Origin of the sequence: Streptomyces sp. GESEQ-35 (genome assembly GCF_017948485.1) — a bacterium.
Lineage (GTDB): Bacteria > Actinomycetota > Actinomycetes > Streptomycetales > Streptomycetaceae > Streptomyces.
Map to the genome: position 1 here is coordinate 113,786 of NZ_JAFFSX010000018.1, position 55,373 is coordinate 169,158.

A 55,373-nucleotide genomic window follows, 5' to 3' on the forward strand; every position below is an offset into this window, starting at 1 on the left:
TCGCCGCCCGTGCCGTCCCGGAGACCCGCTCGCAGCGCCCGGAGCCGGTGGACGCCCCCGGCACGGTCCTGCTCGCCGCCTCCCTGCTCGCGCTGCTGGCCCCGCTGACCGAGGGCCGGGCGGCGGGCTGGCCCCTGTGGACGTGGCTGTCGCTGGCCGCCTTCCCGCTGCTGGCGGGCGCCTTCTACGTGGTGGAGCGCAGGGCGGACCGCCGCGGCCGTACGCCACTGGTACCCCCGAGCCTGCTCGCGCTCACGTCGCTGCGGCGCGGGCTGGTGATGCTCGTGCCCTTCTCCATCGGGTTCAGCGGATTCATGTTCGTGATCGCGGTGGCGTTGCAGCGGGGCGCGGGCCGGAGCCCGGTCGAGGCGGGACTCGCGCTCGCCCCCATGGCGGTGGTGTTCTTCTTCGCCTCGCTCGCCGGGCCACGGCTGGTCACCCGCTACGGCACGCGCGTGGTGACGGCGGGCGCCGGCCTCCAGGCGCTCGGCGTGGCGTTGATGGCGCTGGCCGCGTGGCGTTCCTGGCCCGACCTCGGCATCGTCGAACTGCTCCCCGGCGCCGCGATCGCCGGAGCCGGCCAGGCACTCCAACTCCCGATCATCTTCCGCGTCGTCCTCTCCGAGGTACCGGCCGCCCGCGCGGGCGTCGGCAGCGGCGTGATGATCACCACCCAGCAGTCGGCACTGGCCCTGGGCGTAGCCACCCTCGGCACCCTCTTCCTCTCCCTCGTCCCGGGCCTCGGCATGCGAGACGCGCTGGTCACGACGCTGTTGGTGCAGCTGGCGGGAGTGGCGCTGACGGGTCTGCTCAGCCTGCGCCTTCCGCGCACGATCGGTTGATTCGGCCACAGCTTGGACAACTCGTTGTGAAGGACCACCTGTTGATGTTGGTCTTGCTGCACACTCCTCCTTGACTTTCCCGGGACAACTTTCCCAGGACGCTGGAGGCGTCATGCCGCAGATCGACTCGAGCAAGGTAAGCCGCTGGGACCAGCACGGACGTGAGCACGTCGTGCGGGTCCAGCGCACCGGAGTGCAGCGCACGATCAAATGCGACACGTGCGGCTGGCGCAAGCCGGCGCAGTTTCTGCCGTGGCTGAAGGCGGAGGAGCATCTGGCGGAGGCGCATCAGGCGACGGTGGATCCGTCGGCGGCGTAGGGGCGGTCGCGGCGGCGATGATTTTCCGTGCCGGCAGAGGTCGTACGTACGAAGGCATACGACGATCAGCGCGGAAGGCCGGCCGATGAGCGCTCTGTACGACACCCTGCGACGGCACGTGGACGACAGATCGGTCCCGGGAGCCGTCGGCCTGGTGGCCCGCGGCGACGACGTCGAGGTGGTGGCCGTCGGCTCGCTGGGCGGCGAGGGCACCGCCCCGATGACCCGGGACGCGATCTTCCGGATCGCCTCGCTCAGCAAGCCGATCACCGCGGCGGCGGTGCTGATGCTGGTGGAGGACGGACGGATCGGTCTGGACTCGCCCGTCGAGGAATGGCTGCCGGAGCTGTCGAAGCCGGTGGTGGTGCGTACGCCGTCGAGCCCCGTGGACGACGTGGTGCCGGTGGCCCGACCGATCACGGTGGAGGACCTGCTGAGTTCCCGGACGGGCTGGGGCTACGCGTCCGACTTCTCGCTCCCCGCCGTACAGGCCCTCTCCGAGGTGCAGAAGGACAGCCGGGAGCCGCACACCTACCCCGAACCGGACGTGTGGCTGAGGCAGTTGGCGCAGGTGCCGTTGCTCCACCAGCCGGGCGAGAGCTGGCTGTACCACACGTCGTCCGACCTCCAGGGCGTCCTGATCGCCCGGGCGTCGGGCGGTACGCTCCCGGACTTCCTGGCGGAGCGGATCTTCGAACCGCTGGGCATGAGGGACACGGCCTTCGAGGTCCCGGAGCCGAAGCGGGACCGCTTCACGACGTACTTCCGCACGGGCCCGACCGGCGCCCTAGAGCCGAGGGACATCCCGGACGGCGACTGGAGCCGCCTGCCCTTCTTCCCGTCGGGCGGCGGCGGACTGGTCTCCACGGCCGACGACCTGCTGGCCTTCGTCCGTCTCCTCCGTTCCTCCGGGGAGGCGAACGGCCACCGCCTCCTGAGCGCCACCTCGGTCAGCCGTATGACCAGCAATCACCTCACCGCCCGCCAGCGCGAACTCGGCATGCTGTTTCTCCAGGACCAGGGCTGGGGGTACGGCGGCCAGGTCGACGTCACTCCCAGCGACCCGTGGAACGTCCCCGGCCGCTACGGCTGGGTCGGCGGCACCGGCACGACGGCCTACCTCGTCCCGCCCACCGGAACCATCACCGTCCTGCTGACCCAGGTGGGCGTGGAAAGCCCGGCACCGGTGCGGCTGTTGCAAGAATTCTGGCGGTGCACGGCGCACCACTGAGCTCGCAACCACCATCAACAGGAGCCGCACCGTGAGCGCATGGCAGGTGACCCGGACCTTCCGCAGCACGTCCGGCGACATCCGCTGGGACAGCCTCGGACAGCCCGGCCAGGACCCGGTCGTCCTCCTCCACGGCACACCGTTCTCCTCGTACGTCTGGCGCGCCGTCGCCCGGGCACTCGCCCACCGCCACCAGGTGTTCGTGTGGGACATGCCGGGTTACGGAACATCGGAGAAGTACGCCGGCCAGGATGTCTCCCTGGCTGCCCAGGGCAGGGTCTTCACCGAGCTCCTGGCGCACTGGGGCCTGGCGGAACCCCTGGTGGTCGCCCACGACTTCGGCGGTGCCGTCTCCTTGCGGGCGCATCTGCTGCACGGTGCCCGCTACCGTGCGCTCGCGCTGGTCGACCCGGTCGCGCTGGCGCCGTGGGGGTCCCCGTTCTTCCGGCTGGTCGGCGAGCACTCCAAGGTGTTCGAGCAACTGCCGCCCGCGCTGCACCACGCCCTGGTACGCGAGTACGTGAGTTCGGCGAGCAGCCCCGGTCTGCACCCGGCAGTCCTGGACCAGCTCGTCCAGCCCTGGCTCGGCGACCTCGGCCAGCCGGCCTTCTACCGCCAGATCGCCCAGGCCGACCAGCTCCACACCGACGAAGTGCAGGACCGGTACGGCGAGATCAGCATCCCCACGCTGGTCTGCTGGGGCCAGGACGACACCTGGATCCCCGCGGCAAAGGGCAAGGAACTCGCCGCCCTCATCCCAAACGCCCGCCTCGAACCCATCACCGGCGCAGGCCACCTCGTCCAGGAAGACGCCCCCGCCGAACTCACGGCCGCCCTGATCGCGTTCCTCCAACCGCGCTAGACGGCTGCCCGCAACCCCCGCACCAGCAGATCCACCAACGCCTCGAACTCCCCCTCGATCCCCGCCCGTTCCCACTCCCGGTAGTACCCCGGGTCATGGAAGCGGGCGGTGGCCTGGAAGAGGGCGGTGGCGGTGGTGGCGGGGTCCGGGGTCGTGAAGGCGCCGGATTCGGTGCCGGTCCGGACGATGTCGGTGAGCTGGGTGGTCAGGTCGGTGAGGTGTTCGTCGACGGCGTCGCTGTTCTCCGTGGTGAGGACGGTGTATGTGGCGAAGAGTTCCGGGTCGTCCCCCGCCTTGTGACGCTTGGCGTCGAACAGCGCCCGCAGCCAGTCGCGCACCCGGGACTCCGGGTCGCGGTCCGTCGCCGCCGCGATGCCGGACAGGACCTCCGACGTCCGGTCCAGCCACCGCTTCGTCACCGCCTCCCGCAACGCGGCCTTCGTGCGGAAGTGCCGGTAGACGCTCCCATGGCTGACGCCGAGCGCGCGGGCCACGTCCACCACGGTGGCCTTGGCCGGGCCGTGGCGGCGCAGCACCTCCTCGGTCGCGGCGAGGATGCGCTCGGCGGTCAGGGTCTCGGCGGTCGGTGACATGGGGAGACCGTACCCGCCGCTACTTGGCGCCGAGGTGGCTCATCTGCGCGGCCGGGTAGCGGTCGCCGGCCGCCGCGTCCGCCGGTACGGCCCGCTCGATCGCGGCGAGGTCGGCGGCGTCCAGCGTGACGGCCGCCGCACCGAGCGACTCCGTCAGCCGCTCCCGGGTCCGGGCGCCGACCAGCGGCACGATGTCCTCGCCACGGGACAGCACCCAGGCGATCGCGATCTGCGCGACGCTCACGCCCTTCTGCTCGGCGATCTTCCGCAGCGCCTCGACCAGGCTCAGGTTGTGCTGGAGGTTCTCGCCCTGGAAGCGGGGTGACATGGCCCGGAAGTCGTTCGCGGCGAGCTGCCGGTCGGCGGTGAAGTGGCCGGAGATCAGCCCGCGGGAGAGCACACCGTACGCCGTGATGCCGATCCCCAGCTCGCGCGTGACCGGCAGGACCTCGGCCTCGATGCCGCGCGAGATCAGCGAGTACTCGATCTGGAGGTCGGAGACCGGGGCCGTGGCCGCCGCACGGCGGATGGTGTCCGCGCCGACCTCGCTCAAGCCGACATGCCGCACATACCCCTTCTCGATCAGCTCCGCGATCGCACCGACCGTCTCCTCGACCGGTACGGCCGGGTCGAGCCGGGCGATCCGGTACACGTCGATGTGGTCCACGCCGAGGCGCTGGAGCGAGTACGCGGCGAAGTTCTTCACGGCCGCCGGACGGCCGTCGTATCCGCTCCAGCCGCCGTCCGGGTCCCGCAGCGCACCGAACTTCACGCTGACGAGCGCCTGTTCACGCCGGGCCGTGGGCGCGGAGCGCAGGGCCTCGCCGATCAGCAGCTCGTTGTGACCCATGCCGTAGAAGTCGCCGGTGTCGAGCAGGGTCACCCCTGCCTCCAGCGCGGCGTGAATGGTCGCGATGGACTCGGCCCGGTCCGCCCCGCCGTACAGCGCGGACATGCCCATGCAGCCGAGGCCGAGGGCGGAGACCTGGGGGCCGGTGGTGCCGAGAGTTCTGGTCTGCATCGTCATACGCCCACCCTGACATAACAGCTGACAGATTTCAATATCTGTCAGCTGTCACCTGCCACCTTCCAGCGCTCCCCACCCCCTTCCCCTTCGAGCTCAAGTGGTCCAGACCTATTGACTAAAGGTCTGGACCGCGCGACTGTCATGCCTACGACACCTCACCGCACCCCCCACCGGGAGGCCTCGCATGATCCGCAGGAGACTGCGCCTGCTCGCCGGCGCCCTCGCGGCCGTCTGTCTCACCCCGCTCTCGATCGCCCTCGCCCCCACCGCGTCCGCCGCCGACACCTGCGCCGTGAAGTCGAAGCCCGCCGGCAAGGTCCTCCAGGGCTACTGGGAGAACTGGGACGGCTCCGCCAACGGGGTCCACCCGCCGTTCGGCTGGACCCCGATCACCGACTCCCGTATCGCCGCACACGGCTACAACGTGATCAACGCGGCCTTCCCCGTCATCCGCTCCGACGGCACCGCACTGTGGGAGGACGGCATGGACACGGGCGTGAAGGTGGCGACGCCCGCGGAGATGTGCGCGGCCAAGGCGGCCGGCCAGACGATCCTGATGTCGATCGGCGGCGCGACCGCAGGCATCGACCTCAACTCGACGGCCGTCGCGGACCGCTTCGTCGCGACCATCGTCCCGATCCTCAAGCAGTACAACTTCGACGGCATCGACATAGACATCGAGACGGGCCTCACGGGCAGCGGCACCATCGGCCAACCGTCCACGTCCCAGGCCAACTTGATCCGCATCATCGACGGCATCCTGGCCCAGATGCCGTCGAACTTCGGCCTCACCATGGCGCCGGAGACCGCATACGTCACCGGCGGCAGCGTCACGTACGGCTCGATCTGGGGCGCGTATCTCCCCGTCATCAAGAAGTACGCCGACAACGGCCGCCTGTGGTGGCTGAACATGCAGTACTACAACGGCAGCATGTACGGCTGCTCCGGCGACTCCTACTCCGCCGGCACCGTCGAGGGCTTCGTCGCCCAGACCGACTGCCTCGACAAGGGGCTGGTCATTCAAGGTACGACGATCAAGGTGCCGTACGACAAGCAGGTCCCGGGCCTGCCCGCCCAGTCGGGTGCCGGCGGAGGCTACATGGCACCGTCCCTGGTCTCCCAGGCCTGGCAGCACTACGGCACGAGCCTCAAGGGCCTGATGACCTGGTCCGTCAACTGGGACGGCTCGAAGAACTGGACCTTCGGCGACAACGTCAAGTCCCTACAGGGCCGTTAGCGGGCGGTGACCGCCAACTTCGCCCCCAACGCCAAGAACGACCCCGCAAAGCTCCGCCGCAGCCACGTCATCACCCTCGGCCGTGAGGTGACGTGGCTGCGGACGGAGGCGGCGAGGATGCCGTAGGCGGCGAAGACCACGAAGGTCAGCAGCATGAAGACGCCGCTGAGCGCGAGCATCCGGAGCACCGAGTTCGGCTCACCCGGGCTCACGAACTGCGGCAGGAACGCGAAGAAGAAGATCGTCAGTTTCGGGTTGAGGATGTTGATCAGAACGCCCCGGACGATCACCCGGCGCGCGGACTGCGGGGCCGTCTGCTCGTCCACCGCGAGCGCCTCCCGGTCCTTCAAGGTCGCCCACGCCATGTACAGGAGGTAGGCCACACCGGCGTACTTGAGGACCTGGAAGGCCGTCGCGCTCGCGTGCAGCAGGGCGGCGACGCCGGTGATCGTGGCCAGCATGTGCGGGACGATGCCGAGGGTGCAGCCGGCCGCCGCGACGACGCTCGCGCGACGGCCGCGGGACAGCCCGGCCGCGAGGGTGTAGACGACGCCGGTGCCGGGGGTGACGACCACGACCAGGGTGGTCAGCAGGAACGCGATGCTCATGCCGTCACCCTGCCGGGGCCGCCACCATCCGGTACAGGGCCAATCGACCCGCCCGTAACGGGACCACTCAGCCCTGCTTCAGCGGCAGCGCCAGGTCCACCACCGCCCGGCCGCCGTCGAAGGTCCCGGCCCGCGTCACCGAACCGTTCAGCAGGTCCACGCGGTACAGCCGCTGGGCGCCGCCGACACTGAAGACGCCGTACGCCGTGTTCGTACCGCTCCTCGTGGACGCGTAGATGTCGAAGCCGGCGCTCGGACCCGCGTCGACGCCCAGCTTGCCGGTGGGGGCGAGGTTGCCCGCGTTCGCCGGGGACTGGATGGAGACCTGGTCGTTGACGGTGTCCACGTCGAAGAGGGTCGTCGCGGTGGTCTGAGAGAGGTCGTTGTTCGTGTACGCCGCTCCGGTCACGCCCTGTGCCGTGGCGCCCACCGTCGCGGGCGGGACCGGCGGGTTGGTCAGGGTGCCGTCGGTGGCCGTGGTGCCGGCCGCGGGGGCGCCCGCCGGGTCGTCGATGTTGTGGCGGAGGTTCTGGCCGGTGTCGCTGATGACCCGCAGCCGGTTGGCCGCCGGGTTGAAGTCCACGCCGAACGACCCGCCCTGCAAGGCCACGCTCAGCTGGCTGACCTTGGTGGCCTTCGCGCCGATCTCACGGATCGTGTAGATGCCGCCGCGGTCGCCGACGCCGTACAGCTTGCCGTTCTGCACGCGGTAGTCGATGCCGACGAGCTTGGTGTCGCCCTGGAGGCCGTTCACCTTGCCGAGCGGAAGGGTGCGGTCGGGACGGTCGGTGCGGAAGCTGACGAGCCGCTGGTCGGCGGTGAGGCCGATGGCGGTGAGCCGGTCGCTCTGCGCCGCCGCGCCTGCCGCCGTGCCGCCCTTGTTCTCGATGGCGGCGGAAGAAGACTCAGAAGACGAAGTCTCAGAAGACGCGGCCTTCGCCGCCCCACCGCCCATCGCTCCGCAGCCGACGGTTCCTATGGCCAGCGCCATGACGGACGCGGCGATGACTGCTTGCTTGCGCATGGTGCCCCCGTGGAGGTTCTCACCGCGACCCGCCCACTGCGGGCCGCGCATGTCCCCTCCTTCGGAGCCGTATGGGCACCGGATGGGAAAAACCCCAGTTCCGTTACGTCTGTTACGTCCGTAACGAAACCGGGGTTTTCCGACAAACCCTGCCGGTGCTACGCGCCGATCAGGCGACCCGCGAGGTAGCCCTCGATCTGGTCCAGCGACACCCGCTCCTGCTTCATGGTGTCGCGCTCGCGCACCGTCACCGCGTTGTCATCCAGGGTGTCGAAGTCGACCGTCACGCAGTACGGCGTACCGATCTCGTCCTGGCGGCGGTAGCGGCGGCCGATCGCGCCGGCGTCGTCGAAGTCGATGTTCCAGTTCTGGCGGAGCGCCTGGGCGAGGCCCTTGGCCTTCGGGGACAGCTCGGGGTTCCTCGAAAGAGGCAGCACCGCGACCTTCACGGGAGCCAGCCGGTGGTCGAGGCGCAGCACCGTGCGCTTCTCCATCTTGCCCTTGGCGTTGGGCGCCTCGTCCTCGATGTAGGCGTCGAGGAGGAAGGCGAGCATCGCGCGGCCGACACCGGCGGCGGGCTCGATGACGTACGGCGTCCAGCGCTCCCCGGCCTCCTGGTCGAAGTAGGAGAGGTCCTGGCCGGAGGCCTTGGAGTGGGCGCCGAGGTCGTAGTCGGTGCGGTTGGCGACACCTTCGAGCTCGCCCCACTCGCTGCCGCCGAACTGGAAGCGGTACTCGATGTCAGCGGTGCGCTTGGAGTAGTGGGAGAGCTTCTCCTTGGGGTGGTCGTACCACCGCATGTTCTCCTCGCGCAGGCCCAGGCCGGTGTACCAGTTCCAGCGCTGCTCCATCCAGTACTCCTGCCACTTCTCGTCCTCGCCCGGCTTGACGAAGAACTCCATCTCCATCTGCTCGAACTCGCGGGTGCGGAAGATGAAGTTGCCGGGCGTGATCTCGTTGCGGAAGGACTTGCCCATCTGGGCGATGCCGAACGGCGGCTTACGGCGCGAAGTGGTCTGCACCTGGGCGAAGTTGGTGAAGATGCCCTGGGCGGTCTCGGGGCGCAGGTAGGCGATGGAGCCGCTGTCCTGGGTCGGGCCGAGGTGGGTGGAGAGCAGACCCGAGAACTGCTTGGGCTCGGTGAACTGGCCCTTGTTGCCACAGTGCGGGCAGTTGACGTCCGCGAGGCCGTTCTCCGGCATCCGGCCGTGCTTGGCCTCGTACGCCTCCTCCAGGTGGTCCGCGCGGAACCGCTTGTGACAGGAGGTGCACTCGGTGAGCGGGTCGGTGAAGGTGGCGACGTGACCGGAGGCGACCCAGACCTCGGGGGCCAGGATGACGGACGAGTCGATACCGACGACGTCCTCGCGCGACGTCACCATGTAGCGCCACCACTGACGCTTGAGGTTCTCCTTGAGCTCGACACCCAGCGGCCCGTAGTCCCAGGCGGCGCGCTGTCCGCCGTAGATCTCACTGCAGGGAAATACGAAGCCACGGCGCTTGCTCAGGCTGACGATGGTGTCGATCTTGTCGGCGGCCACGGTGCTCTCTTCATTACGACGACGGGCGACGAAGCGAGGTGCTTCCAGCGAATGCTTCAGGTTACCGGCGGAGGCTCCCCCTCGACCAAATCGGGCTGCCCTTCAGGCCGGACCGGACCTTTGTTGACAATCGTTTCCAGATTTGTTGAAAATGACTGTCATGAACGCACGTCGTCGTCTGATACCCACCGCCGTGGTGACCACCCTCGGTCTCGCGGCCCTCTCCGCCTGCTCCAGCGCCGACGCAGGCACCGGCAACACGGACAAGTTCGACGTCGTCGCGTCGTTCTACCCGATGCAGTTCCTCGCCGAGCAGATCGGCGGGGACCATGTGAACGTCACCACACTGACCGAGCCCGGTCAGGAGCCGCACGACCTGGAGATCAGCGCCAAGCAGACCGCGCAGCTCCAGGAGTCCGACGCGGTGCTGTATCTGAAGAGCCTCCAGCCCGCCGTCGACGAGGCGGTGGGGCAGTCCGAGGTCAAGACGAAGATCGACGCGGCGACCCTCACCAAGCTGGAGGACCACGGCGACGCCGGTCACAGCCACGAGGGCGAGGAGGAGCACGCCGAGGAGTCGGAGTCGGCGCTCGACCCGCACGTCTGGCTGGACCCGGTGAAGTACGCCGAGGTCGCCAAGGGTGTCGGCGCCGCCTTCGAGAAGGCCGACCCGGACAACGCGGCCGACTACAAGAAGAACACCGAGTCCCTGGTCGCGAAGCTGGACACGCTGAACACCGACTTCGAGGACGGCCTCAAGAACACCGACTCCAAGGTGTTCTTCACCAACCACGCGGCCTTCGGCTATCTCGCCGAGCGCTACGGCCTGACCCAGGAGGCCATCTCCGGCCTGGAGCCCGACAGCGAGCCGAGCGCGGCGCGGATCAAGGAACTCCAGACGGAGGCCAAGGCGGACGGCGTGACCACCGTCTTCTACGAGACCTTGGTCTCCGACAAGACGGCCAGGACCCTGGCCGATGACGCCGGGCTGAAAACTGATGTACTCGACCCGCTCGAAGGCATCACGGACAAGTCCAAGGGCGACGACTACCTCCAGGTCATGCAGGCGAACCTGACGGCCCTGGACAAGGCGCTCGGCGCGAAGTGACCAGCAGTATCCGGCAGTTCGGAGGCGCAGCCATGACGGCACATCAAGCCGGCGACCCCGTCATATCCCTGCGGAGCGTGACGGCGGAGCTGGGCTCGCGCCCTGTCCTGCGCGGCATCGACCTCGCCGTGGGCCACGGTGAGGTCGTCGCCCTGCTCGGCGCGAACGGCTCCGGCAAGTCGACGGCCATCCGCGCGATCATCGGCCAGGTCCCCGTCTCCCAGGGTGAGATAGAGATCTTCGGCACCCCGCGACGCCGGTTCCGCGACTGGGCACGCGTGGGGTACGTCCCGCAGCGCACGACCGCGGCGGGCGGCGTCCCGGCCACGGTGACCGAGGTCGTCTCCTCGGGCCGCCTGTCCCGCGCCCGCTTCGGAGTCCTGCGCAAGAGCGACCGGGACGCGATACGGCACTCCCTGGAGCTGGTCGGCATGGCGGACCGGGCCAGGGACTCGGTCAACGCGCTCTCCGGCGGCCAGCACCAGCGTGTGCTGATCGCCCGCGCGCTCGCCTCCGAACCCGAGCTGCTGATCATGGACGAGCCGATGGCGGGCGTGGACCTGGCGAGCCAGGAGGTGCTGGCGAGGACGCTCAGGGAGCAGGTCGCGGCAGGTACGACGGTCCTGCTGGTCCTGCATGAACTGGGCCCCCTGGAGCCGCTGATCGACCGCGCGGTCGTCCTCCGTGACGGCTGCGTCCTGCACGACGGCCCGCCCCCCAAGGCCGTCGGCCAGCATGCGCTGCCCGGCCACGACCACGTCCACCCGCATGCGGCGCCGGACGCCGAACCGATCCGGACGGGACTCCTGGGCTGATGGAAATCCTCGACTACGCGTTCATGCAGCGGGCCCTGCTCGCCGCCGTCCTGGTCGGCATCACCGCCCCCGCGATCGGCATCTACCTCGTCCAGCGCCGCCAGGCCCTGATGGGCGACGGCATCGGCCATGTCGCGATGACGGGTGTCGGCCTCGGCTTCCTCCTGTCCACCTCGCCGGTGTGGATGGCGACGGCGGTCGCGGTGATCGGTGCCGTGCTGATGGAGCTGATCCGCTGGTACGGCAGGACGCGCGGCGACATCGCCCTCGCGATGCTCTTCTACGGCGGTATGGCCGGCGGCGTCATGTTCATCAACCTCGCGCCGGGCGGCTCCAACGCCAACCTGAACTCGTATCTGTTCGGCTCGCTCTCCACGGTCTCCGAGGACGACGTGTCGGCGATCTGTCTGCTCGCGGCCTTCGTGGTGCTGGTCACCGTGGGTCTGCGCCGGCAACTGTTCGCGGTCAGCCAGGACGAGGAGTTCGCGCGGGTCACGGGTCTGCCGGTGCGGGCGCTGAACCTGCTGACGGCGATCACGGCGGCGGTCACGGTGACGGTCGCGATGCGGGTGGTCGGCCTGCTGCTCGTCTCCGCGCTGATGGTGGTCCCCGTCGCGGCGGCACAGCAACTCAGCCGCAGTTTCGCGCTCACGTTCGCCATCTCGGTGGCCATCGGCGTGGCCGTGACGATCGGCGGGACCGTGACGTCGTACTACCAGGACGTGCCGCCGGGCGCGACAATTGTGTTGCTGACCATTGCCGCGTTCATCGTGCTGACCGCACTGGCGGCCCCGCTGGCCCGGCGCCGCGCACGGGCCCTGGCCGCCGCACACCCCGTGGGCGACCCGGCGGAGTGTGCCATTCCGGCCACCCGCGCGCAGGACGGGACGGTCGGCGTCTGACCGCGCACATGCGGGGCTGGCACAATGGCCCGGCACGGCAAGCGCAGATGTGAGGAGGCAACCCCGGTGACGACCGCTGGACAGCCGGTGAAGGGCCGAGCCACCCGGCAGCGTGCCGCCGTGGCGGCGGCGCTCGACGAGGTCGACGAGTTCCGCAGTGCGCAGGACCTGCACGACATGCTCAAGCACAAGGGCGATTCCGTCGGGCTCACCACGGTCTACCGCACCCTCCAGTCCCTCGCCGACGCCGGCGAGGTCGATGTCCTGCGCACCTCCGAGGGCGAGTCCGTCTACCGCCGCTGCTCCACCGGCGAACACCACCACCACCTGGTCTGCCGCGTCTGCGGCAAGGCCGTCGAGGTCGAGGGTCCGGCGGTGGAGACGTGGGCGGACGCGATCGCGGACGAGCACGGGTACGTGAACGTGGCGCACACGGTGGAGATCTTCGGCACATGCGCGGAGTGCGCGGCGGCCAACAAGTAACACCACACCTGGGGCCCCCTCACGGGACGCCCCAGAGCCGTCTACTCCTGCCTGCCCTCCATCGCCAGCAGTTCCTCGTTGGGAATCGCGCCCCCGAAGCGCCGGTCGCGCGAGGCGAACTCCACGCATGCGCGCCACAGGTCACGCCGGTCGAAGTCCGGCCACAGGACGTCCTGGAAGACCATCTCGGCGTAAGCGCTCTGCCAGAGCAGGTAGTTGGAGGTGCGCTGCTCGCCGCTGGGCCGCAGGAACATGTCCACGTCGGGCATGTCGGGGTAGTAGAGGTACTTCGCGAAGGTCTTCTCGTCGACCTTGGACGGGTCGAGCCGCCCGGCCCGTACGTCCTCGGCGAGGGCCTTCGCCGCGTCGGCGACCTCGGCGCGGCCGCCGTAGTTCATGCAGAAGTACAGGGTCAGCTTGTCGTTGTCCTTGGTCTGCTCCTGGGCGATCTGGAGCTCCTTGGCGACCGACTTCCACAGCTTGGGCATCCGCCCCACCCAGCGCACCCGGATCCCCAGCTCGTCGAGCTGGTCACGGGTCTTGCGGATGAAGTCGCGGTTGAAGTTCATCAGGAAGCGCACCTCGTCGGGCGAGCGCTTCCAGTTCTCGGTGGAGAAGGCGTACAGGGAGATCGCGCCGACGCCCATCTCGACCGCGCCCTGGAGCACGTCGAGTACCCGCTCCGCGCCGACCTTGTGCCCTTCAGTCCGCGGCAGCCCACGCTCCTTGGCCCAGCGTCCGTTCCCGTCCATGACGATCGCCACATGGCGGGGGATCAGCTCGCCGGGGAGCTTCGGCGCGCGGGCACCGGACGGGTGCGGCTCCGGCGTCTTGTACTCGCGGCGCTGACGCCCCAGGAACCCGCGTACGGCCATGTGCTTCTCGTCTCCTTGGTCTGTGCCTATTTCTCTACGTACCTGAGCGAGCGCAGTCCGCGCTCAAGATGCCAGTGCAGATAGGCGGACACCAGCCCGCTTCCCTCCCGCACATACCGCGGCTCGCACGCGTCCGCGGTCTCCCAGTCTCCCGTAAGCAGCGCGCCGAGGAGTTCCAGGGTCTGCGGCGAGGGTACGACGCTCCCGCCCACCCGGCAGTCGACGCAGACGGATCCTCCGGAGGCCACCGAGAAGAATCGGTTCGGCCCCGGCAGTCCGCACTTCGCGCAGTCGCTGAAGCTGGGCGCGTACCCGTTGACGGCCAGGGAGCGCAGCAGAAAGGCGTCGAGGACGAGATGGGGGGCGTGCTCGCCCCGGGCGAGCACGCGCAGGGCGCCGACGAGCAGCAGGTACTGCTGGACCGCCGGCTCGCCCTCGTGATCCGTGAAACGCTCGGCGGTCTCCAGCATGGCGGTCCCCGCGGTGTACCGGGCGTAGTCGCTCACGATCCCGCCACCGTACGGAGCGATGGTCTCGCTCTGCGTGCACAACGGCAGCCCGCGCCCGACCAGCTCACTCCCCCGCGCGAAGAACTGCACGTCGACATGGGAGAAGGGTTCGAGCCGGGCCCCGAACTTCGACTTCGTCCGCCGCACCCCACGAGCCACGGCCCGCACCCGCCCGTGCCCGCGCGTGAGCATGGTGATGATCCGGTCCGCCTCGCCCAGCTTCTGGGTGCGCAGCACGATGCCGTCGTCGCGGAAGAGACTCATCGCACACCCCCGCGGGCTTCCGGCCCGCCGCGCAGCGGATGGGTGCGCGGCACGATGCCGTCGTCGCGGAACAGACTCATGGCTTCATTCTCGCGTACGCCCGGAGTCAGCGGGTGCGGTCGGGGTTACTGATGATGTCCCAGGGGGCGAGGTTCCAGGGGCTGGACTTGTTCGCCGGGTCGAGCAGGGACCGCAGATGGGCGTCGGCATCGGCCTGCGGGGCGGGGAAGCCCGCGTCCGGCGTGCCCTGGAGGCCCTCCCGCCACACCGTCCGCCCGATCAGACAGTGATCGGCGTACTCCTTCCAGGAGGCGTACGACCGCACGACCGCCGGCACGAGGCTCTTCAGCGCGGTCCAGGCCTCGTGCTCCGTGATCATCCCGCAGCCGAAGCCGCGGCGAGCGATGTCGACGTACAGGGCGGCGTCCCAGGCCAGCGGTGAGACGCCGAGCAGCCGGTAGGCCTGCAACCGGTATCCGGTACGCGCCAGCCCGCCGAGCCGGCCGACCAGCTGCTCGCGCGAGGTGATCTCCCACTGGTCGGCCAGCCACCGCCGGGCGCTGTCGTCGTCGATGCGGGTGAACGGGTAGAGGGTGCCCTGCGAGGCGTTTCGGTCCCGGTTCACGGGCGCGCTCAGCGACACCATCCACAGCTGGTGCATGGTGAGCGGAACGGGGTACTTGCGCTCCGCCTTCGGCTTGCGCCGGTTCCATATCGCCATGGCCGTGCACCCTAATTCAAGCCGTCAAGGCACCTCACCGCGGCTGCGGGCATTGGCGTACGCGGTCGCCGCGCTGAGCCGCTCGGCAGGGGTCGCCCGCCGTACGACGCCGGGCTCGGCGTCCCATTCCTTGCCGCCGCCGTACGGCCTCAGCTGGACGTAGGGCCCCTCATGCCCCATGACGATGCCGAGCCTCCCGCTGCCGCCGTCCACGACATACGACCCGACCGGCGGCTTCACCGCAGCACCGCGACGAGTCGCTGCGCGGCTTCGACGGAACAGCGGCCCAATTCGACGAGCGGACAGGGGGCCTCCCGCGCAAGACTCGCCGGGTCGATCCGCAAGGACGGCAGAATGATTCCTGCGTTTTCCAATGCTGCCCGCAATTCCTTCACTGCTTCCTCCGCCTCTTCGACGCAGAGCGCCGAGTGCTGTGCCTTCACGTGGTTCCCCTCCCTTTTCGGGTTTTACGCTTCACATCTCAAGGGTGACGCACCACATCTACACTCGGCAGGAGTCTCTGCTCTACAAGTTCGGGGCAGCACAAGGGGGTTGAACTGTGGCCAACGCTTCACGTCAGGCGGCATGGGAGTTCTTCGGTGCGGAACTGAAGCGGCACCGGGAGGATAGGGGGCTCACTCAGGTGGAGTTGGGGGCGCGCGTCTTCGTCTCGGGCGCCTATATCGGCCAGTTCGAGCAGGCGATTCGAAAGCCGCAGTTGGATATCGCGCAGCGGATTGATGTGGCGCTGCAAACCGACGGTATTTTCGAGCGGGCCTGGCGGAAGCTCATCGACGACAACCGGTATGCCGATTACTTTGCGTCCGTTGTAGAACTGGAACGGACGGCAACGAAGATTGCCGAGTTCGCGCCGACGCTCGTGCCCGGCCTGTTGCAAACCGCCGCGTACACGCGTGCGGTGACGCTGGCGAGCAATCCGTTCGCCACCGACGCCCACATCGAGGAGAAGGTGGCGGCTCGCGTCGAGCGGGCACAGATCCTGGACGACGCTACACGGCCCGTGTATTGGGTGATCTTGCACGAGCACGTACTGCGGATTCCGGTCGGCGGCCCGGCGGTCATGGCGGAGCAGCTGGAGCACGTGCTGGGACTCGTGCGGCAGCGCAAGGTACTGGTACAGGTGCTGCCGACGTCGGTAGGGGCGTACCCCCTCATGGGACGCATGGTCCGGCTCTTCGAGTTCGAAGATGCTCCGCCAACCGCCTATACAGAGGCGGTGTATTCGGGGAATCTGCTGGACAATCCGGCCCTGGTTAAGCGCGTGCACGGGGCATACGATCTGCTCAGGGCCGCCGCGCTGCCACCGGAGGCGTCCCTGACCCTGATCGAGTCGGTGGCGGAGGACCACAGACGATGCGCGAGTACGACCTGAGCAACACACGCTGGCGCAAAAGCACCTACAGCGACGACAACGGCGGCGACTGCCTCGAAGTCGCCGACGGAGTCCCCGGCGTCGTCCCCGTCCGCGACAGCAAGCAGCCCGACGGCCCCGTCATCCTCCTCGGCGCCACCGCCTGGGCAGCCTTCATCGACGCCTGCTAGTCTCCCCGAGCCTCCCGCGGGGGAAGTCCGGTGAGAGTCCGGCGCTGACCCGCAACGGTGTGTGCGTGGGCCCCTGGGGCCGACGTGCGAGTCCGATTACCCGCAGGTGGTTGCCAGCCCATTGACCGCTCGCCGAGGACTGCGAGCCGAGGCGAAGGACCGCCGAGCTTGCGCCCCTCCTCAGGCCGAATACCCGTGCCGCCACTGGTGGCTGCCCTCACGGTCCTGCTCCTCGTCTCCCTCGTTTCCGGTGTCGGGCTCGGCGCCGCAGGGGTCGGCTGGGGGGACGTCTTCCGTTTCCTCGGGGCCGGTTTCACGGGTGGGGCCATCCACGCCGAGGACGTGGCGGCGTACACGATCGTCTGGGAGATCCGGCTGCCGCGCGTCGTGCTCGCAGCCGTCGTGGGCGCAGGGCTCGCGACGGTCGGGGTGGCCGTGCAGGCGATGGTGCGCAATGCGCTGGCCGATCCGTTCGTGCTGGGGATCTCGTCCGGGGCTGCCGTGGGGGCCAACGCGGTCATCCTGCTCGGGGCCTTCGCGGGGCTTGGCGTGTGGGCTCTGTCGGTGTCCGCGTTCTGCTCGGCGCTGGCCGCGATGGCGATCGTGTACGCCGCGGCCCGTTCGGCGACGCACGGGCTGACGCCGCTGCGGCTGATCCTGACGGGGACGGCGCTGGCGTACGGCTTCGAGGCGCTGACCACCGTGATGGTGTTCGGCGCGGCCCGGGGCGAGGCGGCGCGCTCGGCGGTGATGTGGCTGCTGGGGAGTCTGGGCGGGGCGACCTGGCCACGGGTGCCGATCGCCGCCGTGACGGTCGTGGCCGGGTGGGTGTGGCTGCGGTGGCGGGCGGAGGCCCTCAACGCGCTGGCGATGGGGGACGAGACGTCGACGGCGCTGGGCGTGCAACCCGGGAGGCTGCGGCGGGAGTTGTTCCTTGTCACGGCGGCGGTGACCGGGACGGTCGTCGCGGTGAGCGGGGCGATTGGGTTCGTCGGGCTGATGGTGCCGCATGTCGTACGGATGCTGGTGGGCGCCGATCACCGGCGGGTCCTCGCGGTCGCCCCGCTCGCCGGGGCCGTGCTGCTGGTGTGGGCGGACGTGCTGTCCCGGCTGCTGCTGGCGCCGGCCGAGTTGCCGGTCGGGGTGATCACGGCGGTGGTCGGCGTCCCGGCCTTCCTGCTCCTGATGCGGCGCGGCGGCTACGCGTTCGGGGGGCGCTGATGCGGCTCGATGTGGAGGGCGTGACGTTCGAGGCGGCCGGACAGCGGCTCGTCGACGAGATCAAGCTCACCGTGGACAGCGGGGCGTTCGTGGGGCTCGTCGGGCCCAACGGGAGTGGCAAGTCGACGCTGCTCAGGTGTGTGTACCGGGCGCTGCGGCCGGCCGCGGGGGTCGTACGGCTGGACGGGGACGACGTACACGCGCTGGACCCTCGTGCCGCCGCCCGGCGGCTGGCCGCGCTGCCGCAGGAGTCGTCCTCGGAGTTCGACTTCACCGTGACCGAGGTGGTCGCGATGGGGCGGCTGCCGCACCGGAACCGTACGGCGGCCGAGGACCGGGCGATCTGTGCGGAGGCGATGCGGTCCACGGGTGTGGAGCATCTCGCGGAGCGCGGCTTTCTGGCCCTGTCGGGCGGCGAGCGGCAACGCGTGCTGATCGCCCGGGCGCTGGCCCAGCGCGCCCAGGTGCTGGTGCTGGACGAACCGACCAACCACCTCGACATCGCCCACCAGTTGGATGTGCTGTCCCTGGTCCGGGCGAGCGGTCTGACGGCGCTGGCCGCCCTGCACGACCTCAACCTGGCGGCCGCGTACTGCGATCTGCTGTACGTCGTCTCGGCGGGCCGGATCGTCGCGTCCGGTCCCCCGCACGACGTCCTGCGCCCGGACCTGCTCGCCGAGGTGTTCGGCGTACGCGCCCATCCCGTCCGGCATCCGGAGACGGGCGCCGTCCAACTCCTCTTCGACCTCCTGCCCCGCTAAGGAACCTGCCACATGCGTAAGCCAGTTGTCGCCGCCGTCTGCCTGGCCGTGCTCACCACGGGCTGCGGCGCCGAGGTCGAGCCCTCGCCGGACTCGAAGGCCGCGTCGTCCGTCACCCTGACCAACTGCGGGCGCAAGGTGACGTACGACAAGGTCCCGGAACGGGTCGTCACCAACGACGTCGGGATCACCGAGCTGATGTTCGCGCTCGGCCTGGAGGACCGGATGGCCGGGTTCGCGATGCCCGACGACAAGGGCGACCTGAGTGCCGTGCCGTGGAAGGACGGCTACGACAAGGTGAAGTGGCTGTCGAAGGACCAGCTCACCACGGAGAACGTCCTCGACGCCCGCGCCGACTGGGTCTTCGCCGGCTGGAACTACGGCTTCCGCGAGGACAGCGGCTTCACCCCGGACGCGCTGACCAAGCTCGGCATCCCCTCGTACATCCTCACCGAGTCCTGCCGCAACGGCCGTACGGACACCTCCCGGGGCATCATGCCGCCGCTTCAGGCGCTGTACGAGGACCTCACCAACCTGGGCAGGCTGTTCGGCGTGGAGAAGCGGGCGGCCGCGCTGATCGCCGACTTCAAGGGCGAGGTGGCCGAGGTGAAGGCGAAGGCCCCGGCCGACTCCCCCAAGGTCTTCCTCTACGACAGCGGCGAGGACCAGCCCTTCACCTCCGGCCGGTACGCCGCGCCCGACCAGATCATCAGCGAGGCCGGCGGGGTCAACGTCACGCACGACCTCAAGGACTCCTGGACGACGGTCGGCTGGGAGACCGTCGTGGAACGGAACCCCGACGTGATCGTGATCTGCGACTACGGGGATGTGACCGCGGAACAGAAGAAGAAGTTCCTGCTGTCCTACGCCCCGCTGCGGAACGTGTCGGCCGTCAAGAACAAGCGGATCTTCACGCTGGACTACGTCGACCTGGTGGAGAGCCCACGCAACCCGTCGGCGATCGCCCGCCTCGGCGAGTACCTGCGGACGACCACGCCCTAGGCGGCGTGGCAGAGCGTCGCGGGTTCCGCCGGGACCGCGGCGCGGGCCATGGCCGCGGGCACGGGACGGGCGGTGCGGACGGTGGCCGGGGCCTGCGAGCGGTTCCGTGCGAAGACGACCAGGCGCAGCACCACGAACCGCCCGACACCGGCGAGTGCGGAGGCGGACAGGTAGACGACCTGTTCGAGCACCGCACCGGGCGCCGCCACCAGCTGCTGGAGGACGAACATCGCCGCGCAGGTCACCGCGTACGCGACCGCCGCGGATCCGGCCGACTGCACATGCTGGCGCCAGGTCGCGCGCCCGCCCGCGCCGAACGTGAAGCGGGCGTGCAGCTCGGTGGCCAGGAGCGTGGAGACCACGGTGATCACGGCGTTGGCCAGGACCCAGGGAATCCAGGAGGCCATGGCCGCCACGGCGAAGCTGGAGGCGAGCCCCACCCCGCCGCCGCAGAACACGAATCGGGCGAAGGCGGTGAAGGCGCCGGGTGCCGCCTGCTGCCGGCTCTGCGCTGTTTCCATGACCCGCCCCCTTTGATGGCTCACTCCGCGAAGCGCGCACCCCTCGGCCTGCAAGACCAAGGCGTGCGCCGCCTGTGACACCATCATGGCACACAAGTGATGCCATCGCGAGCCATTTATAGCGCCACCTGCGTCACCGCAGGTCAGCCCACCGACACCAGCCCCGCCTCATACGCGATGATCACCAGCTGGACCCGGTCCCTCGCGTCCAGCTTCGCCAGCAGGCGGGTCAGATACGTCTTCGCGGTCGACACACTGATGCACAGCTCGGCGGCGATCTCGGTGTTGGACAGACCCGAGCCGACGAGGGTGAGGACCTCGCGTTCCCGGTCCGTGATGGACGTCAGGTCGCGGCGGGCGCCGGACGGTTGCGGGCGGGACGCGAAGTCGCGGATCAGACGGCGCGTCACGCTCGGCGCGATGAGCGCGTCGCCGGCCGCCACGATCCGTACGGCCGCGATGATGTCGTCCAGGGCCATGTCCTTGACCAGGAACCCGGACGCACCGGCGCGCAGCGCCCCGTACACGTAATCGTCGTCGTCGAAGGTCGTGAGGACGACCACCCTCGTGTCCGGCTGGTCCCGGGTGATGTGGTCCGTGGCCTCGATGCCGTCCATCCCGGGCATCCGGATGTCCATCACCACCACATCCGGGGCGAGTTCGGCCACCAGCCCGACCGCCTCCTCCCCCGTCGCCGCCTCCCCGACCACCTCCACGTCCTCAAGATCGGCCAGCACCAGGCTCAGTGCCGTACGGATCAGCTGCTGGTCGTCGGCCAGCACCACCCTGACGTTCATCGGACCACCGCCGGGACCGGCAGCCGGGCCGCCACCCGGAAGCCGCCCTCGGGGCGCGGCGACGCCGTGAACTCGCCGTGGAGCAGGGCGACTCGCTCCTTCATGCCGGCCAGCCCGAAGCCCGTGTCGGTCGAACTCCCGCGCCCTCGGCCCTCGTCGGTGATCTCCAGTGCCAGCTCGTCGTCGGCGCGATAGTCGAGGGTGACCCGGCACGCGCGCGTGCCGGCATGGCGTACGACATTGGTGACCGACTCCTGGACGATGCGGAAGGCCGACAAGTCGATGTCCGGGGGCAACGCGCGGGGGTCGCCCACGCGCCGCACCTCGACCTGTACGCCCGCCGCCGTCGTCACGGCCGCCAGCCGGTCCACGTCCGCGAGACCCGCGGAGATCACGTCCCGCCCCTCGTCCGCAGCCCGCAACGCGACCAGCATTCTCCGCAGGCCCGCCAGTGTCTCCCGCCCCTCGTTCTCCACCGCCCGCATCGCCTCCAGGGCCGCCGCCGGGCGGGTCGACGCCACGCGGGCCGCCGCTCCGGCCTGGAGGGCGATGATGCCGATGCTGTGGGCGACCGTGTCGTGCATCTCGCGGGCGATGCGCAGGCGTTCGGCGGTGACGACCTGCGCGGAGTGCTCGGCCACGAGCCGTTCGGCGTGGACGCGGGCCTGGTGGGAGGAGTTGCCGAGCAGCCAGGCGATCACGGCGACCATGGCGACGGTCAGTTCGGCGGAGGTGCCGACGACCCAGCCGTACAGCAGTCGCACCGCCAGCCAGGCGGCCAGAGTGCCGAGTGCCATCACCAAGGCGGTTACGGCGGTGCGGCGGGCGTGCGTCGCTGCGACGAAGTACAGGGCGACGGTGGGCGCGAGGAACTGGGCCATGGGTATCTCGGCCTCTCCCAGCGCGGTCGTCGCGAAGCCTGCGGCCAGCAGCAGCCAGGTGAGGGCGGCGAGCGGTCTCCTGGACAGCAGACGGCTGCCGTACAGGGCCAGCGCGGTGGACAGCGCCAGAGCGAGCAGCCCCTCCCAGCGGTACAGCTGGGCCGCCGGCCACTCGTCGGGCTCCACCTCGCCGGGCAGGCGCACGCGCGCGAGGCGGGTGAACAGCTCCCCGGCACACCACGCAAGCGCCACCCAGACGCCCGGCGGCAGGCGTTTGTGCAGGGGCGGCGGCGGTTCGGTGGCGGGCATGCGGCGATCGTAGGCGGGCCCAGCAGCTCAGGTCATCGGCCCGGAGACGTACAACCACGGTCGACACCGGGCCCGTACGAGTGTCAGCGACGGGCCGATGTGCCGCCCCGGCCCGCCGCGCGACCGTAGAGCCGTGATCGAAATCAACGAGCTGACCAAGAGATACGGCGACACAACCGCCGTACGCGACCTGTCCTTCACCGTCCGCCCCGGCCGGGTCACCGGCTTCCTCGGACCCAACGGCGCGGGCAAGACCACGACCCTGCGGATCCTGCTGGGCCTCGTCGAGCCGAGCGCCGGCACCGCCACCGTCGACGGCCACGCCTTCCGCCACCACCGCCGCGGCCTGCGTCACGTCGGCGCACTGCTGGACGCCGGTGATGTGCACGGCGGGCGCAGTGCACGGGCGCATCTGGGGGCGCTGGCGCGGAGCAATCGCATCCCCGCACGCCGGGTGGACGAGGTCCTCACCGAGGTGGGGCTCGTTGGTGGTGCCGCCCGGCGCCGGGTCGGCGGGTTCTCGCTGGGCATGAGGCAACGGCTCGGCATCGCGACCGCGCTGCTCGGAGATCCACCGGTGCTGCTCTTCGACGAACCCCTCAACGGACTCGATCCCGAAGGCGTGTTGTGGGTGCGGAGGCTGTTCCGGAGGCTCGCGGCCGAGGGGCGTACGGTCTTCGTCTCCAGCCACCTCATGTCCGAGATGGAGCACACGGCCGACGAACTGATCGTCATCGGGCGCGGCGAGCTGATCGCCGCCGAGAGCCTCACCGAGTTCGCCGCGCGGGGTACGGCGCCGACGGTGACCGTACGGTCTCCGGACTCGGCCGCACTGGCCGCCGTACTGGCGTCGGAGGGGGCGACGGTGGCGTCGTACGACGAGGAGACGCTTCAGGTGGCGGGGCTGAGCGCCGAACGGGTCGGCGAGCTCGCCTTCGAACACCGTTTCCTGATCCGGGAGTTGACGACACGTGCCGCCTCCCTGGAAACGGCCTTCATGGAACTGACCGCCGACAGCGTCGAGTACACCGCCGGAGACCAACGATGACGAACGCGCGCTACACCGACCTCCTCGCCGCCGAGTGGCTCAAACTCCGCTCCCTGCGCTCCACTTACTGGGCGCTCGGCATCGGCGCACTGGCGGTCGTCGGCTTCAACGCGAACGAGGCCCGTTCCGACTACGCCAACTACCCTTACATGCCCGCGGACATGAAGACGGGGTACGTGGACTGGGCGCTGCGCTCCGCCTTCACCGACGGTGCCGCGCTGATCCTGATCCTGGTGTGCGCGAGCGTCGGCGCGCTCACGATCGTCGGCGAGTACGCGACCGGGCTGATCCGTACGACGTTCACGGCCGTGCCGGACCGGCGGGCGCTGATGGCGGCGAAGCTGACGGTGGTGACCGGCGTCATGACCGGCTACGGGGCCGTCCTCGCCGGGGCGTCCTACGCCACCACCCAGGGCATCCTCTCCGGCCGGGGCGCGGACGTCCCGGTCACTCACCCGGGCGTGGTGTCGCTCCTGCTGGCCTCGGTGCTGCTCGCGCCGGTCGCCGCGCTGGCCGGCATGGCCCTGGGCGCGGTGATCCGGCACGGCGCCACGACGACGGCCGCCATCACCGTCGTACTCCTGCTCCTGCCGACCTTCATCACCGACCGCTACGCCTGGACGGCTGCCGTCCGCAACGCTCTTCCCGTCCACGCCTGGGCCCGCCTGGTCGACGTGACCTACGGCGAGTCGGCGGTCAGGATCTATCCGCCCCACTATCCGGCGACGGTGACGGGCAGTTGGGTGGTCCTCGCGGCGTGGGCGGCGGTGGCGGCCGTGGTCGCGGTGGTGGCCGTGGAACGGCGGGATGTGTGAGCCGGGGACTTCTCGACTCTCCGAAGACTTCCTCAGTTCTCTGAAGGCGACGCGTCCCAGAGCCTGTTGAAGTGGCTGACGCGTTCCTCGACGTGGTGACGTGTCATCCTCAGTGTCGTCCTGGCGGGCCTGCCCCGGACGTCGGGCTCGGTCTCGTGGCACAGTTCGCCGTCGAAGATGATGAAGTCGTTCAGCTGGGCGTTCGGCTCCACCTCCGACTGGATGGCGATACGCGCGTCGATTCCGAACGTGCGGTGCCGCTCGCAGAGTTGGCGGAGGCTGTCGGTGACCTCGTCGGGCTCGTCCACGAGGAACAGCCGCCGGATCTCCACGCCCCGCTGCTTCGCCTTCTCCTGCTCGGTGAGATACCGCTTCGCGGGCTCGCTGGACCAGAAGTCCCGGTCGACGGACGTGCTCGTGGCGTAGAGCGTCTTCTTGACGCACATGGTCAGGTCGACCAGCCACTCGTTGTTCTCACCGGGACAGGTCGAGATGCCGTTGCTGAGGTCCTCCATCAACTGGGCGAGGTCGCCCAGCTCCTGCTCGGCGAAGGACTTCACGATGTCGGACCCCTGGTCACCGACTTCCGTGTACGCCCGCACCAGCCGGGTCACCTCGTCGGAGCGGAGCACCGAACCGTCCACCCGGCTGAACAGCTCCGTCGCCGCGTTGATCTTGGAGAAACTGTCGTCGACGGCCCTGCTCATCTCCCCGTGGTGCGCGGTCAGGCTCGACTTCATCTCGTCGAGGTGCTTGCGCTGGCTGTCCTCGACCGCCTGGAGCCGCTCCCCGAAGTCCACGAGGTACTGCACTATCAGCGCGGCGCTGCCGAGGACGATGGACGCCACCCACTGCCAGATGTTCCCGTCGTCCTCCTTCAGGACGCTGGTCAGCAGAAAGGCCCCGCCCGCCGCCGACGCGGTGATGAGGATTCTCCAGAACAGCTTGGGCATGCGCACCGCCGCGCTGTCCCTGGTGCCTAATGATGCTCCGGTCATGTCGGTAGCCCCCGTCGGGTGTGTGGTGGGTGCTGCCGCTCCTCAGCGCGTGCTCAGCGCCTGGTGCAGCAGCGGTATGGCCTGGACGGCCAGTTGGTCACGGATGCGCTGGACGAGGTTCTGCCACTGGCGGCTGAACCCCGGTTCTCGCTCCAGCACCTCCCACAGGTGGCCCAGCGACGGGTCCACGTGCGCGCTCGGCATCCACAGATGCAGTAGATGGTCGACGGCGGGGCGCAGGGCCAGGACGGCCGACGGGCCGTCCGCCGCACCCAGTCGGCTGTTCTCCAGCATGTGCACGACGGTCGTCAGGAGCCAGTCGTGCAGTGCGAGGTCCTCGCACAGACCCGCGGCCGTGGCGGCCGGGATCGTCTCCGGCAGCCGCAGCTCCATGGTCCGCAGCCCGTCCTCGGCCAGGGTGAAGCGTCGCAGCGAGGCCCCTTCGCCGTCGGTCGTCCGTCGCGCCACCCAACGCAGGTGTGTGCGGCGGGACTTGAAGGGAGCCTTGTTGTCGAGCAGGGGGTGGCGCACGAGTTGGGCCAGCAGATCCTCGGCGATCGCCCCGAGGTCGAGTTCGCCGCGCCCGGCACCGCGCAACACGCCTTCCAGCGTGGCCTGTTCGGGGAGTTTCCCGAAGGGCTCGACCAGGCCGGGACGTACGAGGTAGTGGCCCCAGGGGCGGCGTACGTCGGGGCCGACGGCCGGGGCGCTGAAGTACGCGCCGGCCTGGAGCAGCCGCCCCTCGGTGAGCGCCGCGCGGGAGATCACCGTGCCGACGGCCCGGACCTTGGCGCCGTTGGCGGTGGGCAGCCGGCAGTCGACACCGGTCAGGACCTCGGGGGAAAGGGCGTACAGATTGGGCCGCTCGGAGACCCGGACGTGTTCGTCGGCCCGCAGCCTGAGCAGCTGGGCGGCGGCCCGGCCGTCCAGCGCGTGGAAGGACGGCAGCAGACAGGTCCGCACCTCCCCGCAGGCGAGAACCGTACGCGCCGACCGTCCGGGGGCCGTCATCTCAAGTCCCCTCGGACAGCGAGGAGTCGATCGGCTCCTCGTAGAAGACGTAGGTGGCGCGCTGCGCGACCGCGGCCGGCACCGCCGCCCCTTCACCGGCGGACCGCTCGGCAACCTGCCGCAGGGCCCCGGAGTCGACGTCCGTCTGGTCGAGGATGAGCCGCACGGCGTCCTCGACGGCCACGAAACGGTTCGGCACGAGCGTGCAGGTGCGGTACGCGCTGAACGGCGTCGCGGAGTCGTTGAGCCTGAGCAGCGGCGGCAGCCGGTCCCAGTCGTGCGGGAAGTCCTCGCCGTCCCAGGGGCGCGGGGTGAGGACGGGCTCGCCCAGATGCCGTAGCAGACCCAGCCGGGCCAACTGCCATACGGCGGCCAGGAACGGGCACGACCACTGACGGCGGCCGTCCTTCTCCGACCACAGCTCGACGTCCATGAACACCGAGTGGTTGCGGGCCGCGGTCTCCTGGGGCGGCTGCCAGACCGTGACCTCGGCCAGGGCGTTGCGCGTGGTGGGCGTGCGCTGGCCGTTGGCGAGCCAGCCGGTGCGGCTGACCGGCGGACGGGAGCCATGGCTGCCCGGCGGCGGCGACTCGACGAGGCGGTGCATGACGGACTCGGCCAGCTCGATCCGGTCGGCGACCGCACAGCCCGACTCGCGGGCCAGGTAGTCGATGACCAGCCCGGCCTCCTCGGCCTCTTTCAGGATCAGCGGCACGAGTTCGGCCGGGGTGGAGAAGCGGGTGAAGTAGTCGTCGATGAGGAAGCAGGTGCTGATACGGGGCCGCTTGCCGCCGGTGCGGCGGGCGGCGGAGGCGCGCGCGGCCTCCACCCAGATCCGTACCTCGTCGAAGTGCCGGCGCAGCCGCTCGGGGCCCGCCGCGAAGTCCTCCATGTAGAGGTGGCCCAGCTCCAGGGAGAGGTGGGACAACGGCACGGACTGGGTGCGGGGATCCGCGGTGGTCTCCCGGAACACGGCTTCGGTCACGCCTGCTCCCAGAACTTGTCGTCGGTGAGCCGGCCGGCCAGTTGGCTCAGCGCCTGCCAGGTCTCCATGTTGGCGATCTGGCTGTCGAGCACGTCCTCGTCGGTGATGAGCTGCTCCCGCCACTGGAGGACCGGCTCCAGCGGCACCGAGCCGAGTACCTGGCTCCAGCCGATGCCGTGGCTGGAGGCGAGCTGCTTGAGATCGCGGTCGCACTCACGCATCCACGCCGACTGGGTGGCGGACACCTGCGACCACAGCGCCGATTCGGGATCGGGTACGGCGGCCCGGACGAAGCGGATGGCACGGCGCAGCGCGTCCTCGTCATGGCCGCGGGCGACACCGCCGGCGACGATGCCGCGCTTGCCGAAGACGAGACTCGCGGCGGCCGCCACATGCTGGCGGGTCCAGCGGTGGAAGACCAGCCAGCGGGCGTCGACGCCGCTCATCTCGCGCTGTGCGGTGGCCTCCAGGGCCATGTCCACGGCGTAGCTGCGGCCGGCGCTGAGGTCGACGACGATCAGATCGAACTCGTGGTAGAGCTTCAGCAGCAGATCGACGCAGCGGCTCAGGTTCTCGTCGCTGGTGGCGAACTCGCCGCCGCTGAGGTCGCCCGGCATCAGCACCAGCCGGCCGGATCCGGGCGGCCGGGTGCGCAGCACCCGGTGCTCGGTGTCCGACCAGACGTCTATCCGGACCGGCTCGCTGATCTCGCCGACCAGATAGGAGTGCAGACCGCGCTCCTCGGCGGCCTGGCGGGCGTCGGGCACGTCGAAGACGGCCGACGCGGTCGGCGAGCCGAAGTCGAAGTCCAGGTAGCAGACGTCGTCCCCGCCCAGCGCCCGGTGGTAGGCGAGGTTGGCGCTGGTCACGGAGCGGCCCGTGCCTCCCTTGTCGGAGGCCGCGAAGATCAGCACAGTGTCACACTCCCTGGGCCGCGGCTTCGCGGGCCCGGGCGAGGGAGTCGAGCTGGCCCAGCACGTCGAGCGTCAACGAGTAGGCCGTACCTGGCTGTTCGTCCACGAGAGTGCGGGCGCGGCGCAACTTGACCTCGATGTTCCTGAGTTGCATGCCGTGCTTGCCGTCGTCCTTGGGCGCCGGTTCCATCTGCTCGTTGCCGAGGAGATGGGCGGACTCACTGAGTAACGCCCTTGTCAGCTCGGTCAGTTCGAGGCTGCGGATCGGCGGCTGCCGGTACATGTCGTGGACCTGGACCATCACCTCGACGACCCGCTCGGTGATCGCCCAGGACACCGGCCCCTCGTGGGGCTGCGATTCGGGATACACGGCGAACACGTTGTCCCAGAGACCGACGCCCTCGCCGTCGCGGATACGGCGCCGCCACATATGGCCGAAGATGTTCTCGGCCAGCCGCAGCAGCCGGTCGTGCGAACTCAGGTTGCGGGAGAGCGTGCACAGTTGAATGGTCCGCTTCAGCAGCTGTGCCGAGAAGTCGGTCATCTTCCAGTGCATGGGCGGCCCGATCCGTTCGCTGCCCTGCAACGGCAGGGTGACGCCCGGATTGTGCAGCCGGATCACCGGGTCGTCGCGCGTCATACGGCTGGTGATACGGCCGCGTTCGGCGAGGCGCTCCATGACGGCGACCGTGCGGGTCAGGTCGTCGTCGGTGGCCCGGCGCCGCATCAGGTCGTGGACGAGGATGGCGGCGACGGAGAGGGAGAAGTACTCCGACTCCAGCTTCTGTCCCGTCGTACGCCAGGGAATGTCCTCCAGGGGCCAGCGTTCGCCGTCGAAGCGGGCGATGCGTGACCAGAACTGCTGGGTGATCTCCCAGCGCAGTCGCAGCGCCTCGGCGAGCTTCTGCTGTTCGGTGTTGAGCAGGCCCAGGGTGAGGGTGCGGTCGGAGAACAGGTCCTGGATGCCGTCCAGGGCGACGGTGGTGAAGTACAGATACGGCACCGGGTCGGCGACGCCGGCGGGCTGTGGCCCGATGGGCTCGTCGGTCTCGATCTCGGGCGCGTCCCGCACCAGGCCCCATGCCCAGCCGCATTCGAAGAACTGGCTCTCGTCCCTGAGGGCTTCCTCGACATCGACACCGAGGACGAAGCTCTCGGCGATCGCGGCGCGCAGGGGACGGAAGCGGTTCTGGAATTTCTGGAGTACGTGCCGCTGCGACAACCGCCCTTGGCCGAGGAGTTCGGTGAGCGTACGGCCCTGCGAGGAGTCGGTGTCGAAGACGTTGACGGTGAAGGAGCGCAGCAGGCTCACCATGGCGGCGGTGAGCCGGTTGCTGGTGGCCGCCCGCAGTTCCGCGATCGTCTCCTGGATGTCACTGCGCCGCGTCTTGGTCGCATAGACCTTGAGGAAGCCGAGCGTGGCCAGGCAGAGACTGATCGACATCGAGAACGAGTCGACCACGCCGAGTTCACGCTGTTCCTCGGTGAGGTCCGTGGTCTCCTCGGGGGACCCGAAGTAGTAACCACCGGAGAAGGTGGGCCTCTTGTCCTCGCCGGTGTGGGTGCGCATGAACTCGGCGGCGGCCATGACGATGTTGGCCGGAATGTCCAGCCGGCCGCCGGCCTTCTTCAGCGCCTGTTGGATGTCTTCCTGTGTGGTGTCCGGATCGTCCAGCCGGAACGCGGGGATCTCCGTGGCCGGATAGAGCAGGCAGAGCAGACGCTCCGCGTCCGCGACGCTGCTTTCCCGGCCCCATTTGCCCCAGGCCCAATCTCCGCCCTCGAAGGAGTTCCGAGCGACTGCCTGCCAGATGTCCAGCAGATGCTGGCGTGGCTTGATCTGCATCCCATGCCCCTCGCACAGACCGCACTGCCATCACTTGAGGAAAAAGCCCTCTTCTGTTGTGAAGATTCAGAGATCAGCGACCGGAATATCCTGATCCGATTTCCGCCGCCAGCCATAGGCGACGATCATTCCCGTATATCCGTTGCGCACAGCGGCCGAGGATTTGAGACGTACGACCTTGAAGTCCTCGGCGAACGACTCAAGACTCGCATGCACTTCGGATTCTCCCACGTCACACGCGGGGAAGAAATGCTCACCCGCGTGATATCCCTTCGAATGTTCCATGAAGGCGGCGGCGAAGGGGGCACCGGGAGCGAGCGCGCTCATGAAGGCCTCGACGCCCAGCCGGAACTCCTGGTGGGAGGCGGTCATCGACTCGGCGACGAAGAACATGGTCCCCACGGACCACCGTCCCCGGTGCCGCTCCAGGTGGAAGATATTGCCCTGCTCGACCCCGACGACCTTGCGGAACTTCTCGCGCGGGGCCATCTCGAGGGAGCCGTACGCCTCATGCTCGCACAGGGCGTTCCAGAACTGGTCCCAGTTCTCGTCGTAGGACTCGACCTGGCTCGCGAGGTACGAGACGTTCGCGGGCGAGCGCTCGAAGAGGGTGATCTCGTCGCACCACGGCAGCATGGCGAGTGCGGGATACAGATTTGCGCCGGCGCCCACATCGATGCCGGAAACCGGGCCGACGGCCTGCTTCCGGAAATGATCGGCGAAATGATCTCTGACCAGGTGGAGGATCTCCGCGTCCTCTGACTGTAAGACGCTGTAGTTGTGCTCCACGTAGGCGTCCGGGTCGAATGCACCCCAGGAGACTTCAGCGTTCTTCAACCGGGTCAAAGCGCCCCCCGACGGTCTCAAGGTCATCCTCTTACGGTACCAAAGGAAGGCGCACTGGGAGCGCGTCGAGGCATACACAACACGCGCACTTGAACATCCCGATAGCCCTGCTCAAGATGGGCGGATCTCGGCTGAACACCTGAAACGGCGGGCAACAGGTGCTCACTCGCATGAGTGACTCCAATCCATTACATAGGGGGCGGACGATGGCTCTACCGGAGGAACGTTTCCCTTTTCTGAGTGGCCGTTCTGACCAGGCATTCTTCGCCGACCGCGCCGACCGACCGCTCACCACGCGAGGCGTCACCGAGGCGGACCTGCCCGAACTCCTCCGCGTGGACAGGGAGGTCTTCCCCGACGAGCCGTACCCGTATTTCGTCCTCCGCCAGCACTACGACGTGCACGGCGACGGCATCTTCGTTCTCGACGACGGGGAGAGCCTCCAGGGCTACGTCCTGTTCGCCACCACCTCGGACGGTGGCGTGTGCTGGGTACTGAGCCTGGCCGTCGCCCCCGGCCAGCGGGGCCGTGGCCTGGGCCGCCGGCTGATGCTGGAGGTGCTGCGCCAGTTACGCGGGGAGGCCGTCCACGAGGTCCGCCTGACGGTGGAACCGGCCAACGCGGCGGCGATCATGCTGTACCGGTCGCTGGGCTTCTGGTCCGAGGAGGGGGTGCGCAGGGACCATCTCGGGCCCGGCGAGGACCGGATCGTCATGCGGATGGGGCTGTGAGCCCGGGGGGAACCCTGACGTCGGTCCTGGGGTAATCCCCAGTACCAAGTGGGTTGTTGCCCGGATGTGACGGCTCGTCAAGATCCGTCAGGCTCGATGACATGAAGCCGATGACCAAGAGCCTCGCCCTGATCGCCGCCGCCTCCGGCATCGTGTTCGGCGTCATGACGCCCCTCACCGCGTCCGCCACGAACGACGTGTCCACGCCGCTGAAGTGGACCAAGTGCAAGGGCAGCGGCCTCGATCCGCGGCAGCAGTGCGCGACGGTCGAGGTGCCGATGGACTACGCCGACCCGGACGGACCGACGATCGACGTCGCCGTCTCCCGTATCCCCAGCGAGCAGCCGTCCGCCCGTCGCGGCGCCCTGCTGCTGATCCCCGGCGGACCCGGCAACACCAGCATCGACGACCCGTCGGGCAAGGGCCAGAAGCTGCCGCGGAAGGTGCGCGACACCTACGACCTGATCGGGTTCGCCCCGCGCGGGCTGGCCCCGTCCACCTCCGCCGGCTGCGGCCTCGACCACGCCGACCTCGCCCTCTCGGCGACCCGGCCCTGGCCCGCCCCCGACGGCTCCATCACCGAGAACCTGGTCACCGCGGAGCGCATCGCGAACACCTGCGCACGCAATGGCGGCGAGCTGCTCCAGCACATCAGCACCGCCAACGAGGCCCGCGACCTGGACCGTATCCGGGCCGCGCTCGGCGAGCGGAAGATCTCCGCCTGGGGCGTCTCGTACGGCACGTATGTCGGCGCCGTCTACAACGAACTGTTCCCGCACCGCACCGACCGGATCGTGCTGGACAGCAATGACAACCCCGACCCCGTCAAGGTCCAGCGCACCTGGCTGGCCGCGTACGAGCGGGGCGTCGAGGACGTGTTCCCCGAGTTCGCCAAGTGGGCTTCCGCGCCCGGCAATCCGGACCGGATCGCCAGGACCCCGGCCGGGGTGCGGGCGGACTTCCTGAGCCTGGCCGCCCGCCTCGACCGCGAGCCGATCCCCTGGCCCGGCGCCAACCCGCCCGTGCTGAGCGGCAACGAGCTGCGCCAGGCGATGCTGAACGCCCTGTACGACACGGACGACTTCCCCGGCCTTGCCCAGCTGATCCTGGCCGCCCGGAAGGGGACCGTGCCGCCCGCGCCGCCGTCCCCGCCGGAGGAGGAGTTGCAGAACCTCGCCGCTGTCGCCATCGGGACCATCTGCAACGACGCCGACTGGCCGGCCTCCGCCGACGCCTACCGCAAGGACGTGGCGAAGAGCCGGGCCGCGCACCCGCTGACCGCCGGCATGCCCCGGAACGCGATGGTCTGCGCCGCCTGGCCGTACGAGCAGCGCGAGGCGCCGGTACGGATCACCGACCGAGGCCCGTCCAACGTCCTCCTCGTGCAGAACGAACGGGATGTGGCGACCCCGCTCACCGGCGCCCTGAAGCTGCGCGCGGCACTCGGCAAGCGGGCGGTGATGGTCGTCAACGACGCCACGGGACACGGGGCTTATCTGGACGACGGCACGGCGTGCGGCGACGCCGTGGTCTCCCGGTTCCTGGCGACCGGGGAGCGGCCGAGCCGGGACACCTACTGCGATTAGGCGGCCTGGCGATGTCGGCGGCGGTTCGACCGCGCCCCAAAGGGGCGCGGGGAACTGCGCGACCAGCCACGACGGACCCGCAGCCGATCCACGGCATATCGCGGCACTACCAATCGCGGCACTTCCAGCGGAGCGCCACCGCGTGGAACGCCTCCTTCGGCTCCCAGTGCCAGTCCGAGTTCGGGTCGCCCGGACGGTCCTTGACCGGCTTCGTGACGGCGTACGACGCCAAGTCGATGTCGTAGCGAGGGTTGTCCGGGCGGTGCTCGGCGTCCGCGGTGACGAACTCGAAGGCCATCGCCGCGTACAGGCCCATCGACTCGAAGACGTCCAGCAGCTCGACCAGGTAGTCGGCCTGGGTGCGCTCGCTGCGGACCAGGTCGCCCTTGATCTCCGGTGGGGTCTTGTCGTAGTCGACGATGCCCCAGCCCATGCCGCCCGCCTCGGGAGCACCGACGTACGTGCACGTCCCGAACTCGGTGATGGCGAGGGGCTTTCCCCAGCGCAGGTACCGCTTCAACTCCCGTACGTAGTCCGCGCTGTTGGGATGGGACGAGTAGTAGTCGATGCCGACGACGTCGAAGAGGTTCCAGTCGACCTTGTCGTCCTGTGCGGCGGCGTAGGACAGGCGGCCGTGGAAGACGGAGCGGCCGACGGCGGCGGCCTTGGCGGTGAAGCGGTCGAGGCGGCGCTGCATCTGCGCCCAGTCGACGGTGCCGTTCTGGAGGTTCTCGATGCGCTCCAGAACGTTCTCGCCGGGCACGATCCCCGGCACGAACAGCCAGAACTCGCAGCCCACGCTGAAGTCGACACTCGCGCCCTGCCGGCGCAGCCCCTCCGCGTGCCGGCCGGTCTGAGCGATGTGGTCGAGGATGTCCCGCTCGGGTGCGTCCCCGAGGGTGGGCTGGAGCCAGACGTGCAGCCCGCGTTCGGCTGCCTCGGTGGCGGTCGCGTTGAGGCGTTCGACACCGTCGCCGGTGACGTCGACGGTGTCCGCGTGCAGGTCGTCGCGGATGACGCGGATGTCCCTGCGCATCCGGGCGGCGCTGAAGGCCGTACCCGGGGTCTCCCCCGCGCCGACGGTGTAGACGACGCCCCGGCGCCGCAGCCCACGGTGGCTCGTCGTCGCCTCCGCCGCCCGTGCGCCGGTGGCCGGCAGCAGCGCCCCCGCGACTCCGACGGCCGCGGCCCCGGCGAGGAACCGCGCCCTGCTGATCCCCTTCTTGGTGTTCTCCATGCCCTCACTGTGGCGAGCGGGGAACCGCGTGTCCGTCGCCCGAAGGTCTACGGCACGGCAACCAAGGTATGAGGTCCTGCGTCGATCACAGGAGAGATCGTTGACGGAGTACGACCGAAGGAGAGCCCGACCGTGAAGTTCGAGCCGCGCCGCCGCACGGTGCTCGCGACCGCCGCCGCAACCGTCGTGGCCACGGCCGCGCCGGCCGCCGCCACCGCGGACACCGAGGTCACCGCCCGACTGCGCGCGCTGGAGGAGCAGCACGGCGCCCGTCTGGGCGTGTTCGCCCACAACCTCTCCTCGAAGCGCACCGTCCGCCACCGCGCCGACGAACGCTTCCCCGTCTGCTCCGTCTTCAAGACCCTGGCCGCCGCGGCCGTACTGCGCGACCTGGACCGGCACGGCGAGGTGCTCGCCCGCCGCATCCACTACACCGAGGCCGACCTGGTCGACGGCTCCGACAGGACCAGGGAGCACCTGGCCGAGGGCATGACGATCGCCGAACTCGCGGACGTGGCGATCCGCTACAGCGACAACACCGCGGGCAACCTGCTCCTGCGCGAGCTGGGCGGCCCCACGGCGATCACCCGCTTCGCCCGCTCCCTCGGCGACCGGGTGACCCGCCTGGACCGCTGGGAGACGGAACTGAACTCGGCCGAACCGTGGCGGGTGACGGACACGACAAGCCCGTACGCGATCGGCCGCACCTACGCCCACCTGGTCCTCGGCGACGCCCTGAACCGCACGGACCGGCAGCTCCTCACCCACTGGCTGCTGAACAACACCACCAGCGGCGCCCGCTTCCGCGCCGGTCTGCCCAAGACCTGGACGATCGCCGACAAGACGGGTTCCGGTTCCTACGGCACGGTCAACAACGTCGGCATCGCCTGGACCGAGAACGGCACCCCTCTCGTCCTCGCCGTCCTCGCCACCAAGCCGGCCCAGGACGCCGCGTGGGACAACGCCCTGGTCGCGGAGACGGCTGCGGTGCTTGCACAGGCCGTTGGCTGAGCCCGGCGAGCCACCGGGATACAACGGCCGCGTCAACCCGGGCAACCGAATCCTTCGTACCGGTGGTCTGGAGGGCGAGGGGGTGCTCGATGCAGGCCGAACAAGAGGACCGGTTCCAGGAATTCGTCAGAGCGAGGTGGTCCCATCTCGTGCGGACCGCCTATCTGCTCACGGGCGATGCACACCACGCCGAGGACCTGACGCAGACGGCGCTGGCGAAGGCGTACCGCTCCTGGCGGCGGGTCTCGCGCAGCGACAACCCGGAGGCGTACGTCCGCCGGATGCTGGTCACCTGCAACAGCGACCGCTTCCGCAAGCGGCGTGTCAAGGAGGCGCTGACCGACGCGCTGCCGGATGTGGCGGGGCGTGATGAGGCGTACTCCCTGGCCGACGAGCGCCGCACGCTGCTCGGCGCGCTGGCCGAACTGCCGCCCAGGCAGCGGGCGGTGGTCGTCATGCGCTACTGGGAGGACCTGTCCGAGGCGGAGGTCGCCGAGATGCTCGGCTGCTCTCCCGGCACGGTCAAGAGCCAGGCGTCCAAGGCGCTGGCGAAGCTGCGTACGTATCCGGGGCTCGCGCAAGTCATGCAGGGAGAGACCAGGTGAACGAGGAACAAGGACAAGAACCGGGCGCCGACCAGGACTTCGAGGAGCAGTTGCGCGAACTGCTCGCCGAGGACGCGTACACCATCCGGCCCTCGCCCGCGCCCTACCCGTCGATCCGTCGCCGGGGCGCGGTCGAGCGCAGGCGCCGGGTGACGGTGGCGGGGGTGGCGCTGGCGACGCTGGCCGCCGTGCCCGCGGGGGCCATCGCGGTCACCGGCGGAGGCTCGGAGGCGGACACGGCGACTCCGACGCCGTCGGTCAGTGCCACGCGGCAGACCATTCCCACTCCCACTCCGACGCCGAGCGGACCGGAGGGACCCGCCACGCCCGGGCAGTTGCTCGACGGGCTCACGCTCGGGAAGGCCGCGTCCTGGCTGGAGGACTGCATCGACTACGACCGGAGCCACGGCTCCATGGATGGCTCCGCCCTGGGCGACGCCGCCGACTACCGGATCCTCCTCGGGATGAGGAGCACCGGGGACAGCAACTCCCCCGGCGACGGCTTCTACATCGTCGCCGTGAAGGAGAAGCAGACACCGGCCAAGGTGATCTGCCACATCACGGACGGCGAGGCGTCCGGGATCTCGTCCAGCGTCGGTGAGGACCCGCCGCTCCCTGACGCCGGCCCCGTGCAGATCGACGTCAACGACTACAAGCTCTACCAGCAGTCCATCCTCGACAAAGGCAGCTGGAAGCTCCCCTTCCGCTGGGGCAGCATCGGCAAGGCCGACTCGAACGTGACCAAGGTGACCGTCACCTACGGCGGCAGGACCAGCCAGGCGGTCCTGGACCACGGCTGGTTCGTCGCCTCCGGAATCCTCACCACGCAGATCACCCGGAACCCGCACGTCAAGGGCTACGACGCCGAAGGCCGACTCGTCTACGACTCCGACAACGACCAGAGCTACATCCAGACGCCGCCGTAGCACGAACCACAACCGAGCAGGGGGCGCCGCACAGGGGACGGCGCCCCCTTCACGGTGCGGGCGCGCAGCACGGCCCGTCGGCCCACCGCCACCTGACGGAGCCTCACCCCACCCCGCGTGACTCCTGCGCCGAGCGCGACTCGATCCCGCGGAAGTGGACCGCCATCGCGCGCTGCGCGCCCTCGACGTCCCGGGCGCGCAGTGCGCTGACGATGTCGCGGTGGCGGCGGACGGTCACCTCGGGTGCCGGGTCGTCGGTCCAGCCGCGGGCGCGGGCGACGCGCCGGAACACCGTCCAGAAGGCGCCGAGGAGTTGCGGCACGAGCGCGTTGCCCAGGGACGCGTAGAGCAGTTCGTGGAACTCGCCGTCGAGTTCGGCGACGTCGTGCCCGGCGCGGCCCGCCTCCTCCATCCGGTCGACCGCGACCTCCAGCCGGTCCAGCTCCGCCTCGGTGAGCAGCACGGCGACCCGGCTGATCAGCCCCTCCTCCAGCACCTCGCGCACCTGGAGGATCTCGGCGAGCGCGTCGGTGTCGTCCTCGTGCCGGGCCAGCGTGCGGAAGGTCAGGCCGTCGATCAGCGGGGTCAACGAGGCGTGTCCGACGTACGTCCCGAAACCGTGCCTGATCTCCACGATGTCGAGCGCCTGGAGCGCCTTGAGCGCCTCGCGGACGGAGTTGCGGCTGATGCCGAGGTCCGCCATGAGCTCGGTCTCGGTGGGCAGCGACTCACCGACCCGGAGCTTGCGGTCGAGGATCAGCTGCACGACCTGGCGCTGTATCCGACTGTTCCTGGTCTCCCCGGACATGCGCCGCATCGTACGCGCCCGGGACGTCCCACGTCCCATGTCTGACGGATGTGAGAGGTGACGATCCGTCAATCCACGTGTTTCGTGCCGCCATTGGTCCGACCTCTGGCATATACGCCATTCGTGTGCGTTCCCTTGACCGCCCTCACAGCCCCTCCTATGGTCGCGCTGACTACAGGACGTAGGACGTCGTATCTCTTCATATCTTCCGCCCGTCCTCTCGTATCTCCACCCTCATCCCGCTGGAGGAACCGTGCGCGACGTGACCGACGACATGCCGGCGCTGCATCGCCGGACGTTCCTGAAGTACACCGGCGCGCTCGGCGCGTCCGCCGCTGTCACCGCGTCGTTGTCGGCCTGTTCGTCGGGACCGGAGTCGACCAATGACACCGGCGGCAGCGGCAAGGACCGCACGCTGACCGCGGTGATCGGCTACGGCAACGACGGCAGCTGGGATCCCACACAGACCGCGTCGGCGTTCTGCATGGCCGCCAACAACCACATCTACGAAGGGCTGCTCGACACCGACCCGATCTCCCGCGAGCCGTACGCGGCGCTCGCCACGCAGGTGCCGGGCGACCCGAACAGCACGTCCTGGAAGTTCACGCTGCGGGCCGGGGCCACGTTCCACGACGGGAAGCCGGTCACCGCCGACGACGTGGTGTTCGTCTTCGACCGGATCCTCGACCCGGACACCCAGACCCTCGCCAAGGGGTTCTTCGCGAGCTGGCTGAAGGAAGTCCGCAAGCTCGACGCGCAGAACGTCGAGGTGGTGCTCAAGTTCCCCTTCCGGGAAGGGATTTCGCGGCTCACCCTCGCCAAGATCATGCCGAAGCACGTGTTCTCCCGGCCCGGCGCCTGGGACGACGCGATCAAGGGCACGGCGATCGGCTCGGGACCGTACCGGCAGACCGCGCACCACCCGAAGTCCAACACCACCTTCGAGGCGTACGCCGACTACAACGGCCCGCGCCGGCCCGCCTTCCAGAAGATGAACTGGCTGACGATCGTGGACGCCGCCCCGCGCGTCGCCCGGATCTCCGGGGCCAGCGCGGGCGCGCAGATCGCCGACAACATCCCGTACGCCAACATCGGGCAGCTCAAGGGCGGCGGGCTCACGGTCGCGGGCGGCGCCGGGATGAACAACCTGTTCCTGATGTTCAACACCAAGCACAAGCCGTTCGACGACGTCCGCGTACGGCAGGCGCTGCACTACGCCATCGACACCGAGAAGATGGTCGAGGTGGCGCTGAAGGGCCACGGCACGCCGTCGTCGTCCTTCCTCAACGAGAACAACCCGAGCTACCGGCGCGCGAAGACCGTCTACGACTACGACCCCGACAAGGCGAAGGCGCTCCTGAAGGAGGCCGGGGTCAGCGGGCTGAAGGTCGACATCCTTGCGGTGAACGTCAGTTGGATCGTGGACTGTCTGCCGACCATCAAGGCGTCCTGGGACGCGATCGGCGTGAAGACGACCCTCAATCCGCAGGAGACCACGGCCGTCTTCACCAAGATGGACCAGAAGCAGGACTACCAGGTCGTCGCCGCCGCCTCGAACCCCAACCAGTTCGGCCTCGACGCCGATCTGATCATGCATTACAACTACGGGCCCACCAACCTGTGGATGGGGTACACGCGCTGGGCCGGCAACGCGGTCGCCAAGAAGCTCTTCAAGGACATGGACGCGGCGACCCAGGAGCCGGACCCGGACCGGAAGAAGACGATGATCCAGGACTACGTCGACGTCGTCGCCGAACAGGCCGTGCTCTACCCGGTCGTCCACAACGAGCTGATGACCGCCTGGGATCCGACGGCACTCGCCGGGATAAGGGCACAGCCGTACCCGGGAATCAACCTGCTTCAGGCCAAGTGGGTCTAACCACCCCCAGTTGTACGGGAGTTGATCCGTGGTCACCATCGCCAGGATCCTGGCCCGCCGTGTCGCCCTGCTCGTCCCGCTGATGCTCGGCATCGTGCTGTTCGTGTTCCTGGTGATGCGGTTCTCGGACGTCGACCCGGCGTCCGCGTTCTTCCAGGGCGCCAATCCGACGCCCGGGCAACTGCACGACTTCCGTGAGGAGAACGGCCTGCTCGACCCGCTCCCGGTGCGCTACGTCGACTTCGTCGGCGCCCTGCTCCACGGCGACATGGGCACCAGCGCACTGACCCGGGCGCCGGTGATCGACCAGGTCATGACCGCACTGCCGCTCACCCTCCAGCTCACCTTCCTGGGCCTGGGCATCGCGGTGGTGCTGTCCCTCATCGGCGGTGTGACCGCGGCGATCTACCGGGACCGGCTGCCGGACCAGATCATCCGGGTCGTGTCGCTGACCGGCGTCGCGGCGCCCGGCTTCTGGCTGGCGCTGCTGATGATCCAGTACCTGGCGGTCGACCTGGGCTGGTTCCCGACCGGCGGCTACATCAACCCGGCGGACTCCTTCACGGGCTGGCTGAAGACCATGACCCTTCCCGCGCTCGCCCTGTCCCTGCCGGTCGCGGCCCAACTCACGCGCATCGTCAGGACATCCGTCGTCGAGGAGCTGGACAAGGACTACGTCCGGACGGCGATCGGCAGCGGACTGCCGCCACACGTGGTGGTCGGCCGGAACGTCCTGCGCAACGCGCTCATCAACCCGCTCACGGTGCTCGGTCTGCGCGTCGGCTATCTGCTCGGCGGCGCGGTGGTCATCGAGACGATCTTCTCGCTGCCCGGCATGGGCAAGCTGATGATCGACGCCGTGAAGAACGGCGACCCGGCCGTCGTGCAGGGCGTCGTCCTGACGACGGCGACGGGCTTCGTGATCGTCAACCTCGTCATCGACGTCCTCTACCTGCTGGTCAACCCGCGACTGAGGGAAGCCGCCTGATGTTCACCCGCAAGGGGCTCACCGAAGCCCTCTCGCGACCCGGCATCCGGCTGCGCGGCTGGCGTCGGCTGCCGCTGCTGTCGAAGATCGCCGTCTGCTTCCTGGCCGTCGTCGTCCTGGTGGCCGTGTTCGCGCCGCTGCTCGCGCCCGACGACCCGCTCGACCAGCAGCCGCCCATCGACGGCACCGGGCACCCGTCCGTCGAGCACTGGATGGGCCAGGACAGCCTCGGCCGGGACATCATGAGCCGGCTGATGTACGGCGCCCGCTGGTCCCTCGCCATCGGCCTCGGCGCGACCGCGCTCGCGCTTCTCGTGGGCGCGGTCATCGGCGCGGTGGCGGCGACCTCCCGCAAGGGCGTCGACGAGACGCTGATGCGCTGCCTGGACGTGGTGATGGCGTTCCCGGGCATCGCGCTGGCCGCCGTACTGGTGGCCGTGTTCGGCGGCGGGATCACGGTCCTCATCTGTGCGATCGCGTTCCTGTTCACGCCGCCGATGGCGCGGGTCGTACGGGCCAACGTCCTCGACCAGTACGGCGAGGACTATGTGACGGCCGAGCGGGTGATCGGCGCCCGTACGCCGCACATCGTCTGGCGGCACGTGGCCATCAACTGTGCCGCTCCCGTCCTGGTGTTCTGCACGGTCCAGGTCGCCGAGGCCATCGTCTTCGAGGCGTCGCTGTCCTTCATCGGCGCGGGCGTACGGCCGCCGGACCCGTCGTGGGGCAGCGTCATCGCGGACGGCAAGAACATGGTGCTGACCGGCGGCTGGTGGGCGACCGTCTTCCCCGGGCTGCTGATGCTGGTGACCGTGCTGTCGCTGAACATCCTGTCCGAGGGCGTCTCGGACGCGTGGGCGGCCCCGTCGGCGCGGGATGTGGAGGTCCGCGACGAGGACGACCGGCTGGAGGCGCCGGAGCCCGGGAGCGGTGAGGTCCTCCAGCTGCCGGGGCTGACCGAGGCGGCGGCGCGACTGCGGGCGCGGGCCCGTCCGCTGCCCGGCGGCGCCCAACCGATGCTGGCCGTGGAGAACCTGGCCATCGGCTTCGAGGCCCGGCACCAGGGCGTGGACATCGTCGACGGGATCAGCTTCGAGGTGCAGCCCGGTGAAGTCCTCGGCCTGGTGGGCGAGTCGGGCTGCGGCAAGTCACTGACCGCGCTGACGGTGATGGGCCTCGAACCGAAGGGGGCCCGGGTACGTGGACAGGTCCGTTTCCACCAGCGGGACCTGCTCGCCGAGCCGATGCGGGTCCGCCGCAAGCTGCTCGGCCATGAGATGGCGATGATCTACCAGGACGCGCTGTCGTCCCTGAACCCGGCGATGACGATCCGCTCCCAGCTCAAACAGGTCGTACGACGCGGCGGCCACCGCAGTCCCCAGGAACTGCTGACGATGGTCGGCCTCGACCCCGACCGCACCCTGCGCAGTTACCCGCACGAGCTCTCCGGCGGCCAGCGCCAGCGCGTCCTCATCGCCATGGCCCTGTCCCGCGACCCGAAACTGATCGTCGCCGACGAGCCGACGACCGCGCTCGACGTGACCGTGCAGGCACAGATCATGGAGCTGCTGCTCGGGCTGCGGGAGGAGCTGGGCTTCGCGCTGATCCTCGTCTCGCACGACCTCGCGCTGGTCGCCGACATCACCGACCGGGTGGTCGTGATGTACGGCGGACAGATCGTGGAGACGGGCGTGACCGCGGACCTGGTGGAGGCACCGGCCCACCACTACACACGCGGGCTGCTCGGCAGCGTGCTCTCCCTGGAATCGGCGGCCGAGAGGATGACGCAGGTCAAGGGTGCCGTGCCCTCCCCCGCGGACTTCCCGGCGGGCTGCCGGTTCGCCGACCGGTGTCCACGGGCGAGCGAGACCTGCCGCACGACGGCTCCCGTTCTGACCGGCACGCGCACGCATACGGCGGCCTGCCACCACCCCGCCATCGACCTGGTGAACGCGGAGGTCGTCCAGTGAACGCACTCGTGGAGCTGTCCGGCACCCACGTCGTCCACAAGGCCCGCAGCGGTGGGCTGTTCACCCGGGACCGGGTGTACGCCCTGACCGGCGCCGACCTCACCATCGCGCCCGGCGAGACGGTCGGCGTCGTCGGCGAGTCCGGCTGCGGCAAGTCGACGCTGGCGAAGGTACTGGTGGGCGTGGTGCGACCGACGTCCGGCACGGTGTCCTTCCGGGGCCGTGACCTGTGGAGCATGACGCCCGCCGAACGCCGGGCGGCGGTCGGCCGCAACACCGGCATGATCTTCCAGGACCCGTCCACCGCACTCAACCGGCGTCTGACGATCCGCCAGATCCTGCGGGACCCGATGGATGTGCACCGGCAGGGCACCGCGAAGGAACGGGACGCACGCGTACGGGAGTTGATGTCCCTGGTCGGCCTGCCGAAGGCGCTGACCGACGCGCTCCCCGGCCAGCTCTCCGGCGGCCAGCGCCAACGCGTCGCCATCGCGAGGGCGCTGGCCCTCGACCCCGATCTCGTGGTCGCGGACGAGCCCACCAGCGCCCTCGACGTCTCGGTCCGCGCCCAGATCCTCAATCTGCTGCTCGACCTGAAGGAGCGCCTGGGACTCGCCCTGGTCTTCGTCTCGCACGACATCCAGACGGTACGGCGGATGAGCGACCGTGTGATCACGATGTACCTGGGCCGGATCGTGGAGGAGGCTCCGGCCGACCTGGTGACGGACGACTCCCGGCACCCGTACACCCGTGCCCTGTTCTCGGCGACCCCCGGCCTGCTGCACCCGATCGACCCGATCCCGCTGGTCGGGCCGGTGCCGTCGGCGACACACCCGCCCAGTGGCTGCCCCTTCCGCACCCGGTGCTGGAAGGCGGACGAGGAGTGCGCCGACACGATGCCCGAATTTTCCGTTGCGTCCACTCCTGTGCACCGCTTCCGGTGTCACCATCCAGTGGAGGAGGGCCGACCGACCCGCGACCTCGTGGGTCAGGCTGCCGTACCGGAAGAGCACCAGGAGCCGACATGAACTTCCCCACCCCGAACGGCAGAAAGTGGCTGTCCGGTGTCGTCCCGCCCGTCTGCACGCCCCTGACACCGGACCGTGAGGTGGACGTCCCCTCGCTGCTCAGGCTGGTCGATCATCTGGTCGACGGCGGGGTGGACGGGCTGTTCGTGCTCGGGTCGTCCTCGGAGGCCGCGTTTCTGACGGACGGGCAGCGCAGGCTGGTCGTGGAGTCGGTGGCGGCGCATGTGGGCGGACGGCTGCCGCTGCTGGCCGGGGTGATCGACATGACGACACCGCGGGTGCTGGACCATGTGGCCCAGGTGACGGCGGCGGGCGCGGACGCGGTCGTCGCGACGGCGCCCTTCTACGCCCGCACCCACCCGACGGAGATCGCCCTCCACTTCCGGCGGATCGCCGCGGCCTCCCCTGTGCCCGTCGTCGCGTACGACATCCCGTCGGCCGTCCACACGAAACTCCCCGCGGACCTGGTCCTGGAGCTGGCCGCCGAGGGAGTGCTGGCCGCGCTCAAGGACTCCAGCGGTGACCTGGGCGGCTTCCGCGCCGTCGTGACCGGCGCCCGCACCCACCCCGGCATCACCGGCTTCAGCGTGCTGACCGGCTCCGAGCTGATCGTCGACGCGGCGCTCGCGCTCGGCGCCGACGGGGCCGTACCCGGGCTCGCCAACGTCGACCCGCACGGATACGTCCGCGTCGACCGGCTCTGCCGCGCGGGCGACTGGGACCGGGCCCGGGCCGAGCAGGAACGGCTGTGCGCCCTGTTCGGCCTGGTGGGCGTGGGCGACCCGGCCCGGATGAGCGGCAGCTCGTCGGGCCTCGGCGCGTTCAAGGCCGCGTTGCACCTGCGGGGCGTGATCGACTGCCCGGCGACGGCGGAACCGCAGGTGCCGCTGTCGGCGGACGAGGTGGAGCGCGTGGGGAAGCATCTCGCTGCGGCGGGGTTGCTTTGAGCTCCGCGGTGGGTCGTCTGTCGTCTGCGGCGCCGTGGGGGCTGGTCGCGCAGTTCCCCGCGCCCCTTTGGGGCGCTGTGGAACCGCTCGTCTAGAGCCCGCTGACCGGAAGTCGGCGGAACTCGATCGTCTCGTACGTCCCGCTCGTTCCCGTCTCGTACAGGATCCCGACCGTGGCCCCGCTCACCTGCACCAGGTCGGAGTAGGCGGCCCGGCGGGTGTCGAGGGTGCGGGCCTTCCGGAAGGTCTTGCCGGCGTCCGTGCTGCGCCAGATCGCCATCGACTGGCGGACGGTGGGCACGGACGGGCCGGAGAACAGCAGTGGGCCGCCGGACACCTGGAGGACGCTGCCCTCCACCACCGGCACGTCGTTGAGGGTGTGCTGCACCCGGTAGAGGCGGTCCAGCTTCTGGGCGCCGCTGCTCGAATAGCTGTCCAGGCGGTTGCCGGTGCTCGTGCCGTTCTGGTCCCGGGAGTTGAAGTAGAGGCGGCCGTCGGGGAGCTGGGTGGCGGTGGATTCGTTGGCGTTGTTGTAGCCGTTGTAGGTGGTGTCGACGAAGCCCAGGTTCCAGGTCTGGCCGCCGTTGTCGCTGTAGAGGGCGTGGGCGCCGTAGTACTTGGGCTCCTGGCCGGTGTCGGTGGAGCCGGCGGGCGGGGCCGTCGAGTGGTTGGCGGGGACCACCAGCCGTCCGGTGTGGGGGCCGCGGGTCAGGGCGACGGCATGGCCCGGTCCGGTCGCGTACCAGCGCCAGTTCGAGGGCTTGACCCGGGCGGTGACATCGCGCGGCGCCGTGAAGCTGAGGCCGTCGTCCCAGCTGCGCTGCACGAACACCCGGCGGCTCTGTGCGGGCGTGACCTCGCCCCGCATGATCTGACTTTCCGTCACATCCCCGCTGTTGTAGGAGGTGAGCAGGACGACCGCGTCGGCGCGGGGGTCGAACACGGGCGCCGGGTTGCCCCGGGTGTCCCCGTTCCCGGCGGCGACGACCCTGAGCGGGCCCCAGGTGCAGCCGCCGTCGGCGGAGCGGCGCAGGACGACATCGATGTTCCCGGTGTCCCCGGCGCCGTCGCGTCTGCCCTCGGCGAAGGCGAGGATCGTGCCCTTGCGGGTCTTGACGGTGGCGGGGATGCGGTAGGTGTCGTAGCCGCCCTTCCCGGAGACGTACGGCAGCGAGGAGGTGCAGGCGGCTGCCGAGGCGGCCGTGGGCGCGGTGAGCGGACTGAGGAGGAGTGCTGCGGTGACGAGGAGGGTGCGGCTCAGGAGTGTCATCACTCTCCCTGACGGATCGTCGGATGCTGTCCGTCACATGGTCCCCGGTGTGACCATCCCCGACTCGTACGCCACGATGACCAATTGCGCCCGGTCTCTCGCCCCCAGCTTCCCCATGATCCGGCTGACGTGGGTCTTCGCCGTCAGCGGGCTCAGGCCCAACGCCTCGGCGATCTCGGTGTTGTTGAGCCCGCGCGCGACGAGCGTGAGCACCTCCCGCTCGCGTTCGGAAAGGCATTCGGGTCCGACCTCCGCCGGCGGGGCCGAAGGGCTGCGCAGGAGTCGCTCGATCAGCCGTGCCGTGGGCCCCGGCGACAGCAGCGCCTCCCCGGCCGCCACCGTGCGGATCGCGTCCAGCAGTTCGGCCGGACGGGTGTCCTTGACCAGAAAGCCGGAGGCGCCGGCGCGCAGCGCGTCGACGATGTGCTCGTCGGTGTCGTAGGTGGTGAGGACGAGGACCTTCACCCCGGCGAGGTCCTCGTCCGCCGCGATGAGCCGCGTCGCCTCGATGCCGTCCAGGTCGGGCATGCGGATGTCCATCACGACGAGGTCGGCGCGTTCGCTGCGGGCCAGCCGCACGGCCTCGCGACCGGTGCCCGCCTGGCCGACGACCTCCATGTCGCGGGCCGACTCGACGAGCATGGCGAACGCGGCGCGGACGAGGGTCTGGTCGTCCGCGAGCAGCACTCGGATGGTCATCCGGTCCCTTCCAGGGTGGTCATGGGCAGTACGGCGGCCACCTCGAAGCCGCCCTGTGACCGCGGTCCGGCGTCGAGGGTGCCGCCCACGCTGCGGGCCCGCTCCCGCATGCCGACGATCCCGAAGCCGGGCTGTGCGGCACCCGGGGACCCGGTGCCGTCGTCGGTGACCGCGAGGTACAGGGCGCCTTCCTTCTCGTACAGGTCGAGGCGTACGGCCGGTTCGGGCCCGGCGTGCCGTACGACGTTGGTCAGCGCCTCCTGGACGATGCGGTAGACGGCGGCGCCGACGGCGGGCGGGGCCTGCCGTATCCGTACCGTCTGCTCCACCCGCGCGCCCGCCAGCCGGGCGGTCTGCACGAGGTCGGGCACACCGTCGAGGCCGGGCAGCGGGCCGCGGGCGTCGGGCGAGCCGTGCTCCCGCAGCACCTCCAGGGTCGTACGCAGCTCGCCGCGCGCGGTGCGGCAGGTGCCGGCGATGTCGTCGAGGGCCTTGGCGACCGTCTCCCGGTCGAGGCGTTCGGGGTCGGCGGCCAGGACGTGCGCGGCGACGGAGGTCTGCACGCCGATGAGGGTGATGCTGTGCGCGAGCAGGTCGTGCAGGTCCCGGGCGATGCGCAGGCGTTCCTCGGCGACGCGGCGGCGGGCCTCCTCCTCGCGGGTGCGTTCGGCCCGTTCGGCGCGTTCGACGATGGCGCGGACGTACTGGCGGTAGAAGCGGACGTCGATGCCGAGGAAGAGGACGGCGATGATCCAGCCGGAGATCCGCAGGAGCTCCACCACCCCGTCGGGGTTGGTGAGGGCGTTGATGATCAGCGTCACGCCGAGGATCGTGGTGCCGGTGAGCAGCGTACGGCGCACCGTGCCGGTCGCCGCGATCGTGTACAGCACCACCATGGTCGCCGGAATAGGCGCGGAGTGGTTGTTGTCGAGGGCGTGGTACAGCGCGACGCAGGGCATCGCCACGAGCAGGACCAGCACAGGGCGGCGCCGCCGCCACACGAGCGGCACATGCGCGGCGAGGAGCAGGGTCCAGCCGAGCGCGTCGGGCCGCAGCCCGTCGTTGACGAGCAGGGCGAGGGCCGTCGCGACGACGGCGAGCGCCCCGGCCAGCAGCGCGTCGTTGCGCATGCCGTGCGGGGCGGTGCGGGGGTCGCGGTTGATCGCCGCCATGACCCGCTCGCCGAGGCGGGGAGGTGCCGTGGTGGGTGTCTGCACAGGGTCATCTTCCGTGCGGAGGGCGCCCCTCCGGGAGGGAGGGGCGCCTGTTCGGTCAGTGGGCGGACGCGGTCACCGGCTCGGGTTCCTTCGGCGGCACCGGCGGTTCGGGCTCGCGGGAGAGGCGGCCCGGCCACCACACCTTGCGGCGCAGCGCGACGCTCGCGCTGGTGACCAGGTAGGTGCGGACGAGGAAGGTGTCGAGCAGGACGCCCACCGCGATGACGAAGCCCAGCTCGACGAGTTGGACGAGCGGCATGTTGGTGAGCACCGCGAAGGTGGCCGCGAGGACCAGTCCCGCGGAGGCGATGACCCCGCCCGTCGTCCGTAGCGCGGTCAGGGCGGCTGCCACCGGCTCGGCGCCCTTCAGCGCCTCCTCCCGCATCCGGTGCATCAGGAAGATGCCGTAGTCGACACCGAGGGCGACGAGGAACACGAAGGACAGCAGCCCGAGTCCGGGGTCGGTGCCCTCGAAGCCGAACACCGGCCCGAAGACCAGCCCGCCGATGCCGAGCGCCGCGCCCCACACCGCGACCACGGCGGCCACCAGCAGCAGCGGCGCGACGATGCTGCGCAGCAGCGCGACGAGGATCAGCAGGACCGAGAGCAGCACGATCGGCACGACGATCAGCCGGTCGCGGGCGTTGGCGTCCTTGAGGTCGATCTGCTCGGCGCTCCCTCCGCCGACGTAGGAGCCGTCGAGCCGGTCGCGCAGATCCTCGATGGTGCGGGTCTCGCCCGGGGACTGCGGCGGGGCGGCGGCGAGTACGGAGATCTCGGTCCAGCCGTCGCCACTGCGACCGCGTTCGGCGCTCTCCACGCCGCCCGTGTCGCGGATGTCGGCCAGGGCGGCGTCGGCGCGGTCGGTGGGCGCGATGACGCTGATGGGCTGCGTGCCCTGCTCGGGGTAGGCCTTGGCCAGGGTCTCCATGGCGGCCACGGCTTCGGGCTTGCTGGTGAAGGAGTCCTCCTGCTTGATGGTGCCGGGCAGGTTCAGCGTGCCCAGCGCGAGCGCCCCGAGCAGGACCGCGCCGCCGGCGAGCACGGTCAGCGGACGCCGCCCGGCGGAGCTGCCCATCGCGGAGAACAGCGACCGGCGGACCTTGGGTGTACTGCCGTAGCGCGGCACCAGCGGCCAGAACACCCGCCGGCCCAGCAGCACCAGCAGCGCGGGCAGCAGGGTCAGCATGGCCACCAGCGCGCACAGCACGCCGAGGGCGCCGAGCGGGCCCATGCCCCGGCTGGAGTTGAGGTCGGCGGCAAGCAGGCACAGCAGTCCGGCGGCGACGGTGCCCGAGGAGGCGAGCACGGCGGGCCCGCAGCCGCGCAGGGCGGTGACCATGGCGTCGTACGGCCGCTCGATGCGCCGCAGTTCCTCCCGGTACCGGGAGACGAGCAGCAGCGCGTAGTCGGTCCCCGCGCCGATCACGAGGATCGTCATGATGCCGGAACTCTGGCCGGACACGGACGTCCCGAACCACTGGTTGAGCCCGTAGGCGAGGCCCATCGACAGATAGTCGGCCACACCGGCGACGAAGAGCGGCACCAGCCACAGGAACGGGCTGCGGTAGATGAGGATCAGCAGCAGCGCGACGACCGCGAGGGCGGTGTAGAGCAGCGGTCCGTCGAGCGAGTCGTAGACCTCGGAGGCGTCCGTGTCGAGCGCCTCCGAACCGCCGACGTCGACGCTCAGCCCGTCGCCGCCCTGCGCGATGTCCCGTACGTCGATGACCAGCTCGTCCCGGGCCTTCTCGTCCGTGCCGGGCTCGGTGCTGGCCACCGGGTACATCAGGGTGGTGCCGTCCCGGGACGGGACGGCGGCCGGTTCGCCGGTCAGCGTGTGCGCACCCGCGATCGACTCGATCTGGTCGGCGGCGGTGGTCTTGTCGGCGGCGGTCAGCCCGCCGTCGCGGTGGTAGACGACGACCATCTCGGTGGCCTCACCACCGGGCAGCCGCTCCTGGATCTTGGCGACCTGCGTGGAGTCGGCGCTGGCCGGCAGATAGTCGACGGCACGGTCACGCTGGACGTCGCCCAGCTTCGAGGCGAACGGCGAGGCGATCGCCAGTACGGCGATCCACAGCCCGAGCAGCAGCCAGGGCACGGCACGCCGCCGCCGTACGGATGTCTTTGCGGCCCCCATGTGACGGGCCTCCCTCCGGTCGGGGTGTCTGGGTCGTTCTCCAGACTCCCGGCGGGAGGGGGGCTGTTCGTCGCGCGTGAGGGCGAGTTAAGGGGTACTGCCAGGGGCGGCACGGAGGCCGCTTTACTCCCTGGGGAGTACGGCCACGACTACGACGGTGTACGCGCCGCCGCCAGCAGCCGGCTCACGTCGTCCCCGCAGATCGTGAGCGCCGCGCCCACCGTGCTGAGCACGTCCCGCTCGGCCGGTGTGTACGGGCCGTCCGCGAGGGCGATCCGGGCGCCCTGGAGCAGGATCGACTCCCGGCCCGGGGCGGCGAGGTGCGGGGCCAGCGGGTCGAGGGCCTCGTGGAGCTCTATGGCCAGGCCCGCACCGCAGGGTTCGCCGTAGACCCGGCCGGTGTCCGCGGCGAGCGCCTCGACCAGGGCGTTCAGCTGGTCCTCCGTGCAGTCGCCGAAGCCGGCGGCGCGGACCTCGGTCGCGGCGGCCTCCAGGGCCGTACGGCTACAGGTGCCGCCCGCGGCGAGGACCGCGAGGGCGACGGTGTGCACGGCGTCGCGGAGCATCGCGGAGAAACGGGTGGTCGTCGGATGGTCGAGGACGTCCGTGCCGAAGTGCCGGCGACAGGCAGCACACTCCACGACCGGCCCGGTCTCGCCGCGCGGCAGCACGGGCACACCGAGCAGAATGAACCGGCGCCGGCCGGCCAGCCGCTGGTAATTCCGGTCGCCCCCGCATCCGGGACAGAAGAACTCGCCGTCGCCGACGGCACTCCACGCGGTACGGGTGCCCAGCATGCGCGCACGCCTGACAGCACGGCCGTCTCGTCCCCGTCCAGGCAGCACGTCGCACCTCCGTAACCCCACGGCAACATCGCCGCGCCTGCGTGATGTTAGCCACATTGTTGAGCTGGAGTCAGCACCCAGGACGAGACCTACCCGTGACCTGCACAGGGATTGGCCGGAAAACGACAGGCCCGGCCTGCCGGTATACAGCGGACCGGGCCATAAAAACCCTGGGTACTACAGCCCCGATAGGGGCGCGGGGAACTGCGCGACCAGCCACGACGGCGCCGCACTCGACCGACGCCCCATCGCGGCACTACCCCTCGTCGCCTCCACCCGCGGAGCGACCCGCCCTGTTGACGGCGGAGACGACCGCCTTCAGCGACGCCCGCGTCGTGTTCGCATCGATGCCGATACCCCACAGAACCTTGTCGCCGATCGCACACTCGATATAGGACGCGGCCTGCGCGGACGCACCCTCGCTCATCGTGTGCTCCTGGTAGTCCAGCAGCCGTACGTCGATGCCGACGGACTGAAGGGCGTCGAAGAAGGCCGAGATCGGACCGTTGCCGGTACCGGACAGCACGGTGTCCGTGCCGTCGACCGCCGCCTCGACGGTGAGCGTGTCCACGCCGTCGGTGTCGGTGGTGGACTGGCCGTTCTTGACCTGGATGCGGCCCCACGCGTTGCCGGGGTTCGGCAGGTACTCGTCCTGGAAGGCGGCCCAGATGTCCTTCGGCGTGACCTCGCCGCCCTCGGCGTCCGTCTTCGCCTGGATGATCTTCGAGAACTCGATCTGCATCCGGCGCGGCAGGTCCAGCTTGTGCTCGTTCTTCAGGACGTACGCCACACCGCCCTTGCCGGACTGCGAGTTGACGCGGATCACGGCCTCGTAGGAGCGGCCGACGTCCTTCGGGTCGATCGGCAGGTACGGCACCGCCCACTCGATGTCGTCGACGGTGACGCCCTTGGCGGCCGCGTCGGCCTCCATCGCGTCGAAGCCCTTCTTGATGGCGTCCTGGTGGGAGCCGGAGAAGGACGTGTAGACCAGGTCGCCCACGTACGGGTGGCGCGGGTGGACCTCCATCTGGTTGCAGTACTCCCACGTACGACGGATCTCGTCGATGTCGGAGAAGTCGATCTGCGGGTCGACGCCCTGGGAGAAGAGGTTCATGCCCAGGGTGACCAGGTCGACGTTGCCGGTGCGCTCGCCCTGTCCGAACAGACAGCCCTCGACACGGTCGGCGCCGGCCATCAGCGCCAGCTCGGCGGCGGCCACGGCCGTACCGCGGTCGTTGTGGGGGTGGATCGACAGGACGACGTGCTCGCGGCGGGTCAGGTTGCGGCCCATCCACTCGAAACGGTCCGCGTGCGTGGACGGCGTGGAACGCTCCACGGTGGCGGGCAGGTTGAGGATGATCTCGCGCCCCGGGCCGGGCTGCCACACATCCATGACCGCCTCGCAGACCTCCAGCGCGAAGTCCAGCTCGGTGTCGGTGAAGATCTCCGGCGAGTACTGGTAGCCGAACTCCGTCTCCGGGCCCAGCAGCTTCTCGGCGTACTCCATGACCAGCCGCGTGCCGTCGACGGCGATCTGCTTGATCTCGTCCTTGGAGCCGCGGAAGACGACCCGGCGGAAGACCGGGGCGGTGGCGTTGTAGAGGTGGACGGTGGCCCGCTTGGCGCCCTTCAGGGACTCCACCGTGCGCTCGATCAGGTCCTCGCGGGCCTGGGTCAGTACGGAGATGGTGACATCGTCGGGGATCGCGCCCTCTTCCTCGACGATGGAGCGCACGAAGTCGAAGTCGGTCTGGCCGGAGGCCGGGAAACCGACCTCGATCTCCTTGTAGCCCATCTTGACCAGCAGGTCGAACATCGCGCGCTTGCGCGCGGGCGACATGGGGTCGATCAGGGACTGGTTGCCGTCGCGCAGGTCGGTGGAGAGCCAGCGGGGGGCGGCGGTGATCCGCTGTCCCGGCCAGGTGCGGTCGGCGATGTCGACCTGCTCGTACCGGCCGTACTTGTGGATCGGCATGGAACTGGGCTGCTGGCGGTTCGCCATGGTGCGGGGCTCCTCAGGGTGTCCGGAAGGACGGCCGACGACGCAACACCAAGCACCGCGGGGAGGGAGTCGGCCTCGACTACAGGCCCTCGCCGCGGCAGCTAAGGAGAAGCAGCCCGAAACACATGATGCGCAGCATGCTAGCGGAGCCGCTCCCGGATACGGGCTTCTGTATCAATATGCGGGACTACAGCGCCCCGCCAGGGGCGCGGGGAACTGCGCGCCCAGCCACACACGGCCCGCGGCCAATAACACAGCGCAACCACCTATGACGCAAACGTCCCCACATTTCACCAATCAAGGTCGCCGATAGTGACAGAAAGCTAACGCAGTGCCATCGTGCCGGGCATGACGACAAACGGGGGCTTCACGCCCGTCTTCTGCACCGTCGTGCCACCCCACATCCTCGACAAGCTCGCCCAGGCCGAGGACCCCACGCTCGCAGGCCCCGCTCGCAAAACCCTCGAGCGCGACGCCTACCAGCGCACCCACCGCCGCCTGACCACGGTCCTCGGCGCCCCGGCCATCGCCACGCCCGCCGAAGCCGCCGCAGGCAAACCGCACCGCACGATCTACGACGCCGGGCACAAGACCGATCTGCCCGGAAAGAAGGTCCGCGCCGAGGGCGACGAACCCGGCAAGGACGCCACCGTCAACCGCGCCCACGCGGGCCTGGGCGCCACCTTCGAGCTGTTCCTGAAGGCGTACGAGCGCGACTCCATCGACGGCAACGGTCTGCCGCTCGACGCGACCGTGCACTACGACGAGGACTACGGCAACGCCTTCTGGAACGGCGAGCAGATGGTCTTCGGCGACGGCGACGGCGAGATCTTCCTCGACTTCACCATCCCGATCGACGTCATCGGCCATGAACTCGCCCACGGGGTCACCCAGTACACGGCCAACCTCACCTACTTCGGCCAGCCGGGCGCCCTGAACGAGTCGATGTCCGACGTCTTCGGCTCGCTCATCAAGCAGTACACCCTCGGCCAGACCGCCGCCGAGGCCGACTGGCTGATCGGCGCCGGCCTCCTCGCCCCGCGCGTCACCGGCAAGGCGCTGCGTTCCATGAAGGAGCCGGGCACGGCGTACGACGACGACGTCCTCGGCAAGGACCCGCAGCCCGGGACCATGGACGACTTCGTCCGCACCGGCCGCGACAACGGCGGCGTCCACATCAACTCCGGCATCCCCAACCACGCCTTCTACCTCGCGGCGACCGCTCTCGGCGGCCACGCCTGGGAGCGGGCCGGGCAGATCTGGTACGACGTGCTGACCGGGGGCGAACTGAAGGAACAGGCCCTCTTCACCGACTTCGCCACGCTGACGGTCGCTGCCGCGAAGGCACGGTTCGGCGACAGCGGCGAGGAGCTCCAGGCCGTGGTCAAGGCCTGGGAGCAGGTCGGGGTGCGCACCCTCTAGTTCCGTACTAGACAGGACCCCATGCGTATTGAGGTGAGGCGCACGGGCGGATTCGCGGGTATCGAGCGGCACGCCGAGGTGGAGACCTCGGGGCGGCCGGATGCGAACGAGTGGCACGCCCTGGCCGAGAAGGCGGTTTCCGCGGGCCGGGGCGTGCCCCCCGTCGGGGTACCCGACGGCTTCAGCTACCAGATCACCGTGGACGGCAGGACGGCGTACTGCTCGGATCCGCGGCTCACGGAGGAGCAGCGGAAACTGATCTCACGTGTACTGAAGGAAGGCGCGTAAGGAATCGAGGGCGGCACGTAACTGCTTGTTCACGCCCGCCCGTTGACTTCCGTTACCGACGGTACGGATGATCCGGCGCATGGCGACTGACCCGATACCGCAGTTCCCGTCCGACTTCCTGTGGGGCGTCTCGACGTCCGCCCATCAGATCGAGGGAGCGGCCGACCAACGCGAACTCTCCGTCTGGGACGCCTTCACGGCCGAGCCCGGACGGGTGAAGGACGGCTCGACGGCGGCGGTGGCCTGCGACCACTACCACCGCTACCGCGAGGACGTGGCACTCCTGGCCGGCCTGGGCGTGGACGCCTACCGCTTCTCGATCTCCTGGCCGCGGGTGAACTCCCCGAACGGCCTGGACTTCTACGACCGTCTGGTCGACGAGCTGTGCCGGGCGGGCGTACGGCCCGTCCCGACCCTCTTCCACTGGGACCTGCCGGTGTCCCTGGACTGGCTGAAGCGGGACACGGCTCTGTCCTTCGCGGAGTACGTGTCGACGGTGGCCGACCGCCTGGGCGACCGTGTCAGTAAGTGGATCACCATCAACGAACCCGCCGAACACACCCTGTTCGGCCACGCGTTGGGCGCCCATGCACCGGGCAAGCAGCTGATGTTCGACGCGCTGCCCGCCGCCCACCACCAGCTCCTGGCCCACGGCCTGGCCGTGCAGGCGCTGCGCGCGTCCGGCGCCACCGACATCGGCATCGCCAACTCGCACGGCCCGACCTGGCCGGCCTCCCGGGAACAGCCGGACCTGGAGGCGGCCGACTTCTACGACCTGCTGCTCAACCGGCTCTTCGCCGACCCCGTCCTGCTCGGTGAATACCCCGAAGGAATCGGCGAGTTGATGCCCGGGGACGTCGCGGCCGACCTCAAGGTCATCGGGGAGCCGCTGGACTTCTACGGCGTCAACTACTACGCGCCGGCCCGGGTGGGCGCCCCGCAGGGCACCGACATCGAGTTCGGCGGGCTGACGATCCCGGCCGAACTCCCCTTCTCCGTCCAGGAGATCGAGGGTGTCCCGGTGACGGACTTCGGCTGGCCGGTGGTCCCGGAGGGCCTGACCGAGCTGCTCACCGGTTTCCGGGAGCGTTACGGCGACCGGCTCCCGCCCGTCGTGATCACCGAGAACGGCTGCTCGTACGAGGGCGTGGACGACCAGGAGCGGATCGCCTACCTGGACGGTCATGTGCGGGCGCTGCACGGGGCGTTGGCGGCGGGCGTGGACGTGCGCGGCTACTTCGTGTGGTCGTTGCTGGACAACTTCGAGTGGGCGGAGGGGTACGCGCGCCGCT

Annotated in this window: 56 protein-coding genes and 1 riboswitch (2 of these 57 running past the window's edge); of the genes, 29 read left to right on the forward strand and 27 right to left on the reverse strand. The window is 69.8% G+C overall.

Annotated elements, in window-relative coordinates:
• The 4 genes from KCH87_RS30055 to KCH87_RS30070 all read left to right on the forward strand — a co-directional run.
• Window positions 1-842, forward strand: partial view of an MFS transporter gene (locus tag KCH87_RS30055; RefSeq protein WP_247197031.1) — the 3' portion only. The gene continues 574 nt to the left of window position 1, outside the view; 842 of the gene's 1,416 nt are visible here — the last part of the coding sequence; its start codon lies off the left edge, out of view; the stop codon is at window positions 840-842.
• 112 nt (window positions 843-954) lie between these two features.
• The gene (locus KCH87_RS30060; protein WP_210574306.1) at window positions 955-1,161 is read left to right on the forward strand and encodes a hypothetical protein; all 207 of its coding nucleotides are present in this window, start codon (window positions 955-957) and stop codon (window positions 1,159-1,161) included.
• A gap of 85 nt (window positions 1,162-1,246) precedes the next feature.
• A complete protein-coding gene (locus tag KCH87_RS30065; RefSeq protein WP_210589446.1) occupies window positions 1,247-2,392 on the forward strand; it encodes a serine hydrolase in 1,146 nt (381 codons plus the stop codon).
• A gap of 31 nt (window positions 2,393-2,423) precedes the next feature.
• The gene (locus KCH87_RS30070) at window positions 2,424-3,254 is read left to right on the forward strand and encodes an alpha/beta fold hydrolase (RefSeq protein ID WP_210589448.1); all 831 of its coding nucleotides are present in this window, start codon (window positions 2,424-2,426) and stop codon (window positions 3,252-3,254) included.
• Here the strand turns inward: KCH87_RS30070 and KCH87_RS30075 are convergent.
• Together KCH87_RS30075 and KCH87_RS30080 are read right to left on the reverse strand one after the other, a co-directional pair.
• On the reverse strand, window positions 3,251-3,847 hold the full coding sequence (locus KCH87_RS30075) for a TetR/AcrR family transcriptional regulator (RefSeq protein WP_210589450.1): 597 nt from the start codon (window positions 3,845-3,847) through the stop codon (window positions 3,251-3,253). The two genes, KCH87_RS30070 and KCH87_RS30075, sit on opposite strands and share 4 nt — an antisense overlap.
• A 19-nt stretch (window positions 3,848-3,866) precedes the next feature.
• The gene (locus tag KCH87_RS30080) at window positions 3,867-4,874 is read right to left on the reverse strand and encodes an aldo/keto reductase (RefSeq protein ID WP_210589451.1); all 1,008 of its coding nucleotides are present in this window, start codon (window positions 4,872-4,874) and stop codon (window positions 3,867-3,869) included.
• A gap of 184 nt (window positions 4,875-5,058) precedes the next feature.
• On the opposite strand from KCH87_RS30080, the gene KCH87_RS30085 reads away from it, so the two are divergent.
• The gene (locus tag KCH87_RS30085) at window positions 5,059-6,111 is read left to right on the forward strand and encodes a chitinase (RefSeq protein ID WP_210589453.1); all 1,053 of its coding nucleotides are present in this window, start codon (window positions 5,059-5,061) and stop codon (window positions 6,109-6,111) included.
• On the opposite strand, the gene KCH87_RS30090 is transcribed toward KCH87_RS30085, so the two are convergent.
• The 3 genes from KCH87_RS30090 to KCH87_RS30100 all read right to left on the reverse strand — a co-directional run bounded on the left by KCH87_RS30090 (window position 6,108) and on the right by KCH87_RS30100 (window position 9,284).
• Window positions 6,108-6,719, reverse strand: a complete 612-nt coding sequence (locus tag KCH87_RS30090; protein WP_210589455.1) for a LysE family translocator — start codon at window positions 6,717-6,719, stop codon at window positions 6,108-6,110. The two genes, KCH87_RS30085 and KCH87_RS30090, sit on opposite strands and share 4 nt — an antisense overlap.
• Window positions 6,720-6,786: 67 nt before the next feature.
• A complete protein-coding gene (locus KCH87_RS30095) occupies window positions 6,787-7,794 on the reverse strand; it encodes a DUF4394 domain-containing protein (RefSeq protein WP_247197032.1) in 1,008 nt (335 codons plus the stop codon).
• A gap of 107 nt (window positions 7,795-7,901) precedes the next feature.
• A complete protein-coding gene (locus KCH87_RS30100; protein WP_210589457.1) occupies window positions 7,902-9,284 on the reverse strand; it encodes a glycine--tRNA ligase in 1,383 nt (460 codons plus the stop codon).
• Window positions 9,285-9,444: 160 nt separating this feature from the next.
• On the opposite strand from KCH87_RS30100, the gene KCH87_RS30105 reads away from it, so the two are divergent.
• From KCH87_RS30105 to KCH87_RS30120, 4 genes are all read left to right on the forward strand, one after another.
• Window positions 9,445-10,392: a metal ABC transporter solute-binding protein, Zn/Mn family gene (locus KCH87_RS30105; RefSeq protein WP_210589458.1), complete on the forward strand. Its 948-nt coding sequence runs from the start codon at window positions 9,445-9,447 to the stop codon at window positions 10,390-10,392.
• 32 nt (window positions 10,393-10,424) lie between these two features.
• Complete coding sequence (locus KCH87_RS30110) at window positions 10,425-11,207, forward strand: metal ABC transporter ATP-binding protein (protein ID WP_210589461.1); 783 nt, start codon at window positions 10,425-10,427, stop codon at window positions 11,205-11,207.
• Window positions 11,207-12,109, forward strand: coding sequence for a metal ABC transporter permease (locus KCH87_RS30115; protein WP_210589463.1), 903 nt, complete (start codon window positions 11,207-11,209; stop codon window positions 12,107-12,109). The genes KCH87_RS30110 and KCH87_RS30115 overlap by 1 nt, the downstream gene beginning before the upstream one ends.
• A 66-nt stretch (window positions 12,110-12,175) precedes the next feature.
• Complete coding sequence (locus KCH87_RS30120; RefSeq protein WP_210589465.1) at window positions 12,176-12,592, forward strand: Fur family transcriptional regulator; 417 nt, start codon at window positions 12,176-12,178, stop codon at window positions 12,590-12,592.
• Between the two features lie 41 nt (window positions 12,593-12,633).
• Here the strand turns inward: KCH87_RS30120 and KCH87_RS30125 are convergent, their stop codons facing one another.
• The 5 genes from KCH87_RS30125 to KCH87_RS30145 all read right to left on the reverse strand — a co-directional run bounded on the left by KCH87_RS30125 (window position 12,634) and on the right by KCH87_RS30145 (window position 15,404).
• Window positions 12,634-13,467: an isoprenyl transferase gene (locus KCH87_RS30125; RefSeq protein ID WP_210589467.1), complete on the reverse strand. Its 834-nt coding sequence runs from the start codon at window positions 13,465-13,467 to the stop codon at window positions 12,634-12,636.
• A gap of 26 nt (window positions 13,468-13,493) precedes the next feature.
• Window positions 13,494-14,240: a DNA repair protein RecO gene (recO, locus tag KCH87_RS30130; protein WP_210589469.1), complete on the reverse strand. Its 747-nt coding sequence runs from the start codon at window positions 14,238-14,240 to the stop codon at window positions 13,494-13,496.
• A 106-nt stretch (window positions 14,241-14,346) separates the two neighbouring features.
• Window positions 14,347-14,961, reverse strand: coding sequence for a DUF1266 domain-containing protein (locus tag KCH87_RS30135; protein WP_210589471.1), 615 nt, complete (start codon window positions 14,959-14,961; stop codon window positions 14,347-14,349).
• A gap of 24 nt (window positions 14,962-14,985) precedes the next feature.
• Window positions 14,986-15,201 carry a hypothetical protein gene (locus tag KCH87_RS30140; protein ID WP_210589474.1) on the reverse strand — a complete coding sequence of 72 codons (216 nt, stop codon included), beginning with the start codon at window positions 15,199-15,201 and terminating at the stop codon, window positions 14,986-14,988.
• Window positions 15,198-15,404, reverse strand: a complete 207-nt coding sequence (locus tag KCH87_RS30145) for a hypothetical protein (protein ID WP_210589476.1) — start codon at window positions 15,402-15,404, stop codon at window positions 15,198-15,200. The genes KCH87_RS30140 and KCH87_RS30145 overlap by 4 nt, the downstream gene beginning before the upstream one ends.
• A 116-nt stretch (window positions 15,405-15,520) precedes the next feature.
• Here KCH87_RS30145 and KCH87_RS30150 point away from each other — a divergent pair, with 116 nt between their 5' ends.
• From KCH87_RS30150 to KCH87_RS30170, 5 genes are all read left to right on the forward strand, one after another.
• Window positions 15,521-16,354, forward strand: a complete 834-nt coding sequence (locus tag KCH87_RS30150) for a helix-turn-helix transcriptional regulator (protein WP_210589478.1) — start codon at window positions 15,521-15,523, stop codon at window positions 16,352-16,354.
• A complete protein-coding gene (locus KCH87_RS30155) occupies window positions 16,336-16,524 on the forward strand; it encodes a DUF397 domain-containing protein (RefSeq protein ID WP_210589480.1) in 189 nt (62 codons plus the stop codon). Before KCH87_RS30150 ends, KCH87_RS30155 begins: the two co-directional genes overlap by 19 nt.
• Window positions 16,501-16,647: riboswitch (cobalamin riboswitch) on the forward strand. Its footprint overlaps the gene before it by 24 nt.
• 45 nt (window positions 16,648-16,692) lie before the next feature.
• Window positions 16,693-17,745 carry an iron ABC transporter permease gene (locus KCH87_RS30160; protein ID WP_210589482.1) on the forward strand — a complete coding sequence of 351 codons (1,053 nt, stop codon included), beginning with the start codon at window positions 16,693-16,695 and terminating at the stop codon, window positions 17,743-17,745.
• On the forward strand, window positions 17,745-18,506 hold the full coding sequence (locus KCH87_RS30165; RefSeq protein WP_210589484.1) for an ABC transporter ATP-binding protein: 762 nt from the start codon (window positions 17,745-17,747) through the stop codon (window positions 18,504-18,506). The genes KCH87_RS30160 and KCH87_RS30165 overlap by 1 nt, the downstream gene beginning before the upstream one ends.
• A 12-nt stretch (window positions 18,507-18,518) precedes the next feature.
• The gene (locus KCH87_RS30170; RefSeq protein WP_210589487.1) at window positions 18,519-19,508 is read left to right on the forward strand and encodes an ABC transporter substrate-binding protein; all 990 of its coding nucleotides are present in this window, start codon (window positions 18,519-18,521) and stop codon (window positions 19,506-19,508) included.
• On the opposite strand, the gene KCH87_RS30175 is transcribed toward KCH87_RS30170, so the two are convergent.
• From KCH87_RS30175 to KCH87_RS30185, 3 genes are all read right to left on the reverse strand, one after another.
• Entirely contained in the window at window positions 19,505-20,029 is a 525-nt protein-coding gene (locus KCH87_RS30175; protein WP_210589488.1) for a hypothetical protein, read from the reverse strand. The genes KCH87_RS30170 and KCH87_RS30175 overlap by 4 nt on opposite strands.
• 143 nt (window positions 20,030-20,172) lie before the next feature.
• Window positions 20,173-20,826 carry a response regulator transcription factor gene (locus KCH87_RS30180; protein WP_210589490.1) on the reverse strand — a complete coding sequence of 218 codons (654 nt, stop codon included), beginning with the start codon at window positions 20,824-20,826 and terminating at the stop codon, window positions 20,173-20,175.
• On the reverse strand, window positions 20,823-22,016 hold the full coding sequence (locus KCH87_RS30185; protein ID WP_210589492.1) for a sensor histidine kinase: 1,194 nt from the start codon (window positions 22,014-22,016) through the stop codon (window positions 20,823-20,825). The genes KCH87_RS30180 and KCH87_RS30185 overlap by 4 nt, the downstream gene beginning before the upstream one ends.
• Before the next feature lie 133 nt (window positions 22,017-22,149).
• Between KCH87_RS30185 and KCH87_RS30190 the strand changes: the two genes are divergently transcribed.
• Complete coding sequence (locus tag KCH87_RS30190; protein ID WP_308298948.1) at window positions 22,150-23,064, forward strand: ATP-binding cassette domain-containing protein; 915 nt, start codon at window positions 22,150-22,152, stop codon at window positions 23,062-23,064.
• Window positions 23,061-23,879: an ABC transporter permease gene (locus KCH87_RS30195; RefSeq protein ID WP_210589496.1), complete on the forward strand. Its 819-nt coding sequence runs from the start codon at window positions 23,061-23,063 to the stop codon at window positions 23,877-23,879. Before KCH87_RS30190 ends, KCH87_RS30195 begins: the two co-directional genes overlap by 4 nt.
• Window positions 23,880-23,911: 32 nt before the next feature.
• Here the strand turns inward: KCH87_RS30195 and KCH87_RS30200 are convergent, their stop codons facing one another.
• The 6 genes from KCH87_RS30200 to KCH87_RS30225 all read right to left on the reverse strand — a co-directional run bounded on the left by KCH87_RS30200 (window position 23,912) and on the right by KCH87_RS30225 (window position 30,506).
• The gene (locus KCH87_RS30200; RefSeq protein WP_210589498.1) at window positions 23,912-24,832 is read right to left on the reverse strand and encodes a DUF6879 family protein; all 921 of its coding nucleotides are present in this window, start codon (window positions 24,830-24,832) and stop codon (window positions 23,912-23,914) included.
• An 87-nt stretch (window positions 24,833-24,919) separates the two neighbouring features.
• A complete protein-coding gene (locus KCH87_RS30205; RefSeq protein ID WP_210589500.1) occupies window positions 24,920-25,888 on the reverse strand; it encodes an SCO2521 family protein in 969 nt (322 codons plus the stop codon).
• A 1-nt stretch (window position 25,889) separates the two neighbouring features.
• A complete protein-coding gene (locus KCH87_RS30210; RefSeq protein WP_210589502.1) occupies window positions 25,890-26,873 on the reverse strand; it encodes an SCO2522 family protein in 984 nt (327 codons plus the stop codon).
• On the reverse strand, window positions 26,870-27,787 hold the full coding sequence (locus tag KCH87_RS30215) for an SCO2523 family variant P-loop protein (RefSeq protein WP_210589504.1): 918 nt from the start codon (window positions 27,785-27,787) through the stop codon (window positions 26,870-26,872). Before KCH87_RS30215 ends, KCH87_RS30210 begins: the two co-directional genes overlap by 4 nt.
• Before the next feature lie 4 nt (window positions 27,788-27,791).
• A complete protein-coding gene (locus tag KCH87_RS30220) occupies window positions 27,792-29,633 on the reverse strand; it encodes an SCO2524 family protein (protein WP_210589506.1) in 1,842 nt (613 codons plus the stop codon).
• Between the two features lie 66 nt (window positions 29,634-29,699).
• Window positions 29,700-30,506, reverse strand: coding sequence for an SCO2525 family SAM-dependent methyltransferase (locus KCH87_RS30225; protein ID WP_210589508.1), 807 nt, complete (start codon window positions 30,504-30,506; stop codon window positions 29,700-29,702).
• A 179-nt stretch (window positions 30,507-30,685) separates the two neighbouring features.
• Between KCH87_RS30225 and KCH87_RS30230 the strand changes: the two genes are divergently transcribed.
• On the forward strand, window positions 30,686-31,210 hold the full coding sequence (locus KCH87_RS30230; protein ID WP_210589511.1) for a GNAT family N-acetyltransferase: 525 nt from the start codon (window positions 30,686-30,688) through the stop codon (window positions 31,208-31,210).
• 101 nt (window positions 31,211-31,311) lie between these two features.
• Window positions 31,312-32,796 (forward strand): alpha/beta hydrolase, encoded by a 1,485-nt coding sequence (locus KCH87_RS30235; RefSeq protein WP_210589514.1) that lies wholly within the window; start codon window positions 31,312-31,314, stop codon window positions 32,794-32,796.
• A 106-nt stretch (window positions 32,797-32,902) separates the two neighbouring features.
• Here the strand turns inward: KCH87_RS30235 and KCH87_RS30240 are convergent, their stop codons facing one another.
• On the reverse strand, window positions 32,903-34,033 hold the full coding sequence (locus KCH87_RS30240; RefSeq protein ID WP_210589516.1) for an abortive phage infection protein: 1,131 nt from the start codon (window positions 34,031-34,033) through the stop codon (window positions 32,903-32,905).
• A 132-nt stretch (window positions 34,034-34,165) separates the two neighbouring features.
• On the opposite strand from KCH87_RS30240, the gene bla reads away from it, so the two are divergent.
• The 3 genes from bla (at window position 34,166) to KCH87_RS30255 (ending at window position 36,575) form a co-directional block, all read left to right on the forward strand.
• Window positions 34,166-35,044 carry a class A beta-lactamase gene (gene bla / locus KCH87_RS30245; RefSeq protein WP_210589518.1) on the forward strand — a complete coding sequence of 293 codons (879 nt, stop codon included), beginning with the start codon at window positions 34,166-34,168 and terminating at the stop codon, window positions 35,042-35,044.
• 89 nt (window positions 35,045-35,133) lie between these two features.
• Entirely contained in the window at window positions 35,134-35,649 is a 516-nt protein-coding gene (locus KCH87_RS30250; protein WP_210589521.1) for a SigE family RNA polymerase sigma factor, read from the forward strand.
• Window positions 35,646-36,575 carry a hypothetical protein gene (locus KCH87_RS30255; protein WP_210589524.1) on the forward strand — a complete coding sequence of 310 codons (930 nt, stop codon included), beginning with the start codon at window positions 35,646-35,648 and terminating at the stop codon, window positions 36,573-36,575. The genes KCH87_RS30250 and KCH87_RS30255 overlap by 4 nt, the downstream gene beginning before the upstream one ends.
• A gap of 103 nt (window positions 36,576-36,678) precedes the next feature.
• Here KCH87_RS30255 and KCH87_RS30260 read toward each other — a convergent pair whose 3' ends face one another.
• Window positions 36,679-37,392, reverse strand: a complete 714-nt coding sequence (locus tag KCH87_RS30260; protein ID WP_210589678.1) for a FadR/GntR family transcriptional regulator — start codon at window positions 37,390-37,392, stop codon at window positions 36,679-36,681.
• 244 nt (window positions 37,393-37,636) lie between these two features.
• Between KCH87_RS30260 and KCH87_RS30265 the strand changes: the two genes are divergently transcribed.
• From KCH87_RS30265 to KCH87_RS30285, 5 genes are read left to right on the forward strand one after another with little or no spacing between them, the layout of a single operon-like run.
• On the forward strand, window positions 37,637-39,262 hold the full coding sequence (locus KCH87_RS30265; protein WP_210589527.1) for an ABC transporter substrate-binding protein: 1,626 nt from the start codon (window positions 37,637-37,639) through the stop codon (window positions 39,260-39,262).
• 28 nt (window positions 39,263-39,290) lie between these two features.
• A complete protein-coding gene (locus KCH87_RS30270) occupies window positions 39,291-40,250 on the forward strand; it encodes an ABC transporter permease (RefSeq protein WP_210589530.1) in 960 nt (319 codons plus the stop codon).
• A complete protein-coding gene (locus KCH87_RS30275; RefSeq protein ID WP_210589533.1) occupies window positions 40,250-42,220 on the forward strand; it encodes a dipeptide/oligopeptide/nickel ABC transporter permease/ATP-binding protein in 1,971 nt (656 codons plus the stop codon). Before KCH87_RS30270 ends, KCH87_RS30275 begins: the two co-directional genes overlap by 1 nt.
• Window positions 42,217-43,248: an ABC transporter ATP-binding protein gene (locus tag KCH87_RS30280; protein ID WP_210589535.1), complete on the forward strand. Its 1,032-nt coding sequence runs from the start codon at window positions 42,217-42,219 to the stop codon at window positions 43,246-43,248. Before KCH87_RS30275 ends, KCH87_RS30280 begins: the two co-directional genes overlap by 4 nt.
• Window positions 43,245-44,195 (forward strand): dihydrodipicolinate synthase family protein, encoded by a 951-nt coding sequence (locus KCH87_RS30285; protein WP_210589538.1) that lies wholly within the window; start codon window positions 43,245-43,247, stop codon window positions 44,193-44,195. Before KCH87_RS30280 ends, KCH87_RS30285 begins: the two co-directional genes overlap by 4 nt.
• Window positions 44,196-44,286: 91 nt before the next feature.
• Here KCH87_RS30285 and KCH87_RS30290 read toward each other — a convergent pair whose 3' ends face one another.
• From KCH87_RS30290 to leuA, 6 genes are all read right to left on the reverse strand, one after another.
• A complete protein-coding gene (locus KCH87_RS30290) occupies window positions 44,287-45,465 on the reverse strand; it encodes an exo-alpha-sialidase (RefSeq protein ID WP_210589540.1) in 1,179 nt (392 codons plus the stop codon).
• A 33-nt stretch (window positions 45,466-45,498) separates the two neighbouring features.
• On the reverse strand, window positions 45,499-46,164 hold the full coding sequence (locus KCH87_RS30295; RefSeq protein ID WP_210589542.1) for a response regulator transcription factor: 666 nt from the start codon (window positions 46,162-46,164) through the stop codon (window positions 45,499-45,501).
• Window positions 46,161-47,336 (reverse strand): sensor histidine kinase, encoded by a 1,176-nt coding sequence (locus KCH87_RS30300; RefSeq protein ID WP_210589684.1) that lies wholly within the window; start codon window positions 47,334-47,336, stop codon window positions 46,161-46,163. Before KCH87_RS30300 ends, KCH87_RS30295 begins: the two co-directional genes overlap by 4 nt.
• 100 nt (window positions 47,337-47,436) lie before the next feature.
• Entirely contained in the window at window positions 47,437-49,524 is a 2,088-nt protein-coding gene (locus tag KCH87_RS30305; RefSeq protein ID WP_210589545.1) for an MMPL family transporter, read from the reverse strand.
• A gap of 149 nt (window positions 49,525-49,673) precedes the next feature.
• On the reverse strand, window positions 49,674-50,369 hold the full coding sequence (locus KCH87_RS30310) for a TerB family tellurite resistance protein (RefSeq protein ID WP_210589547.1): 696 nt from the start codon (window positions 50,367-50,369) through the stop codon (window positions 49,674-49,676).
• 256 nt (window positions 50,370-50,625) lie between these two features.
• Window positions 50,626-52,371 (reverse strand): 2-isopropylmalate synthase, encoded by a 1,746-nt coding sequence (leuA, locus tag KCH87_RS30315; protein ID WP_210589549.1) that lies wholly within the window; start codon window positions 52,369-52,371, stop codon window positions 50,626-50,628.
• Window positions 52,372-52,719: 348 nt separating this feature from the next.
• Here leuA and KCH87_RS30320 point away from each other — a divergent pair, with 348 nt between their 5' ends.
• The 3 genes from KCH87_RS30320 to KCH87_RS30330 form a co-directional block, all read left to right on the forward strand.
• On the forward strand, window positions 52,720-53,793 hold the full coding sequence (locus tag KCH87_RS30320; protein WP_210589551.1) for a M4 family metallopeptidase: 1,074 nt from the start codon (window positions 52,720-52,722) through the stop codon (window positions 53,791-53,793).
• Window positions 53,794-53,814: 21 nt separating this feature from the next.
• Window positions 53,815-54,081, forward strand: coding sequence for a protealysin inhibitor emfourin (locus KCH87_RS30325; protein ID WP_210589554.1), 267 nt, complete (start codon window positions 53,815-53,817; stop codon window positions 54,079-54,081).
• A 79-nt stretch (window positions 54,082-54,160) separates the two neighbouring features.
• A protein-coding gene (locus KCH87_RS30330; RefSeq protein WP_210589557.1) for a GH1 family beta-glucosidase crosses the window boundary here: on the forward strand, window positions 54,161-55,373 show its 5' portion. Its footprint extends 92 nt past the window's final position; the window shows 1,213 of its 1,305 coding nt (coding positions 1-1,213); its start codon is at window positions 54,161-54,163; its stop codon lies beyond the right edge, outside the window.

Excerpts from the sequence above, each read along its gene's own strand:
- KCH87_RS30060 (WP_210574306.1), top strand. The coding sequence starts at position 955 with ATGCCGCAGATCGACTCGAGCAAGGTAAGCCGCTGGGACCAGCACGGA.
- KCH87_RS30065 (WP_210589446.1), top strand. The coding sequence starts at position 1,247 with ATGAGCGCTCTGTACGACACCCTGCGACGGCACGTGGACGACAGATCG.
- KCH87_RS30075 (WP_210589450.1), bottom strand. The coding sequence starts at position 3,847 with ATGTCACCGACCGCCGAGACCCTGACCGCCGAGCGCATCCTCGCCGCG.
- KCH87_RS30080 (WP_210589451.1), bottom strand. The coding sequence starts at position 4,874 with ATGACGATGCAGACCAGAACTCTCGGCACCACCGGCCCCCAGGTCTCC.
- KCH87_RS30085 (WP_210589453.1), top strand. The coding sequence starts at position 5,059 with ATGATCCGCAGGAGACTGCGCCTGCTCGCCGGCGCCCTCGCGGCCGTC.
- KCH87_RS30090 (WP_210589455.1), bottom strand. The coding sequence starts at position 6,719 with ATGAGCATCGCGTTCCTGCTGACCACCCTGGTCGTGGTCGTCACCCCC.
- KCH87_RS30095 (WP_247197032.1), bottom strand. The coding sequence starts at position 7,794 with ATGCGCGGCCCGCAGTGGGCGGGTCGCGGTGAGAACCTCCACGGGGGC.
- KCH87_RS30105 (WP_210589458.1), top strand. The coding sequence starts at position 9,445 with ATGAACGCACGTCGTCGTCTGATACCCACCGCCGTGGTGACCACCCTC.
- KCH87_RS30110 (WP_210589461.1), top strand. The coding sequence starts at position 10,425 with ATGACGGCACATCAAGCCGGCGACCCCGTCATATCCCTGCGGAGCGTG.
- KCH87_RS30115 (WP_210589463.1), top strand. The coding sequence starts at position 11,207 with ATGGAAATCCTCGACTACGCGTTCATGCAGCGGGCCCTGCTCGCCGCC.
- KCH87_RS30125 (WP_210589467.1), bottom strand. The coding sequence starts at position 13,467 with ATGGCCGTACGCGGGTTCCTGGGGCGTCAGCGCCGCGAGTACAAGACG.
- recO (WP_210589469.1), bottom strand. The coding sequence starts at position 14,240 with ATGAGTCTCTTCCGCGACGACGGCATCGTGCTGCGCACCCAGAAGCTG.
- KCH87_RS30135 (WP_210589471.1), bottom strand. The coding sequence starts at position 14,961 with ATGGCGATATGGAACCGGCGCAAGCCGAAGGCGGAGCGCAAGTACCCC.
- KCH87_RS30155 (WP_210589480.1), top strand. The coding sequence starts at position 16,336 with ATGCGCGAGTACGACCTGAGCAACACACGCTGGCGCAAAAGCACCTAC.
- KCH87_RS30165 (WP_210589484.1), top strand. The coding sequence starts at position 17,745 with ATGCGGCTCGATGTGGAGGGCGTGACGTTCGAGGCGGCCGGACAGCGG.
- KCH87_RS30170 (WP_210589487.1), top strand. The coding sequence starts at position 18,519 with ATGCGTAAGCCAGTTGTCGCCGCCGTCTGCCTGGCCGTGCTCACCACG.
- KCH87_RS30175 (WP_210589488.1), bottom strand. The coding sequence starts at position 20,029 with ATGGAAACAGCGCAGAGCCGGCAGCAGGCGGCACCCGGCGCCTTCACC.
- KCH87_RS30180 (WP_210589490.1), bottom strand. The coding sequence starts at position 20,826 with ATGAACGTCAGGGTGGTGCTGGCCGACGACCAGCAGCTGATCCGTACG.
- KCH87_RS30185 (WP_210589492.1), bottom strand. The coding sequence starts at position 22,016 with ATGCCCGCCACCGAACCGCCGCCGCCCCTGCACAAACGCCTGCCGCCG.
- KCH87_RS30195 (WP_210589496.1), top strand. The coding sequence starts at position 23,061 with ATGACGAACGCGCGCTACACCGACCTCCTCGCCGCCGAGTGGCTCAAA.
- KCH87_RS30200 (WP_210589498.1), bottom strand. The coding sequence starts at position 24,832 with ATGCCCAAGCTGTTCTGGAGAATCCTCATCACCGCGTCGGCGGCGGGC.
- KCH87_RS30205 (WP_210589500.1), bottom strand. The coding sequence starts at position 25,888 with ATGACGGCCCCCGGACGGTCGGCGCGTACGGTTCTCGCCTGCGGGGAG.
- KCH87_RS30220 (WP_210589506.1), bottom strand. The coding sequence starts at position 29,633 with ATGCAGATCAAGCCACGCCAGCATCTGCTGGACATCTGGCAGGCAGTC.
- KCH87_RS30225 (WP_210589508.1), bottom strand. The coding sequence starts at position 30,506 with ATGACCTTGAGACCGTCGGGGGGCGCTTTGACCCGGTTGAAGAACGCT.
- KCH87_RS30230 (WP_210589511.1), top strand. The coding sequence starts at position 30,686 with ATGGCTCTACCGGAGGAACGTTTCCCTTTTCTGAGTGGCCGTTCTGAC.
- KCH87_RS30235 (WP_210589514.1), top strand. The coding sequence starts at position 31,312 with ATGAAGCCGATGACCAAGAGCCTCGCCCTGATCGCCGCCGCCTCCGGC.
- KCH87_RS30240 (WP_210589516.1), bottom strand. The coding sequence starts at position 34,033 with ATGGAGAACACCAAGAAGGGGATCAGCAGGGCGCGGTTCCTCGCCGGG.
- KCH87_RS30250 (WP_210589521.1), top strand. The coding sequence starts at position 35,134 with ATGCAGGCCGAACAAGAGGACCGGTTCCAGGAATTCGTCAGAGCGAGG.
- KCH87_RS30260 (WP_210589678.1), bottom strand. The coding sequence starts at position 37,392 with ATGCGGCGCATGTCCGGGGAGACCAGGAACAGTCGGATACAGCGCCAG.
- KCH87_RS30275 (WP_210589533.1), top strand. The coding sequence starts at position 40,250 with ATGTTCACCCGCAAGGGGCTCACCGAAGCCCTCTCGCGACCCGGCATC.
- KCH87_RS30285 (WP_210589538.1), top strand. The coding sequence starts at position 43,245 with ATGAACTTCCCCACCCCGAACGGCAGAAAGTGGCTGTCCGGTGTCGTC.
- KCH87_RS30290 (WP_210589540.1), bottom strand. The coding sequence starts at position 45,465 with ATGACACTCCTGAGCCGCACCCTCCTCGTCACCGCAGCACTCCTCCTC.
- KCH87_RS30295 (WP_210589542.1), bottom strand. The coding sequence starts at position 46,164 with ATGACCATCCGAGTGCTGCTCGCGGACGACCAGACCCTCGTCCGCGCC.
- KCH87_RS30300 (WP_210589684.1), bottom strand. The coding sequence starts at position 47,336 with ATGGCGGCGATCAACCGCGACCCCCGCACCGCCCCGCACGGCATGCGC.
- KCH87_RS30305 (WP_210589545.1), bottom strand. The coding sequence starts at position 49,524 with ATGGGGGCCGCAAAGACATCCGTACGGCGGCGGCGTGCCGTGCCCTGG.
- leuA (WP_210589549.1), bottom strand. The coding sequence starts at position 52,371 with ATGGCGAACCGCCAGCAGCCCAGTTCCATGCCGATCCACAAGTACGGC.
- KCH87_RS30320 (WP_210589551.1), top strand. The coding sequence starts at position 52,720 with ATGACGACAAACGGGGGCTTCACGCCCGTCTTCTGCACCGTCGTGCCA.
- KCH87_RS30325 (WP_210589554.1), top strand. The coding sequence starts at position 53,815 with ATGCGTATTGAGGTGAGGCGCACGGGCGGATTCGCGGGTATCGAGCGG.